At 39.8% G+C, this 46,086-nt stretch carries 45 protein-coding genes, 1 rRNA gene and 2 pseudogenes; 29 read left to right on the top strand and 19 right to left on the bottom strand.

Annotated elements, in window-relative coordinates; translation table 11 throughout:
• The 5 genes and pseudogenes from B0I26_RS15705 to B0I26_RS15685 form a co-directional block, all read right to left on the bottom strand.
• Positions 1-143: pseudogene (locus B0I26_RS15705) on the bottom strand (peptidase); the annotation flags it as partial.
• 151 nt (positions 144-294) lie between these two features.
• On the bottom strand, positions 295-966 hold the full coding sequence (locus B0I26_RS15700) for a GNAT family N-acetyltransferase (protein ID WP_111646341.1): 672 nt from the start codon (positions 964-966) through the stop codon (positions 295-297).
• A 5-nt stretch (positions 967-971) separates the two neighbouring features.
• Entirely contained in the window at positions 972-1,658 is a 687-nt protein-coding gene (locus tag B0I26_RS15695; protein WP_111646340.1) for a GNAT family N-acetyltransferase, read from the bottom strand.
• Between the two features lie 33 nt (positions 1,659-1,691).
• Positions 1,692-2,549, bottom strand: coding sequence for a carbon-nitrogen hydrolase family protein (locus tag B0I26_RS15690; protein ID WP_111646339.1), 858 nt, complete (start codon positions 2,547-2,549; stop codon positions 1,692-1,694).
• Between the two features lie 363 nt (positions 2,550-2,912).
• Entirely contained in the window at positions 2,913-3,278 is a 366-nt protein-coding gene (locus tag B0I26_RS15685; protein ID WP_020961358.1) for a winged helix-turn-helix transcriptional regulator, read from the bottom strand.
• Positions 3,279-3,597: 319 nt separating this feature from the next.
• Here B0I26_RS15685 and B0I26_RS15680 point away from each other — a divergent pair, with 319 nt between their 5' ends.
• The 8 genes and pseudogenes from B0I26_RS15680 to B0I26_RS15640 all read left to right on the top strand — a co-directional run bounded on the left by B0I26_RS15680 (position 3,598) and on the right by B0I26_RS15640 (position 12,514).
• The gene (locus tag B0I26_RS15680) at positions 3,598-3,780 is read left to right on the top strand and encodes a hypothetical protein (RefSeq protein ID WP_245934813.1); all 183 of its coding nucleotides are present in this window, start codon (positions 3,598-3,600) and stop codon (positions 3,778-3,780) included.
• Between the two features lie 131 nt (positions 3,781-3,911).
• The gene (gene zwf, locus B0I26_RS15675; RefSeq protein ID WP_111646338.1) at positions 3,912-5,369 is read left to right on the top strand and encodes a glucose-6-phosphate dehydrogenase; all 1,458 of its coding nucleotides are present in this window, start codon (positions 3,912-3,914) and stop codon (positions 5,367-5,369) included.
• A 126-nt stretch (positions 5,370-5,495) separates the two neighbouring features.
• The gene (gnd, locus tag B0I26_RS15670; RefSeq protein WP_111646337.1) at positions 5,496-6,398 is read left to right on the top strand and encodes a phosphogluconate dehydrogenase (NAD(+)-dependent, decarboxylating); all 903 of its coding nucleotides are present in this window, start codon (positions 5,496-5,498) and stop codon (positions 6,396-6,398) included.
• A gap of 122 nt (positions 6,399-6,520) precedes the next feature.
• Positions 6,521-7,857: pseudogene (locus B0I26_RS15665) on the top strand (glucose-6-phosphate isomerase).
• Positions 7,858-8,545: 688 nt separating this feature from the next.
• Positions 8,546-10,231: a PhoX family protein gene (locus B0I26_RS15660; RefSeq protein ID WP_146612821.1), complete on the top strand. Its 1,686-nt coding sequence runs from the start codon at positions 8,546-8,548 to the stop codon at positions 10,229-10,231.
• Positions 10,232-10,650: 419 nt separating this feature from the next.
• Positions 10,651-10,854: a twin-arginine translocase TatA/TatE family subunit gene (locus tag B0I26_RS15655; protein ID WP_111646334.1), complete on the top strand. Its 204-nt coding sequence runs from the start codon at positions 10,651-10,653 to the stop codon at positions 10,852-10,854.
• A 73-nt stretch (positions 10,855-10,927) separates the two neighbouring features.
• Positions 10,928-11,671 carry a twin-arginine translocase subunit TatC gene (gene tatC / locus B0I26_RS15650; protein ID WP_111646333.1) on the top strand — a complete coding sequence of 248 codons (744 nt, stop codon included), beginning with the start codon at positions 10,928-10,930 and terminating at the stop codon, positions 11,669-11,671.
• Between the two features lie 639 nt (positions 11,672-12,310).
• Positions 12,311-12,514 carry a hypothetical protein gene (locus B0I26_RS15640; RefSeq protein WP_111646331.1) on the top strand — a complete coding sequence of 68 codons (204 nt, stop codon included), beginning with the start codon at positions 12,311-12,313 and terminating at the stop codon, positions 12,512-12,514.
• Between the two features lie 163 nt (positions 12,515-12,677).
• Here B0I26_RS15640 and B0I26_RS15635 read toward each other — a convergent pair whose 3' ends face one another.
• The 5 genes from B0I26_RS15635 to B0I26_RS15615 form a co-directional block, all read right to left on the bottom strand.
• Positions 12,678-12,866, bottom strand: coding sequence for a YfhD family protein (locus B0I26_RS15635; RefSeq protein ID WP_111646330.1), 189 nt, complete (start codon positions 12,864-12,866; stop codon positions 12,678-12,680).
• 90 nt (positions 12,867-12,956) lie between these two features.
• Positions 12,957-13,085 carry a YfhE family protein gene (locus tag B0I26_RS15630; protein ID WP_111646329.1) on the bottom strand — a complete coding sequence of 43 codons (129 nt, stop codon included), beginning with the start codon at positions 13,083-13,085 and terminating at the stop codon, positions 12,957-12,959.
• Positions 13,086-13,290: 205 nt separating this feature from the next.
• The gene (locus B0I26_RS15625) at positions 13,291-13,848 is read right to left on the bottom strand and encodes a GNAT family N-acetyltransferase (protein ID WP_111646347.1); all 558 of its coding nucleotides are present in this window, start codon (positions 13,846-13,848) and stop codon (positions 13,291-13,293) included.
• A 235-nt stretch (positions 13,849-14,083) separates the two neighbouring features.
• Positions 14,084-15,211, bottom strand: a complete 1,128-nt coding sequence (locus tag B0I26_RS15620; RefSeq protein ID WP_111646328.1) for an amidohydrolase — start codon at positions 15,209-15,211, stop codon at positions 14,084-14,086.
• Between the two features lie 34 nt (positions 15,212-15,245).
• The gene (locus B0I26_RS15615) at positions 15,246-16,151 is read right to left on the bottom strand and encodes a TIGR01777 family oxidoreductase (protein ID WP_111646327.1); all 906 of its coding nucleotides are present in this window, start codon (positions 16,149-16,151) and stop codon (positions 15,246-15,248) included.
• 101 nt (positions 16,152-16,252) lie between these two features.
• Here B0I26_RS15615 and recX point away from each other — a divergent pair, with 101 nt between their 5' ends.
• Positions 16,253-17,068 carry a recombination regulator RecX gene (recX, locus tag B0I26_RS15610; protein ID WP_111646326.1) on the top strand — a complete coding sequence of 272 codons (816 nt, stop codon included), beginning with the start codon at positions 16,253-16,255 and terminating at the stop codon, positions 17,066-17,068.
• Between the two features lie 107 nt (positions 17,069-17,175).
• Here recX and B0I26_RS15605 read toward each other — a convergent pair whose 3' ends face one another.
• A complete protein-coding gene (locus tag B0I26_RS15605) occupies positions 17,176-17,847 on the bottom strand; it encodes an SDR family NAD(P)-dependent oxidoreductase (RefSeq protein WP_111646325.1) in 672 nt (223 codons plus the stop codon).
• Between the two features lie 117 nt (positions 17,848-17,964).
• Here B0I26_RS15605 and B0I26_RS15600 point away from each other — a divergent pair, with 117 nt between their 5' ends.
• Entirely contained in the window at positions 17,965-18,282 is a 318-nt protein-coding gene (locus tag B0I26_RS15600) for a YfhH family protein (protein WP_409991438.1), read from the top strand.
• A gap of 41 nt (positions 18,283-18,323) precedes the next feature.
• Here the strand turns inward: B0I26_RS15600 and B0I26_RS15595 are convergent, their stop codons facing one another.
• Positions 18,324-18,485, bottom strand: coding sequence for a YpzG family protein (locus B0I26_RS15595; protein WP_111646324.1), 162 nt, complete (start codon positions 18,483-18,485; stop codon positions 18,324-18,326).
• 32 nt (positions 18,486-18,517) lie between these two features.
• Positions 18,518-18,679: a small, acid-soluble spore protein K gene (locus tag B0I26_RS15590; RefSeq protein WP_111646323.1), complete on the bottom strand. Its 162-nt coding sequence runs from the start codon at positions 18,677-18,679 to the stop codon at positions 18,518-18,520.
• Positions 18,680-18,841: 162 nt separating this feature from the next.
• Between B0I26_RS15590 and B0I26_RS15585 the strand changes: the two genes are divergently transcribed.
• Positions 18,842-19,111, top strand: a complete 270-nt coding sequence (locus B0I26_RS15585) for a YfhJ family protein (RefSeq protein WP_111646345.1) — start codon at positions 18,842-18,844, stop codon at positions 19,109-19,111.
• Positions 19,112-19,273: 162 nt separating this feature from the next.
• On the opposite strand, the gene B0I26_RS15580 is transcribed toward B0I26_RS15585, so the two are convergent.
• Complete coding sequence (locus tag B0I26_RS15580; RefSeq protein WP_111646322.1) at positions 19,274-20,254, bottom strand: metal-dependent hydrolase; 981 nt, start codon at positions 20,252-20,254, stop codon at positions 19,274-19,276.
• Positions 20,255-20,904: 650 nt separating this feature from the next.
• Here B0I26_RS15580 and B0I26_RS15575 point away from each other — a divergent pair.
• The 5 genes from B0I26_RS15575 (at position 20,905) to mutY (ending at position 27,769) form a co-directional block, all read left to right on the top strand.
• Positions 20,905-21,252 (top strand): Na-translocating system protein MpsC family protein, encoded by a 348-nt coding sequence (locus B0I26_RS15575; RefSeq protein WP_111646321.1) that lies wholly within the window; start codon positions 20,905-20,907, stop codon positions 21,250-21,252.
• Positions 21,253-21,584: 332 nt separating this feature from the next.
• Positions 21,585-22,862, top strand: coding sequence for an L-lactate MFS transporter (locus B0I26_RS15570; protein ID WP_111646320.1), 1,278 nt, complete (start codon positions 21,585-21,587; stop codon positions 22,860-22,862).
• 276 nt (positions 22,863-23,138) lie between these two features.
• Positions 23,139-23,939: a formate dehydrogenase accessory sulfurtransferase FdhD gene (gene fdhD, locus B0I26_RS15565; RefSeq protein ID WP_111646319.1), complete on the top strand. Its 801-nt coding sequence runs from the start codon at positions 23,139-23,141 to the stop codon at positions 23,937-23,939.
• Positions 23,940-24,043: 104 nt separating this feature from the next.
• A complete protein-coding gene (locus B0I26_RS15560; RefSeq protein ID WP_111646344.1) occupies positions 24,044-26,404 on the top strand; it encodes an FdhF/YdeP family oxidoreductase in 2,361 nt (786 codons plus the stop codon).
• A 267-nt stretch (positions 26,405-26,671) separates the two neighbouring features.
• The gene (gene mutY, locus B0I26_RS15555) at positions 26,672-27,769 is read left to right on the top strand and encodes an A/G-specific adenine glycosylase (protein ID WP_111646318.1); all 1,098 of its coding nucleotides are present in this window, start codon (positions 26,672-26,674) and stop codon (positions 27,767-27,769) included.
• A 30-nt stretch (positions 27,770-27,799) separates the two neighbouring features.
• Here mutY and B0I26_RS15550 read toward each other — a convergent pair whose 3' ends face one another.
• Complete coding sequence (locus B0I26_RS15550; protein ID WP_111646317.1) at positions 27,800-28,024, bottom strand: cytosolic protein; 225 nt, start codon at positions 28,022-28,024, stop codon at positions 27,800-27,802.
• 71 nt (positions 28,025-28,095) lie between these two features.
• Between B0I26_RS15550 and fabL the strand changes: the two genes are divergently transcribed.
• The 5 genes from fabL (at position 28,096) to B0I26_RS15525 (ending at position 32,129) form a co-directional block, all read left to right on the top strand.
• On the top strand, positions 28,096-28,848 hold the full coding sequence (fabL, locus tag B0I26_RS15545) for an enoyl-[acyl-carrier-protein] reductase FabL (RefSeq protein ID WP_111646316.1): 753 nt from the start codon (positions 28,096-28,098) through the stop codon (positions 28,846-28,848).
• A 58-nt stretch (positions 28,849-28,906) separates the two neighbouring features.
• Positions 28,907-29,098 (top strand): gamma-type small acid-soluble spore protein, encoded by a 192-nt coding sequence (locus B0I26_RS15540; RefSeq protein ID WP_111646315.1) that lies wholly within the window; start codon positions 28,907-28,909, stop codon positions 29,096-29,098.
• 176 nt (positions 29,099-29,274) lie between these two features.
• A complete protein-coding gene (locus B0I26_RS15535; RefSeq protein ID WP_111646314.1) occupies positions 29,275-29,568 on the top strand; it encodes a YgaB family protein in 294 nt (97 codons plus the stop codon).
• A 182-nt stretch (positions 29,569-29,750) separates the two neighbouring features.
• A complete protein-coding gene (ntdP, locus tag B0I26_RS15530) occupies positions 29,751-30,284 on the top strand; it encodes a nucleoside tri-diphosphate phosphatase (RefSeq protein ID WP_111646313.1) in 534 nt (177 codons plus the stop codon).
• Positions 30,285-30,356: 72 nt separating this feature from the next.
• Complete coding sequence (locus tag B0I26_RS15525) at positions 30,357-32,129, top strand: ABC transporter ATP-binding protein (RefSeq protein WP_111646343.1); 1,773 nt, start codon at positions 30,357-30,359, stop codon at positions 32,127-32,129.
• Positions 32,130-32,145: 16 nt separating this feature from the next.
• Here B0I26_RS15525 and B0I26_RS15520 read toward each other — a convergent pair whose 3' ends face one another.
• From B0I26_RS15520 to B0I26_RS15510, 3 genes are all read right to left on the bottom strand, one after another.
• Positions 32,146-33,222, bottom strand: a complete 1,077-nt coding sequence (locus tag B0I26_RS15520) for an FUSC family protein (RefSeq protein WP_111646312.1) — start codon at positions 33,220-33,222, stop codon at positions 32,146-32,148.
• 162 nt (positions 33,223-33,384) lie between these two features.
• Positions 33,385-37,854 (bottom strand): glutamate synthase-related protein, encoded by a 4,470-nt coding sequence (locus B0I26_RS15515; protein WP_111646342.1) that lies wholly within the window; start codon positions 37,852-37,854, stop codon positions 33,385-33,387.
• A 302-nt stretch (positions 37,855-38,156) separates the two neighbouring features.
• Complete coding sequence (locus B0I26_RS15510; RefSeq protein ID WP_111646311.1) at positions 38,157-39,452, bottom strand: glutamate-1-semialdehyde 2,1-aminomutase; 1,296 nt, start codon at positions 39,450-39,452, stop codon at positions 38,157-38,159.
• A 227-nt stretch (positions 39,453-39,679) separates the two neighbouring features.
• Here B0I26_RS15510 and B0I26_RS15505 point away from each other — a divergent pair, with 227 nt between their 5' ends.
• The 6 genes from B0I26_RS15505 to perR all read left to right on the top strand — a co-directional run bounded on the left by B0I26_RS15505 (position 39,680) and on the right by perR (position 44,112).
• Positions 39,680-40,687 carry an ABC transporter ATP-binding protein gene (locus B0I26_RS15505; protein ID WP_111646310.1) on the top strand — a complete coding sequence of 336 codons (1,008 nt, stop codon included), beginning with the start codon at positions 39,680-39,682 and terminating at the stop codon, positions 40,685-40,687.
• A complete protein-coding gene (locus tag B0I26_RS15500; protein WP_111646309.1) occupies positions 40,680-41,471 on the top strand; it encodes an ABC transporter permease in 792 nt (263 codons plus the stop codon). The genes B0I26_RS15505 and B0I26_RS15500 overlap by 8 nt, the downstream gene beginning before the upstream one ends.
• Before the next feature lie 4 nt (positions 41,472-41,475).
• Complete coding sequence (locus B0I26_RS15495; protein ID WP_111646308.1) at positions 41,476-42,261, top strand: ABC transporter permease; 786 nt, start codon at positions 41,476-41,478, stop codon at positions 42,259-42,261.
• A 106-nt stretch (positions 42,262-42,367) separates the two neighbouring features.
• Positions 42,368-42,784 carry a potassium channel family protein gene (locus B0I26_RS15490; RefSeq protein WP_111646307.1) on the top strand — a complete coding sequence of 139 codons (417 nt, stop codon included), beginning with the start codon at positions 42,368-42,370 and terminating at the stop codon, positions 42,782-42,784.
• 57 nt (positions 42,785-42,841) lie between these two features.
• On the top strand, positions 42,842-43,315 hold the full coding sequence (bcp, locus tag B0I26_RS15485; protein ID WP_111646306.1) for a thioredoxin-dependent thiol peroxidase: 474 nt from the start codon (positions 42,842-42,844) through the stop codon (positions 43,313-43,315).
• A gap of 347 nt (positions 43,316-43,662) precedes the next feature.
• Positions 43,663-44,112: a peroxide-responsive transcriptional repressor PerR gene (gene perR / locus B0I26_RS15480; protein WP_111646305.1), complete on the top strand. Its 450-nt coding sequence runs from the start codon at positions 43,663-43,665 to the stop codon at positions 44,110-44,112.
• 93 nt (positions 44,113-44,205) lie between these two features.
• On the opposite strand, the gene B0I26_RS15475 is transcribed toward perR, so the two are convergent.
• Positions 44,206-44,568 (bottom strand): YgzB family protein, encoded by a 363-nt coding sequence (locus tag B0I26_RS15475; RefSeq protein WP_111646304.1) that lies wholly within the window; start codon positions 44,566-44,568, stop codon positions 44,206-44,208.
• 157 nt (positions 44,569-44,725) lie between these two features.
• On the opposite strand from B0I26_RS15475, the gene B0I26_RS15470 reads away from it, so the two are divergent.
• Both B0I26_RS15470 and B0I26_RS15465 read left to right on the top strand, forming a co-directional pair.
• The gene (locus tag B0I26_RS15470) at positions 44,726-45,598 is read left to right on the top strand and encodes a nucleotidyltransferase-like protein (RefSeq protein ID WP_111646303.1); all 873 of its coding nucleotides are present in this window, start codon (positions 44,726-44,728) and stop codon (positions 45,596-45,598) included.
• Between the two features lie 197 nt (positions 45,599-45,795).
• Positions 45,796-46,086: ribosomal RNA gene (locus B0I26_RS15465) — 16S ribosomal RNA — on the top strand; the annotation flags it as partial.

Below are 46,086 nucleotides of genomic sequence, written 5' to 3'. Positions count from 1 at the left end.
TCGTGGACAACTGTATGCAGTTTCTTTTTCTTCGGAGCAGCGATTGTAACATCAAACCCTTCCTCTAACAAACGGTAATACGGATAATAAATCTCCAAAGCTTCCACCGCATCTCCAGTAACAATTAATACTTTTTTGCTCATATTGAACGTCCTCCTCCATTACTATATTGTAGAAATAAAGCGTATCTTTTCCTGAAAAGAATTTCATACGGCAATTTTTATTCATAAAATGTATAGTCACATTAAGGGATTTTTTAGTTTTTTGATTAAATGAAAGCAACACGCTAGTATATTAAATATTTAAAAGCGATACAGTATTCTTCGCTTCGAGATTTTCAATCATTTCATACCAAGACTTTGGCTTGTTTGATAAGACAGAATAATAACGTTTCAAAAACTTCACAACAAGCTCCGCTGGAAGTTCATTTACGTTATCATCCATCGGAAGGAAACAAAGGTCGAGTCCGGTTACAGCCTCTCCATCATTGTTCCAGGATGGATGAACATAAGGGAAGTCAAGACGCTTATAACCAAGATGAGACAATACTTCACGGCGGACATATGGATCCATCGGTTTAATTCCGCCAAATTCATAATGCTCCACCCGATAAGGATCATAAATTTCCGCAAACATACCAAATAACTGCTTTCCGTTTGCTGCTGCCCAGGCGTTCAAATCCTCTAGCCTCTTTTGCGCTAAAAATCGGCCGATGCCAAGTCCTGCCTGACCGATGATCGTGAAATCAGTCATTGCCACATTTAAATCTTCATAATAGCGGTACTCTGTCGCACCTACGACATTTCCTTCGTGAACAGCAACACATACACGAATTCCCGGATCTTCCAAAGGCTCTTTCCAAAGATCGAATGCTAATACTTCTTCAGGAGGAAATACCTCTTGCATCAATTCGTGCATTTTTTTAAACAAAGGGTCTTCAATACTCGTAATTCTCCGATATTCCATCTTCATCATCCTCCTTGTTCAGATTTTGCTGTATAAAAAGGATTTTTCCATTCCATCAGTGCTGCATAATTACAAGACTCTTCATCCTCTAAATAGTTAGCCACCACTTGAACAGGGGTACGGCCGCAGCGAAGCAGGAAAGTGATAACAGGGTCCTTTAATTCTCCTTTGACGACTGCTTCGAGGTATTGTTCTGCCGTCATCTCATCAGCTTTTTTATGATAGCCGGGCATTCTTCCTCCGCCTAACAGACGTTCTAATCCCAATTGAACGACGACTTCATACATGGATAACATTAGCCATTTTCCTAATCCTAATTTGCGATAAGCAGGACGCACGCCAATATCGACTACATAGAGCGTATTTCCATTTGGATTATGGTTGCGAATATATCCATTATCGGTAATTTCTTCCCATGTATGCTCCGGATGATTCGGATCAAAGTCAACAATCAATCCTGTCATCGATCCAGCAATTTCGCCATCGACCTCTACACATAAGGCTCCTTCTGGAAAGAGAGTAACATGGTTTTTCAGCTGTTCCGTGTTCCACCATAATTCAGATGGGAATGGCGGTGGGAAACTTTCTTGCTGGATGCGGATTAAGCCGGGAAAGTCCTTTTCTTCATAATTTCGAATGACCGCCGGAACAGGCCGATCTTGGTCAAAGACGTAAAATTCTTTTCGATACATTTTTCTCCCTCCTTTAAGAGCGCTAGTCTTACCTTATTTCCAGTCCGGATAGAGATCGGTGCGTCGGTCACGCCATGTGGTGACGGAACCGCTTTCGCGAACTTGATATAACAGGTCTAAATCGAGATCAGCGGTTACAACCATATCATGATTGATTTCTCCTTCTACCAAGATGCCGCGCGGAGGAAATGGAATATCGTTCGGTGTAATCACTGCCGCTTGGCCAAAATTCGCCCGCATAAAGTCAACCGTCGGAAGGGAACCTACTGTACCAGTCGTGACAACATAGACTTGATTTTCGATGGCTCTTGCATGGCTTGTGTAACGGACACGATGGAATCCGTGACGATCATCGGTGCAAGAAGGACAGAAAATAACATCAGCGCCTTTCGCTTTAGCCATACGAACAATTTCTGGAAACTCAATGTCATAGCAGGTCAACATGGCAATCGTTCCTTTTTCAGTCTCAAACACTTGCAGGCCATCGCCAGGCGACATGTTCCATTCCTTTACTTCCGTAGGCGTAATATGGAGCTTTGCCTGTTCGGCAACTCTTCCATCTGGATAGAACAAATGAGCCACGTTGTATAATCGGTCACCTTTACGGATGACATGGGTTCCTCCAATAATATGCATCTTTGTTTTCTTTGCTAAATCTATAAATAAAGACCGATATTGTTCAGTAAAATCAGGAAGCTCTTGAATCGTCAAAGGCTGTCCTTGTTCATTGCCAATGGACATGAGCTGAGTGGTAAAAAATTCTGGAAATAAAACAAAATCTGCATCAAATTCTTGAGCTGTTTTAATATAATGTTCCACTTGATTAGCAAATTCTTTAAAAGAATTTATCGTATGGAGATGATATTGAACGGCTGAAACTCTTAGTTTCATAAGCCTCCTCCTTTCTTGTCATCAGTCTTAAAAAATTTTACCCCATTCATGTTATTAATAGCCATGATATTGATATTATTAAGCACATCATTCGCTTTAACAAGTACACACTTTCATGTAACATAGTATAAAAAAGTATACTAAAAGGGAATATAAAGAATTAAGTGAGGACAGTCATCAATGTATATGCGTAAAAAACGGGCAGCAGACCTTTTATAAAGATGCTGCCCGTTTTTTGATGACTATATGCCTCTACAAGGTTTAGCGCTCCAATAAACACACATTCTTTCTGCAAACATAACGATATTGAAATAAAGGAAGATGAGAAGGCCGTTTTCGAGCTTTTAAAGGAGAGAGCGTTTTTTATTTGGCGGACTCATTGATTTTTACTTGGCCCTTCACGACCGTCTCCATATAATTTTTCCCCCACTCATACATAGCATCAAGAATTGGCATTAGACTTTTTCCGTGTTCAGTCAGTGAATATTCTACTTTTGGAGGAACAACAGGATAGACTTTACGTTCAACAATAAGGTCTGCTTCCAGTTCTCGCAGCTGGTTAACAAGCATTCGTTGGGTGATCCCCGGCATGAGAGCCTTCAGCTCGCCAAACCGCTTCGTTCCACCTTTTCCTAGATGCCATAAAATAAGCATTTTCCATTTACCGCCAATAACAGCAAGTGTCAATTCTTTTTCACAGTTATACATTTTGCCACAAACATGTCCCATTTATTCCACCTCCATCTCTATTATAAACCAATAGTATACTTTTTATCACTATATGACAATAATGCACATACTTACAAAACATTTCATTTCTATCCATAACAGCTAGGATTTATTCCTTCTTACAGATAAAGGACTTTTCATGAATCCATTTCATTCAGCATATATCCGTACCGATTATAACCATAAGTATACTTTTTTACACTATATTATATTTTTATTACTACGTGATAATAAAGTGCGTACTTCTAAAATAGGATTATACGGATTATACTAGCTTCTGTAAAACAAAACGTAAGCATAGGAGGGGACAACATGAATCGTGGTCCAAATACGCTCCAAGAATATGGGGTATCCGGGGAGTTGTTCCAATGCACACGTGGATGAAATGGCAGCCAATGCCGGACAAGATCCATACACAAGCACGAATCCGCGTGAAACATCGGTAGAAGAAATGAAAAAATTATACATCGCAGCGTTTTATGGTCTGGATGTTAACTTCTAATCGGCACGTACCATCAAAATTTCTTATCAAAGATAAAAAGATCGGATTCCATTTGAATCTGATCTTTTTATCTCACTGTATTCAAAAATTTTCGGTTTAGAAAATGTTTCGAAAGGATGGGGGAATGAAAATTGGATTCTATGACCTTTGTCTTGTTTGGAGCAACAGGGGATTTAGCGAAAAGAAAAATTTTTCCTGCATTATATCATTTATTTCTCGATCAAAAAATGCCTCATTCGTTTTCCATTATTGGTTTAGGTAGAAGAGAATGGTCGGATGATGACTTTCAAACACATGTGGCACATTCATTAAAAACATTTTCTACACGTTTCATCAATGACCGTTCCAAAATGGAAGAATTTCTCCGTGCATTTCGTTATACTTCTTTAGATGTAACGGATATGGAAGGGTATAAAAAGATATTGGAAATCGTTCAGCAACGTGAAAAAGAGTTGAATATTCCTGAAAACCGCATGTTTTATTTATCTGTTGCGCCAGAGTTTTTTGATGTAATTACGTCGAACATTAAGGAAAGTGGATTAGGCTCCACAAAAGGTTGGAAACGTCTGATTATCGAAAAGCCGTTTGGGCACGATTTGAGATCCGCTCAAGATTTAAATAAAAAGTTAAGTCAAGCTTTTGAAGAAGAGGAAATTTATCGGGTAGACCATTACCTCGGAAAGCCAATGGTACAAAACCTTGAAGCTTTAAAATTTGCCAACCCTGTGTTTCAAGCATTATGGAACAATCAGTACATAGCCAATGTACAAATTACGGCTAGTGAAACGGTCGGGGTAGAAGAGAGAGCGGGTTATTATGACCGCGCAGGGGCCATTCGCGATATGTTCCAAAATCATATGCTGCAATTGTTGATGATGACAGCCATGCACTTGCCGAAACGGATCAGCGCGAAAGACATCCGCGACGAAAAAAGAAAAATCCTCGAATCTCTTCGCCCATTACAAAAAGAAGAAGTAGGTTTACATGTCGTTCGCGGCCAATATGGCCCTGGAGAAATCTCTGGTAAACAAGTTGTTGGATATAAAGAAGAGCCCGGAATTGATGCTTCTTCAACAACAGATACGTTTGTTGCGGCCCGTTTGTGGATTGATGATGAGTTTTGGAGCGGGGTGCCATTTTATCTCCGTACAGGTAAAAGAATGAGGGAAAAGTCCACACGTATTGTCATTGAATTCAAAAATCCATTAAAGGAATGGTACTTACTAAAAAATGAGGAAACGGTTCCTAATCTTTTAGTGATTGAAATCAATCCGAATGAGGGTGTTACGTTGCAATTAAATAGTAAAAATATATTAAACAATGGGAAAATCGAGCCTATTCATATGCAGTTTTTGACTAACAAGAAAAATGTACCTGAAGCCTATGAACTTTTAATTTTTGATGCTTTGCGTGGCGATTCGACTTTCTTTGCTCATTGGAAAGAAGTTGAACTCTCTTGGAAGTGGATGCAGCCTGTTTTAGAGGCATTTGAGGAAAATCTCCTTCCCCTTTATTCGTATCGTTCAGGTTCAATGGGGCCAGAGGCTTCTCATCGGTTACTGGAAGAGGACGGATTCAATTGGTGGTAGTTACGAATGATCGTGTCGAACTTCATTCTCATCGTTAGAAAATGGAACTATAGATTAGCTGTGCATATATACGTATAAAATGTGAATAATGTCGAAAGGTTAAATCAGTTCGAGGGGGCAATGAACATGAAAGTCGGGTTAATCGGTTTAGGGAAAATGGGATTAAATTTAGGTAAAAATCTCATTGACCATAAACATGAAGTAGTGGCGTTCGATGTAAATGCAAATGCGGTTGAAGAAATAAAAAAATACGGGGCTAAAGGTGTATCGAGCTTAGAGGAACTCGTTTTATCATTAGAAAAACCAAGAATTGTTTGGATCATGGTTCCGCACAATGTTGTCGATTCGGTTATTCGTGAGATTATCCCATTTTTAAGCAAAGGAGACATTGTGATTGATGGCGGCAATTCTCACTATAAGGAATCGATTCGTCGTTATAATGAGCTAAAAGAAGCTGGGATTCGTTTTATGGATGCCGGGACCTCTGGCGGGGTGGAAGGTGCTCGGAACGGCGCGTGTTACATGGTTGGCGGTGATCCTGAAGCTTGGGATATTGTCGAGCCTCTTTTCCGGGATACGGCTGTAGAAAATGGGTATTTATATGCAGGAAAAGCAGGCAGCGGCCACTTTTTAAAAATGGTCCACAATGGGATTGAATACGGGATGATGGCTGCCATTGGTGAAGGATTTGAAATATTAGAGAAAAGCGAATTCGATTATGACTATGAAAAAGTAGCAAGAGTATGGAATAACGGTTCGGTTATTCGTTCATGGCTTATGGAATTAACAGAACGCGCCTTTTCTAAAGATGCAAAATTAGAGGAAATCAAAGGAATTATGCATTCTTCCGGTGAAGGAAAATGGACGGTCGAAACGGCTTTAGATTTACAAATTGCCGTTCCTGTCATCGCTATGTCGTTATTGATGCGTTATCGTTCATTAGAAACAGATACATTTACAGGTAAAGTAGTAGCAGCTTTACGCAACGAATTTGGCGGGCATGCTGTGGAGAACAATGAGAAGAAATAAATCTAAGTATTTGAAGCATCTCCATGAAAGGTTCTTAACCGAAAAACTTTCAGATGCAAGATCGAAAATAATAAATTACACAGAAGAACGATAGTGAATTTTGCAAAGAAAGGAGAAGGTATATGGCTGTCTCTTTTGATTATTCCAATGCATTACCGTTTATGAAAGAGAGTGAGCTGGAGCATTTAAGTGAATTTGTCAAAGTCGCTCATCATATGCTTCATGAAAAGAAAGGACCGGGATCTGATTTTCTTGGTTGGGTGGATTGGCCGATTCGCTATGATAAAGACGAATTTGTGAGAATTCAACAAGCTGCTGAAAGAATTCGCAATCATTCAGATGCTCTTGTTGTTATCGGCATCGGCGGATCTTATTTAGGTGCAAGGGCAGCTATTGAAGCGTTGTCCCATACTTTTCATAACCAAATGAATGATACGACGCAAATTTATTTCGCCGGTCAGAATATCAGCTCTACTTATCTATCTCATTTATTCGATGTGTTAGAAGGAAAAGAGCTGTCTATCAACGTCATTTCTAAATCGGGAACAACGACAGAGCCTGCCATTGCTTTCCGGATTTTCCGTGATTACATGGAGAAAAAATATGGCAAAGAGGAAGCAAGAAAACGGATTTATGTTACTACCGATCGAGAAAAAGGAGCATTAAAAAAGCTTGCTGATCAAGAAGGATATGAAACTTTTGTTATTCCGGACGATGTGGGCGGGAGATATTCTGTGCTGACAGCAGTCGGCCTGTTGCCAATTGCCGTAGCCGGACTGAATATTGAGCGAATGATGGAAGGAGCAGCATCAGCATATCATAAATATAACACCCCTGATCTTTTGACTAATGAGAGTTATCAGTATGCCGCTGTGCGAAATATTCTCTATCGTAAAGGAAAAGCGATCGAATTATTGGTGAACTATGAGCCATCCCTTCATTACGTATCTGAATGGTGGAAACAACTGTTTGGAGAAAGTGAAGGGAAAGATCAGAAAGGACTCTTTCCTGCATCTGTTGACTTTACAACTGATTTGCATTCGATGGGGCAATATGTTCAGGAAGGCCGCCGGAATCTGATCGAAACGGTGCTGCAGGTCAAAAAACCGCAAATCGAGCTAACGATCCAAGAAGATCCAGAAAATATCGATGGATTGAACTTCTTGGCCGGCAAGACATTGGATGAAGTGAATAAAAAAGCTTTCCAAGGTACGCTGTTAGCCCATGTAGACGGTGGAGTACCGAACTTAATTGTTGAACTGGATGAAATGAATGAATATACATTTGGCGAAATGGTATACTTTTTCGAAAAGGCTTGCGGCATCAGCGGACATTTACTAGGAGTGAACCCGTTTGATCAGCCGGGAGTGGAAGCTTACAAGAAAAATATGTTTGCCTTGCTTGGCAAGCCGGGTTTGAAGCTGAAAAAGCGGCTCTCATGAAGCGGTTATCTAAATAACGTTTTCTTACATGTTCTCTCTAAATGGGGAATTTTAGGTATACGAATCCTGCAGTTGTATCCAATTTAGGAAGATAACTTCTTTTTTCTGTCCTATAGTTCGCTACCACGGGGGAAAATAGACGAGGCTGACCCATAAGTGTCTGAGCTCACGCGTATTCCATCTGTTTTGTTGCGGGGTCTGACACTTTGCTTTTGGGCCAGCCTCATTATATCTCAATTATAGTTCATAAATTTGTTATGTAGGGAATTCCTCTTGTGATAGATTCATTTAAGCAGGATGTTGCATTTTTTTATTGAAAGGTGTCGCTGGTTAGAGCTACTAATCGAATTTTATTTCTAATATTTTTCATCAGCAATTTCTTCATGTTCTTTATCTAGCACTTCACTCGTAATTCATTTTATCCGGTCTCGGTTAATTCCATAGGGCTGATTTTGTACGTTTTGTCAACCTCTCTTATGTCTTCTAATATTCATTTTCCCTTTTCATCCCAAAACGAATCACCAACTTTTTAAAGGTGAATCATCTGTAATTTGAAAATTATCGCTATACTCATTTTCTGAACACTGAATCGTTACATTAACATAATTTACAAATATTTAAAACATTTTCAATTATTTAACAATCATTTACATTGAGTTAATTAACATTTTCTTTTTTGCTTAATATAATCAAGTTGTAATCAAGTTGTCAATTCATCAAAAAATTTTGAAAGGGGATAATAAATTTATGGACCGCCGTTTATTCTTAAAATATGTAGGAAGTAGTACTGCGGCGTTAGTTGCAGCATCATCCGGAATTGAAGCGTTAACAAATAAAGCTAGTGCCATGACAGCAAACCATTTAATGAATGGTCAAACGAAAGGAATAGGTAAGCGACTTACAGCACCTTTCAAACCTGTTAGTCGTACATGGGAAAATGATCTAGTTCTACCTGAAGGGTATAGATACAATATTATTGCTTCATACGGAGATGTAATTAACTCAAAAGGCGAAAAATTTGGCGATTCAGCCGATCTTACTGTTTACTTTCCAATCGATAGCTTGGAAGGCGGCAACAATTCAGAAGAGGGATTAATCTGGGTTAACCACGAATTCCCTGAACCAGAAAACTATATGAAAATACTGGGAATTGACCCAAGTAAATTTAATAAATCCAATCTTTCAAACTATCCTGAATTATTAAAAATGGAAAAAGAAGCTGTTGGCGGTTCTGTTATTCGTGTAAAGAAAGAAAAAGGCGAATGGAAATTGGTGAAAGATGATAAATATAACCGTCGTGTAGATGGGAATACCGTTATCACTCTAACTGGTCCCGCAAGAGGGAGCACAGCTGTAAAAGGAGCAACAAAAGTTATAGGGACACTTGGAAACTGTAGCGGTGGAAGAACTCTTTGGGATACAGTTCTGTCCTGTGAAGAGAATACATATTATGGTGATGATTATGGGTGGCCTAATTTCATAGATGAGCATTATGGCTGGGTAGTTGAAGTTGACCCATTTAATCCAAATGCACCAGTACGAAAGCATACCGCGTTGGGACGCTTTGCTCATGAAAATACAGCAATGGGATTAACAAAAGACGGCAGAGTTGTTGTTTATATGGGTGATGACAAAGGCGATGCATTTTTCTATAAATTTATTAGCAAAAAGAAATATAACGGAAATAAACGTGAAGAAAATTTTGATATTTTAGAAAGTGGAACATTGTATGTAGCAGACCTTGAAAAACAACAGTGGATTGCGCTTGACTACGAAACAAATAAAGATTTGCAAAACTATGAAAAAGACGGTAAAAAATTCTTCACTAGCCAGGCTGACGTGTTAACTTATGCCCGTGAGGCAGGCATTGCCGTGAAAGCAACACCTTTAGATCGTCCAGAGGATGTGGAAATCCATCCTTATGATGGAAGTGTATTTTTATCCTTAACAAACAATTCTAAACACGGAAATTTCCACGGTCAAATTATTCGTTTTATACCTGCTGAAGGTGATCATGGGAGTGAGAAATTTACTTTTGAAGTATTTGTTGCCGGCGGACGTCAAAGCGGCATCACTTGCCCTGACAATCTTCATTTTGACAGCGAAGGAAATCTTTGGGTTGTGGAAGATTTCCATGCTACTGAAGACAACGTGTATGCGGCTTTTAAAAACTGCGGAGTTTTCATGATTCCAACGGACGGTAAAAACTACGGGGAACCGTTCCAATTTGCATCAGGCCCAAGAGGATGCGAAGTGACTGGTCCATGGTTCACACCTGATGAGCGTACTTTATTTTTAGATGTGCAGCATCCTGCTACATGGAATCCGTATCCTGGATATGATTTTGGACGTTCTTGTTTAGTAGCTGTACAAGGTGAAAGCTTTAAATAATTAAAAACTTTTAAGCAAATTAACAAAGTAGTTGACTTAAGTGAAGCTATAAAATATTAAATATGAATTTAAGTTAAAAAACAAGAAAATTAATCTTTTTTAAAAGAAAAGAGGGTGTCTCGTAAGGGTCTGATCTCACGGGCGTTTCACAATATATCGCTTATTTATCCGGCATCCCTATATTGTGTTGTGGGGTCTGACCTTTGGCTTTGAGACAGCCTCTTCAGCTTATTTAGCATAGTGAGTAGCACCTCAGGCTGATTTCGGTTTGTACAAACATGTTAAGAAAGCTTTAAAGATGCAATTCGTGCAATCTCAATAAGTGAAAATGTTAGGCTATATTTGTTTGTCATTATATTGTTTAATTGTCTTTTTCAAAAGAAGAAAGGATTAAAAAATGCAATAGGAGGTCTATTTAAATGTTGCAAAATATAGGGATTCCTGGTTTAATACTTATTCTTGTCATCGCCTTAATCATTTTCGGCCCATCAAAATTGCCGGAAATTGGACGTGCGTTTGGTACAACACTAAGGGAATTTAAAAAATCGACACGAGAATTAGTTTCTGATGATGAGCCGAACAAAGGACAAACGAATAATAAAAAAGAGGAAAAAACAATTTAGTCCCAACGAATTTAGGAAGATGTAAGTAGTTAGTTCATGCTTGCATCTTTTTTTGATAAAAGGGGGGGTAACGATGGAAAATCGCGATATGGATCTTATTGGTCATTTAGAAGAATTGCGTAAACGGCTCATAATTACAGTTGGTGCTTTTATACTTTTGTTCATTCTCTCTCTCGTTTATGTGCGAAATATTTATAACTGGCTTGTTCAGGACTTGCCGGTGAAGCTAGCCATTCTAGGACCTAGTGATATACTATGGGTATATTTGATGTTAGCCAGCGTGATCGCCATTGCAGGAACGATACCAATCGCTGCACATCAAATTTGGCTTTTCGTTCGACCGGCATTAAAAGAACATGAGCGAAGAGTAACTTTGGCTTACATTCCAGCTCTATTCATCCTTTTTATATCAGGAGTATGCTTCGGTTATTTTGTCATTTTCCCATTCGTATTTAAGTTCCTTCTTTCTTTGTCGGAAGACATGTTTATGACTTTCTTCACAACAGAAAAATATTTTCGTTTTATGATTCGTATGACTCTTCCATTCGGATTTTTATTCGAACTTCCGGTGGTTATCATGTTCCTGACAAGCCTTGGGGTCTTGAATCCTTTCCGATTGCAACAAATTAGGAAGTATGCTTATTTTGGTTTAGTCTTGACTGCGGTTTTAATAACTCCCCCGGATTTTCTGTCGGACGTTTTAGTTATTATCCCATTGTTGTTTCTATATGAGTGTAGTGTTTTATTATCGAAGATCGTTTATCAACGAAAACACGAAACTAATATAAATGACTCAACTTTCGCAGTTAAAAATTGATGAATGCTCCCTTATAGGATGGGTTTCTTCGCTTGATGTTGAAAAAATTCGTCTAAAAACAGAAAGACACCTCTTTTTTTGGTAAACTATTGGTGACAAAACCAAAGAAAGAAAGGTGTCGCCATTATGATAACGAAAAAAGAGTGCTTTGCGTATTACCAAAAGAAATCAAACATGGTTTTTCTGAATTAAATATTTGGAAACAAATATTACGAATGCTTGTGGATATTCATATTTATCGATTTTTAAGCTGCTTTTTCTTCTCATTTTTCCATATAAAAACCTGGCTTCATGCCTTCCAAAGCAAAAAAGCTGTCGATTTACTAGGAAAAGATACCATTTATCGTTTTTTGAACTTGTTTGCGTACAACTGGTAAGATTTTTTGCTGTCTCTTAGCTCAGAGATGACTCGTCGGATGAAACAAACGATTTGGAATCATCGGCTCATCGTGTTTATTATGGATGATTCCATTTATTCTCGTCACTGCAGCGAAGATAATGAAACAACTCAAATGAAGATACTTCATAAAACTATTTGTCACAGAGAAGCGTTGGCTATTTTGAGGAGGGTAAAACGGAACAGAAGGCGAAACACTTTCATTCTAGAATTTATTAAGTAAATGGGTGGGGGAACGGAGAATGAAAGCATTTCGTATATCGTGGCATGCCATTATTGAGGATGGAAGTGTGTTGGATGGACGAAGCCTTATATATGCTGATTCTGAGGAGAAAGCAGTCGAACATTTAATCATTCAAAAGGCAAAAGAATATCGCATAAAGCATGAATGGATACGAATCGAGACAGTAACAGAGATCCCTAACCTTCAAACAGATGAAACATAATTACTAGTTTTTTACAAAATAATACACAAACGTGAAAGAAACAATCAAAAAAGAAATATACAAATTCACAGTCTTTATCTGCATTATTTACCATAATAAAAATATCAACATTCTTATAAAAATGAGGCTGACCATAAACAACAAAGCGTCAGCCTCTTCTCTATTACTGATTACGGTTTTTGTTTTGGCGAATCCCGGCTGCTTGAGCCCGTGCTCTTGCTTCTAAGTCTTCATGATCAGCGAGTTCTTGTGAATATTCTACATCTAAGCCGTCAGATTTTAAATTTTTTGGAACTTGCGGAAGAGTCGCTTTGTTTTTATCGCGTGTTCTTTGTCCTCGAGATCTTCCCATGACGAATGCCTCCTAAATCATAATATGAATCAGTGAGATTCATTAAATAGGATGGCAGTGTATGGGCAAATCATAAGTGGAAGTATTCGGTTAATGCCTTGATTTTTTTGCCGTATAGCCGCCGGCTTGGTCTGCTAATTTAAAATCGCGGGAGTATGTCATTTCCTGTGCCCTTGTTAATGTACTCTTTATTTTATCGCGTTTCTTTTTCTCAGCCATACATAACACCCTCCCTTTTTCAAAATTTAACTATCCACATTGTTGACCAATTGTTCTTGTCTTATTCAAAGAAAACGAGGCTGACCCTAAAGCAGAGTGTGAGACCCGACAACTATCCATATATAGTGCATTAAACCGGATAAGAACACTATATATATGATAGATGTGCGTGAGGTCAGACACTTATGAGCCAGCCCCGTGTAAATTATGCTTCTTTCCGTTGCGGTTCCTCAATGGCAGAAGGACAGCGCATTGTGTAAAGCGTATAATTATCTTTTGAAATTTCGTATAAATTATAAATATCTTCACCGTTATTAATTTGTTCTAACAAATGTTTTCTTGTTTCATTCGCTAATGTTACGTAAGGCAATTTTTCAGCTGCTTTGGTTGAGCGAATATTGACTTTGCGAATACGCATAAAAATCGTCTCAATCGAGAGTTCAAAAAATAACTCTTTAAAAAATGCATCTTTCGCACGCTGGTTATATCCTTTGCCATGATAAGGTTTTCCGAGCCATGTTCCTAAAAAACCAGCATTGTCCTGTATGTCAAACAAATTAATCGTACCGATCGGATTTCCCCATTCGTCCAAAATCGTACGAGAAATGAGTTCGCCGCGTTCCTCTGCTTCAATTGTTTGCTTTGTAATAAACAAAAATTCTTCATATGAGTTCGCTTTATGGCGCACAAAAGGGAAGACCTCCGGGTGCACCATCAGCTCGTATAAAGCGTGGCAGTCTTGAAGATCACGTTTTTTTAGTATCATATTTCCCTCCTATTCTGAGGGCAGTTCATCGCAGGTAAACCACCCTCGAAATTTTTTAATTTATTCAAATCAAAAAATTTCGGGGTGGGAATCGAACCCACTAGAACCAGCGTGATTGCTGGTGGCGCACCATTTGCCTTCCCTTCACATTTATGATCAATATCGAATTGTATTTTAAAAACAGTCTATTCCATCTTACTCGAAATGAGAAAAAAAAGAAATAGTTTTTTTGTTAAATTTTTGTGTAGATAATTTCCCCATTTACCATTGTTAGGAGCGGTTTGGCTAAATAGTGAAAAGGATGATGGTTCCATAAGACAATGTCTGCGTCTTTTCCAGGTTCTAAGCTGCCGATTCGGTGTTCTACTCCTAAATTGCGGGCCGGGAGAATCGTAATTCCTTCAAGCGCTTTTTGCTCACTTAATCCTTCGCGGACAGCAATCGAAGCACAAATGTTTAAATATTGAATTGGGGTATAAGGGTGATCAGTGGTAATGGAAACTTCCAGTCCGATATCGTTAAGAATTTTATACGTCTCCCAGCTTTTGTTTTTTAACTCGACTTTTGAGCGTCTTGTTAGTGTTGGACCCACGGAGACTTTTAAGTTTTTTCCCTTCAGTTCTTCTACGATTAGATGGCCTTCTGTGCAGTGTTCAATGCGCAGATCTAAATCAAATTCTTCGGCAAAGCGAATGGCAGAAATAATATCGTCAGCACGATGGGCATGAATGCGCACGGGAATTTCCCGCTTTAATGCTTGAATAATGGGAATGACACGAAAATCATCCATATTGCCGCAATATTTTGCTTTATAAAAGGCTTCACGCAGCATCCCCATAATTCCCATGCGGGTAATCGATTCTTTGTTTCCGTGGCTGTGAATCCGCTTCGGATTTTCACCAAGAGCAATTTTCAGTCCTGCTGTTTCACGGATAACCATTTTTGATACATTTTTTCCATAAGTTTTAATGACTGATGTCGTTCCGCCGATCACATTGGCGCTTCCCGGCATAATATGAACGGCCGTAATGCCATGAGTAATCGCATCGTGAAAACCAGGATCAAGAGGATAAACGCTGTCCATTGCCCGGGTATGAGGGGTTATCGCCTCAATCGTTTCATTTGCATCGTTTCCTGCCCAACCAGTCCCTTCATCATATAAACCTAAATGAGTATGCACATCAATAAATCCAGGAAGCAAATATTTTTCAGAACAATCAATGATTTTCGTATCTGCATCTGTTTCAAGCTGATGTCCTATTTTTTTTATTTTCCCATTTTCGACAAGCAAATCACCGTTTTTTACAGGTTCTGACGTAATTGGATAGATGGTTGCGTTTTTAAATAATATTTTCTTCATTGCAAACTCCCTTACTATTCTTAAAATTCATTAACTACGATTGTAATATGTCGTAAAGCGCTTCTTCAAGAGAAGAAAAGGAAAAATTAAACCCGAATTTTTGCAGTTTTTCCGGCCGTACGTTTTGTCCTTCAAGGACAAGCATACTCATTTCGCCAAGCAGCAGTCTTAAGGCAAAGTCAGGAACAGGAAGCCAATGAGGCCGATGCAAAACTTTGGCGATGGTTTGGCCAAATTCCTTCATTTTTGTTGGATGCGGCGCGGTAATATTAACAGCACCAGAGATATTTTGGTTATTTAATATAAATTCGATGGAACGAACGACATCTTTGATATGAACCCACGAGAGCCATTGATCTCCAGAGCCGACTGTGCCGCCGATGAAAAGCTTGTATGGCAATACGATTCGCGGCAGCGCCCCTTCTTCTTTGCCGAGAATCATACCGAAGCGGGCCAATACGGTACGAATCCCTAATTGTTCCGCTTTTTTCGCTTCTTCTTCCCATACGATGACTGTACGGGCAAGAAAGTCGCTGCCTGTTTTCGTACTTGATTCTGTAAAAACCTCATTCCACGATGTTCCATAAATGCCGATGGCGCTGGCATTAATCAGTACTTGCGGCTTTTTATCTAGTTTTCTGATTAACTCAAGTACAGCTCTTGTTGCTGATAAACGACTGTTGATAATTCTCTGCTTTTGCCTTTCTGTCCAACGGCCGCTGTTAATGGGCTCGCCGGCTAAATTAATGAAGGCATCGATGGAGGAAATGTATTTTTCAGGCTGACTTTCCGGCGTCAGCCATTCAATATAATGAATGCGGTCATTTGTTGAGGCACGTGGCTTTCTTGTTAATATATAAATGTCATGTCCTTGTTTTTTGAGGTAACTTGTTAAGGCTTTTCCAACAAAGCCCGTTCCGCCGGCAATGGCAATTTTCATCTTTCATCACCTGTCTATTTTATTTTTATGTTATGTATTTCTTTTTTTGTTAAGGAAATTCCTTTTTTAAATGTGCTACGATACGTAATGAGGTGTTGTTGATGGCTTTGATTACAAAAATTACGACACAAAAAGATAATCATGAACGTTTTAACGTGTATATTGACCGTGGAAAAGGGGAAGAGTTTGCCTTTAGTGTTGACCAGGATGTGTTAATTAAATTTCAATTAAAAAAAGGGAAAGTAATTGATGAACTTGATATTCAGCAGATTTTATATGAAGATGATGTAAAAAAAGCGTATAATACCGCCTTGCGCTTTCTTGCCCATCGCATGCGCTCAGAAAAAGAAGTGGCGGATTATTTGCGGAAAAGAGGGATTTTGGAGCCGGTTATTCGCGAAGTGTTTCATAAGCTGCGCGAATATAATTACGTCAATGATAAAGAGTTTGCCGACGCTTATGTGCGCACACAAAAAAATACAACAGCGAAAGGACCGGAAGTTATCCGTCAGGAACTTTATGATAAGGGTATTTCGGAGCCGCTCATCAATGAAGCGCTTGAACAGTTTACCCTTGAAGAACAGCTTGCGACCGCAGGAAAGTTATATGAAAAAGCGAAAAGGCAAAATAAGAAATTTTCTTCGCAACAATGGAAACAACATATTGAGCAATTGCTGCGCCGCAAAGGTTTTTCATGGGAGATCATTCAACAAGTAATGAGCGAAAAAGGAAATGAGACAGATGAACAAGAAGAATGGGAAGCGCTTGAATACCACGGGCGGAAGGCGCATCGGCGCTACGAAAAATACGAAGGATTTATGTATGAACAAAAGATGAAACAAGCTCTTTACCGTAAAGGATTTTCGATGGAGATGATTGAACAATTTTTGCAACGTTTAAAGGAAGACCAGGACTGACGCCAAAAAGCAAAGGTCAGACCCCACACAACACAATATATAAGACATAACATTGGATAAATGAACTGATATATTGTCAAATAAGCGTGAGGTCAGACACTTATCGGTCAGCACTGAATAATAATCTCAGGCTGGCCGTTGTCTTCGGCAATGATTTGCCGCGCTACTTCTTTTGCAGAGCGCAGGCGCGTGCGGTCTTTAATATGATCGGTTCCTTCCCAAAACGGCGTATCCATTCCGCCCATATAGACAGCGGTAACGGAGATATTTGTATGTTCCAGTTCTTTCACAAGGCTCTCGCTAAAACCTCTAACAGCAAATTTGCTTGCAACATAGACGGATTCGTTTACTTTGCCTCTTAGGCCGGCAGTAGAAATAATATTAAGAATTTTTGCTTTTGGAATGGTATGAAAGTATAGTAAAAATGCTTTTGTCATAAAAATCGTGCCTTTTACGTTTGTTTCAATCATATCATGAATTTGCTCCGCGGTAAGCGATGTGAACGGTCCGAAATAGCCTACGCCGGCATTATTAATCAAACAAGTCACTTGATGGTGTTTCAGAATCTCCGCTACGGTTGCTTTAACGTTTTCGTAATTGCGGATATCGATCGTATAGCTGAATGCGTTTCCGCCGCGTTGTTCAATTTCCTGTTGTACAGCTAAAAGAGGATCGAGGCGTCTGCCTGTTAAGATGATTGTATTTCCTTGTTCGGCATACTCGAGAGCCAGTTCTTTGCCCAATCCAGTGCCGGCACCGGTAATGACGATTGTTTCCATGTTTCATCTCTCCATTTTATAAAAATCGTTCGCATCTTATTGTACCTCAGTTTGCTTTTGTTTGAAAAAAATATTTCTAATATAATTAAAGAAAAGGGGGAGACAAATGTGAGAGAAATTCACCAGCAAAAGCGTTACAGCGAAATGACGGAGTATGAATTAAAGCAAGAAATTGCCGAATTGACAGAGAAAGCGCGCAAAGCGGAACAAATGGGAATCGTTAATGAATTTGCTGTGTATGAACGGAAAATTGCCATGGCCAAAGCGTATTTGTTAAATCCCGAAGATTTCAAACCGGGGGAGATATATGAAATTGTCGGGGATCCCGGCTCTTTTTTCAAAATTAAATATTTAAACGGAGTATTCGCCTGGGGGTATCGTTTAAACGGAAATGGCGAGGAAGAAGCATTACCAATTTCTATGCTTGCAAAATAGAAAAAGAAACCAGAGAAGTAAAATCTCTGGTTTCTCTAATGTTAAGAACGCTTCCTTGTTTCATATTCAAGGATAATCAAATCCTGCGTTTGTTGTGTTTCGCCATTTACTTGTGCATGGGCGTGTTTCGGATTTGCCCACGGTTGTTGAAAAGGATTGGAATAAAGGTTATCATAAAACTTCTTTCTTGAATTTCGGCCCATGACAAAACACCTCCAATGGTGTGTAACAATGATTAAAATTGATCGGCTCGTTCACCGGAGGCGCGCATTCGTTCCTGCGGATGAGTGTTGGTTGTCCCATCTGCACGTTTTGAGGAATATTCAGCTTTCGCGCGCGGCTCTCCTTCAAACTTGTTATTGTTTTGATTCGGAAAAGCTCGTTCTTTGTTCCGCATTGCTGTATCCCCCTTTCGTTTTGTTTTTGTAAGCGCCCATTGAGTAACGTTTTTAGCTGAAATGCTCGTGTTGAGGAACAACACGTATTTTTATTATTAAGAAGTTTGTTCGCGCTTATGTGTTCAAATATTGGCATTCGAGGTGAATAAAAGATGGTGGACATGAACGATTATTTTGAACGATTAACGAATTATTTGCTTGAAAAAAATCAATCATTAGCTTATGCACAAGCGCGTACATGGGTAGAACTGTTATGGGAAGATTTTGAAACAACGTATGCGCGGGCTGGTTACTCATACAAAGGGAAAGAGTTGACGGAGAAGGTTGTACGAGAGTGGATTGATCAGTATGGAGCGCATTTGCATGAGTTTACAACGAATAATCCGAAATATAAACATTTACTTAATCAAGAGGATTATCCGAAGCATTAATGGCTGGCTTTAAAGCCAAGTGTCAAATCTCAAGAACATTACTTGAAAGCAAGGAGAATGCGTGAGATCAGACACTTATCGGTCAGCCTCTCAAAAATAGGGTTCAGACTGGGTCTGAGCCCTATTTTGCTGAGCTGGGAAATTGAAAAAACTGAAGAGCTTTTAATTTGGGATTAATTCAAGTTTTTTTCGTAATTTTCCTTCGCTGAAAATCCAACCTGTATAAGAGCTGACAATGTTTAAATCAAGGTCGAGCTGAACGACGGCAACAAACGGATAGTAGCCTTTGCTGCGATAACGCAAGTCGGTAAAACGAACTTCATAATGGTTGCTATATTCGTTAACCTCCCAATGGTATACGGGAGAAAAAGATAAAAAGGCAGATAAATTGTCATCTTTTTTAGCCGCTTCAATAATTGGTGTATTTGGCACGGGACATTTTTCAAAAGTGTCTAAAATCGAAATCTTTCCATATTTTGCGCGCGCTACATAAAAATATTTTTTGGCAGTAATCGCTAAATGCCACTCATTGTAGCGAATCGTTGGCACGATAATAATCTCTTCTACATCGGGAATAAGTTTATGGACCGCTTCTTTTATGTTAAGTTGCTGGCGAAAACGTACGATATAATATCCCGCTAATATGATGTAAATCAATAAAAATGTGTATCCGGGATGCGTACCGGCAAAGACAGCGGCAATTCCCACAATATGCATCACAAAAATGAATGGATCAAATGTGTTAATAAGCCCAAGAGCAACCCATTTTTTTGTAAAAGGGCGCAATGCTTGCGTTCCATAAGCATTAAAAATGTCGACAAAGACGTGAAGAATGACGGCAATGAATGTCCACATCCATAAATGAAGCCAATTTACTTCGGGATAAAAGTAGTATATGATCCCGCTAATAAGCAACGGCCATAAGAACACAGCAGGAATGGAATGTGTGATTCCGCGGTGATTGCGAATATATTTTGCATTATTTTTTAGTTTTAAAATAGTATCCAAATCAGGTGCCTGTGAACCTGCCAATGTACCAATTAATATGGCTTCTGCCAGCATGGGGTCTTGGGCAACGATCGGATCTAGTGTTGCCATGCTGCCTAAAGCAATCCCCATCACAATATGCGTTCCTGTATCCAATCAAGGGACCCCCTTCATCGTTTTCAGTCATTAGTATACCCACGCTCTTGATGGAAGATTGGATCGCGGGAATTTTTGATTTTATAGAATGTACACCTTTATACAATATGTTGAATAGGAACAATAAATGCAACGTTCACAATCAATGAAATCATGTGCTGACTTCCTCTGTACTGTCAGTTTATCACAGCTGCTGTTCCTTTGCGAGGCGGAGTTCGAACAAATAAAGCAGCGCAACGAACACCTTATAAACCAAATTTTCCTGTTCGACCCCGGCGTGTCGTGCTGGTTTATCGTAAATAAAAGCAAGGATGATCAATAAAGAAAAGTGCCAGATCCCACAACACTATAGGACATTATGAGGCAGTTTCTTTTTGTCCATGAAGCTAAACAGAGGATGTTAATAATAGGATTCTGTTTATCCGGGCATGGGTCTTTCAATATGTTACAAAACCAGATTTGAGCTATATAAAAAATAACAAGAATAATTATTATTTTTTATTTTTTCACTATTTTGATGTTTATTATAAAATAATTATATAAAACGTCCCGAAAAGATATTGCTGCTGTGCGGAGATTGCATAGAGGGCATGATGAGAACGGAAGGATGGGGCATATAAGGAAAGTAAAGAGAGAAAGGAGTTTTTGCTATGTCTAAAAAAGAGGCTGCTTTTAATGAACTGGTGCGAAAAGTTCGCAAGGATCTATTTGGAAAAGGACCGGAGCGCATAAAAACATACTTTGTAGAAAATATCGCGATTACGATTTTACAGGGAAATTTGACGCCGACAGAAAAATTCATCGCCAGATCGCCGGAAGGAAAGGAAATGGTACACACAGCGCGCACGCGCATGATTCAAGAAGTGTATGCGCAGCAGGTGCCGGATGGAATGGAAGAGTTGGCCGGATCGAAGCTTGTTCATTTGTTTTCTGACATTAAAATTGAAGAGGATATTGCTGTTTCGGTATTTTTATTTGAAAAAAAGATTGAAGATTGATATTACTAAGTAGTGCTAGAAGAAAAATGGATATTGTTTCGAATACGCTTTCATGTTATCATAAAAACAAACTCTATACGGAGAAGGCTTGACTGTGCAATGCTATTGTCAGACAAGCTTTCTAATATGCATAGAAGCGAAGCGTTGGTTTTATCGCAGCCGGGCTGTGTTGAAACTACCGCCACTTTTCTGCGCGTACGGGTTGTTCCGTGCCGAAGGAATGTGGCGGTTTTGTTTTTTATGAAGATTGGCTGCACTTGTCCCTGTAATAATAGGACTTGTGAACTGATTGAGGCTGATTTCGTCTGTATGAAACAAAGGGGGGGGAACAAATGAAAAATCGTTGGTTAATCGCTTTATCAGCAGTAGGAATTCACATTTCCATCGGCTCTGTTTATGCGTGGAGCAATTTTACAACACCTTTAATGGACACCTTCGGCTGGTCAGCGAAGCAAGTTCAATTCACATTCAGTTTAGCGATCTTGTTTTTAGGTCTTTCAGCTGCTTTTATGGGGCACTTTGTTGAGAAGCACGGTCCAAGAAAATCAGGACTTGTAGCAGCAACATTCTTTGGAGTTGGGATTTTCGGTTCAGGATTTGCCGTTAATGCGGAGTCGCTTACATTGTTATACTTATTTTATGGAGTATTAGGCGGCATTGGGCTTGGAGTAGGTTATATAGCACCCGTTTCAACTCTTGTTAGGTGGTTCCCGGATCGAAGAGGCCTTGCAACAGGTCTTGCCATCATGGGATTTGGATTTGCCGCAGCCATTGCTAGTCCGATTATGAATAAATTAATCGGGTCAGTTGGCATTGCAAATACATTCTTTATTCTTGGAGCATCCTATTTTGTTATCATGGTGCTTTCTTCTCTATACTTAGAGAAGCCACCTGAAGGTTGGTTGCCGAAAGGGTTCTCTGCAACTGGCAACGGAAAAGGCAAAAAAGTCATACAAGATTTGGCTCAATTAACGGCAAATGAGGCGATTAAAACAAGAAGATTCTATTATTTGTGGTTAATGCTTTTTATTAATGTAACGTGTGGAATCGCTGTCATTTCTGCAATGAAACCTTTAGCTGTAGAAAGTATTGGTTTAACGACAGAAGCAGCTGCAGCACTAGTGGGTGCTTTAGGTATTGCCAATGGACTTGGCCGTATCGGTTGGGCAACTATTTCTGATTACATAGGAAGACCAAACACATACACCGCGTTCTTCGTATTACAAATCCCAATTTTCTTCTTGTTACCAACGGTTACAAGTAAATTCATTTACGGCATTATGGTTGTGATTGTTTACGCTTGTTACGGCGGCGGCTTCGCTTCTATTCCAGCCTATATTGGCGATCTTTTCGGAACAAAACAATTAGGGGCTATTCACGGATACATCCTAACAGCTTGGTCTGCTGCCGGGCTAGCAGGTCCATTGTTTGCAGCCTATATTAAAGATAAAACTGGAAGTTATGCTGGAAGCTTAACCTTCTTTGCGGGCCTATTTGTTATAGCTTTGGTTGTTTCTTTATTGGTACGCATTGATATTCGTCAATTACAAGAGAAAAACGCACAATCTGTATATCCATCAATGGCGGGAGAAAACGCACAGTTTAAATAAGTTGTCTTTGGCTGAATCGTTAAAAAATCTATGCTGAAAGAGGTTGTCTCAAAAGCAACAATTCAGACTCCGCAATCGTAATAATATAACATTGCATAAAATATGATCGATTACGCGCGAAGTCAGCCCCTTGTGAGACAGCCTCTATTCACGATATATATGAACGATTGGAAAAGCTGGTTCAAACCGAGTTACTTTGTATTCCAGCATGGATGGCTGTTTTGGGTTTTGTTTTAAAAGAGAAAAAGCAAAGGGGAGTAGGGGAGGTGTGATTGCTTGAAACCCAATAAAATTTATCGTAATGTGATTCGATATTCCAAAGGAGAAATCCAACATGTAAATGATCTGATTGTAACGGAATATCCTGTAACGATTAAAGTCAATAAAGAAGAGTTGGCAACGTTAGTTTGTACACCTGAATATATTCAGGACATGGTAATTGGCTTTTTAGCGTCAGAGGGGATTATTCGCAGCGTTTCTGAAATTAAAGAGTTTTGGATGGATGAAAAGGAAGGATTTGTGCATGTCACTTTACCGTCATTTAATGAACTGTATCAAAAATTCAGATCGAAACGCTATATTACGTCTTGTTGCGGCATGAGCAGACAAGGCTTTTACTTTTTTAACGATGTGAAAACCGTGAAGTACATGTCAGATACAACGCTTGAACTTTCGTTTGATGATTGTTTTCGTCTCATGAAGGAAATGCAGGAATCCGCTTCAACGTTTAAAGATACAGGCGGAGTGCATAATGCTGCCCTATGTGACAAAAACGGCATTATTTTATCTCGAATGGACATTGGCCGTCACAATGCTTTAGATAAAATCTATGGGTATTGCCTTCAACATGACATTTCATTGGATGATAAAGTCATTGTCTTTAGTGGACGTATTTCTTCTGAAATTTTATTAAAAGTTTCAAAAATTGGATGCAGTGTTGTATTATCCAAATCTGCTCCTACGGAATTGGCTCTGCAATTGGCAGAAGAACTTGGCATCACAACAGTTGGATTTATTCGGGGCGATAATTTAAATGTCTATACACATCCTCATCGCATTAAAGAGTTAAAGGGTTGATCACATTTTCAGCAAAACAATGGCAAGTCGTTTTTTCCAGAATGGTTTCGTTCATCAAAACGGTGCTCTATAGCGTAGGAATAAAAAATAAGGGAGTGATTGGAATGGGATCTACCAAACATCCAGGACCAATGAAGAAAACATTAATGCCTGCACCAAAACATTGGGTAAGCCCGATTCCGTTTGGACTTGGAAAAGTGAAACCGAAACATATTCGTGATACGATGAAAATTATTTGGGAAAACAGAGATAACTTAGGATATGCAACAAATATCATTACAAAAGGGGTTTGCGATGGTTGTGCCCTTGGTGTGGCTGGACTTCAGGATCAGACATTAAAAGGTCCGCACCTTTGCACAACCCGCTTAAATTTGCTTCGTTTAAACACGATGCCTGCGATCAAGCCTGAAATTCTTCATGCGGATATTGATGAACTTCGCAAATATGACAGCACTCAGCTTCGCAGACTAGGAAGAATACCATATCCGCTTATTCGTCGCAAAGGAGAGCGTAAATTTTCCCGTATTACTTGGGATGAAGCATTGGATATCATTGCGGATAAAATGAAAAAACTTGATCCAAAGCAATATGCGTTTTATTTGACTTCTCGCGGGATTACGAATGAAACCTATTATGTCGCAGGGAAAGTTGCCCGTTTCCTGGGAACGAATAACATTGACAATGCTTCCCGGATTTGTCACTCGCCAAGTAAAACAGCATTAAAACGTTCAGTTGGTGTAGGGGCTTCTACTTGTAATTATCAAGATTGGATTGGAACGGATGTTATATTATTCTGGGGAAGTGTGGCTTCCAACGCTTCACCTGTTTCTACAAAATATATGTTGGAAGCAAAGAAAAGAGGGACCAAAATCATTGTGGTTAATCCTTACAAGGAACCTGCGATGGAAAAGTATTGGATTCCTTCGAATATTGAATCCGCCTTGTTTGGAACGAAATTAGCCGACGATTTCTACCAAGTCAATATCGGCGGAGACATTGCGTTTATGTATGGAATTATGAAGCACTGGTTTGACATGGAAGAAAAAGAATATGGTTCTGCCATTAACCATGAATTTGTAAAAGAACATGTAAATGGTTACGAGGAATTAAAGGCAAAAGCACAATCCTACTCTTGGGATAAGATTGTTGAATCTTCCGGAATTTCTAAAGAGCGAATCATTGAACTGGCAGAATTTTTGGCAAAAGCTAAAAATGCGGTATATGTTTGGGCGCTTGGTTTAACGATGCATTCTTTTGCAACAGATAACATTTCCCAAGTGGCAAACCTTGCCCTTCTTCGCGGCCACTTGGGACGCAAATACAACGGACTGATGCCGCTCCGTGGCCATTCTTCGGTTCAAGGAAGCGGAGAAATGGGAGCGGACCCATTTTCACTTCCTGGCGGAGATTTTTATGGAGATAACATTAAGCGTATTGAAGAACTGTGGGGATTTGAACTGCCAAAATGGCAAGGAGATGTCGTTGGAGTAACCCTCGAAAACATCTTGCTTCCTGAGGACCATGAACGCAAAATCAAGCTTTATTATATGTCCGGCGGAAACTTCTTGGAAACAATGCCTGATCCGCACTTTGTGGAAAAAGCATTATCTGAATTGGAAATCCGTGTTCATCAGGATATTATTTTAAATACATCAACGTTATTGGACGCCAAAGAAGCGGTTATTGTTCTTCCTGCGAAAACTCGTTATGAGCAGGAAGGCGGCGGAACTTCGACTTCTACGGAACGTATGGTGTATTTCTCTCCTGAAATTGAAGGAAATAAAAATAAAATTGCAGAAGCCCGTGCGGAATGGAAAATCTATATTGATTTAGCGAAACGTGTGAAACCTGAAACCGCTCATTTGGTTGATTTTAAAGACGCTCAAGAAATTCGAAATGAAATTGCAAAAGCAAATCCAAACTATGATGGAATTCAACATTTGAAAAAAGCAGGAGATGTATTCCAATGGGGAGGAGCATGGCTTTGTGAAGGCGGTATTTGCCCAACTCCTGACGGAAGGGGAAATTTAATTCCTGTTGATATTCCTGATTTGAACAAACAGCCTGGAGACTTTTATATTACAACGAGACGCGGCAAGCAATTTAACTCCATGGTCTTTAAAGAAACGGATCCATTTAATGGAGCAGATCGTTATGATGTATTAATGAATCCAGAAGATGCAAAGGAATTAAGGATTCAAGAAGGAGAAAGTATTGTCGTTTACAATCAATACGGAGTGTTCCAAGGGCGTGCCAAATTTGCCGATATTGCCAGAGGAAATTTAGGTGTCCATTTCCCTGAAGGAAACTTCCTTCTGCCAAAAGGCCGTTATGAGCAATACGCGATGATTCCTGATTACAGCATTGCCGTAAAAGTAGAAAGAGCTGATCGCTTCACTGCACGTAAAGATGTTCAATACTTGGAAAAGCACATTGAAGATGACGAATTGAACCCGCCGGCGTAAGACATAAAAAGCTGTCCCATAAGCGTCTGACCTCGCTAACACTTATATATGGTGTTGTGGGGAGGAACGCTTGGGACAGTCTTTTTTATTACATCAAGTTAGTATCTCACTTGGCAGGCGGATATATTTCTTCAGAATAAATGAAGCTGTCATGTAAAAGGATTGAATAACTCAATTTGGCAAAGTATCTTCCTTTGGATAAAATCAGATATTTTTTGTGGATAATGGTATAATGAACATACATATTGACATCATGGAGGAAACAACGTGAAAGGACAAACATTTATAGAAGGATTTGCTGTTGAGGCGTTTCAGCGCGATTTAATCAGCTGGTTTGCAAAAGAACAGCGCGATTTGCCTTGGCGGAAAGATAATGATCCATACAAAGTATGGGTATCGGAAATCATGTTGCAGCAAACGAGAGTAGATACGGTCATACCATATTTTAATCGTTTTATTGAACAATTTCCTACGCTGGAAGCGTTAGCGGAAGCAGACGAGGAAAAAGTGTTAAAAGCTTGGGAAGGGCTTGGATACTATTCGCGTGTGCGCAATTTGCATGCGGCGGTAAAGGAAGTAAAAGAGACATATGGCGGAAGAGTGCCGAATACAGTAGAAGAATTTTCAAAGCTGAAAGGTGTTGGACCTTATACGACGGGGGCGGTGTTAAGCATTGCCTACGGAATTCCCGAGCCGGCAGTAGACGGGAATGTGATGCGCGTATTGTCGCGGATTTTTTTAGTATGGGAAGATATTGCAAAGGCAGGAACGAGAAAGGTTTTTGAAGAAATTGTAAGACAAATTATTTCTCATGATAACCCGTCTTATTTTAATCAAGCGTTAATGGAATTAGGGGCGTTAATTTGTGTTCCCGGCAGGCCGTCCTGTCTGCTTTGCCCTGTTCAAGCCCATTGCCGTGCTTTCCGTAAAGGTGTTCAGTCTGAGCTCCCGGTAAAAACAAAGAAGGGGAAAACAAAAGAAGTACAAATAAGCGCAGCTGTTTTAGAAAATGAAGAAGGAAAAATATTAATTCATAAACGGCCAAACGAGGGATTATTAGCGAACTTATGGGAGTTTCCAAACTGCGAAACACCGTTAACGTCGGAAAATCCAAAAGAGCAATTAACGAATTTTTTACGGACTCAATACGGGATTGAAGCAAAACTGGCACAACCGTTTGCTACGATTCAACACGTCTTTTCCCATTTAATTTGGAACATTGTCGTTTACCAAGGTAAAATCATTGGTGATATCGAGGAAACAGAGAGACTGAAACTAGTCGACAAACAAGAAATCGAAAACTACGCCTTCCCTGTCTCCCATCAGCGCATTTGGGGTCTGACCCCCGATGCGTTAAAGCGTTAAAGTGTTTGGTGGGGAATTCCCCACCAAATGTTAGTCAAAAGAAACGTGTGTGCCATGTGTGTAATCGGCTTCGTTTCGCTTTAACCCGCCGCGCGCTTCGATTTCTTCAATAATCTCGCGATGGATTGTTTGTCCCTCGACGTTTAGATAGGGAGTGATTTGTTGAAATGAATGATGAAAAAAGGCAAGTTCGCTATCTTTCCATTCTGACTTTGGAATCATTGAGAGTTCTGTCATATCACGTCCAACGTACATGAGCATTTCCTCCTTTTTCCTATAGTTTGAAAAAGGCGGGATATATTTATACATAAAAAGGGGAATGAAATATGAACAAAGAAAAGGTAGCTGTTGTAACAGGAAGCAGCCGGGGAATCGGCAAAGCCATTGCTCTTCGTTTAGCAGAAGAAGGGTATGATATTGTTGTAAACTATGCACGCAGCAAGGAGGCAGCGCTGCAAACAGCAAAAGAGATTGAAGCGTTAGGCAGAAAAGCGCTTGTGATAAAAGCAAATGTAGGAAAAGTAGAAAAAATTAAGGAAATGTTTGCCCAAATTGATGAAGTATTCGGGCGGGTTGATGTTTTGATTAATAATGCTGCATCAGGTGTGCTCCGCCCGGCGATGGAATTAGAAGAATCGCATTGGGATTGGACAATGGATATTAACAGTAAAGCATTGCTGTTTTGCGCTCAAGAAGCAGCGAAGCGAATGGAGAAAGTCGGCGGGGGGAAAATTGTCAGCATTAGCTCGCTCGGTTCTATCCGCTATTTAGAAAATTATACAGCTGTTGGTGTTTCCAAAGCAGCGCTTGAATCATTGACACGCTATTTAGCGGTTGAGTTAGCACCAAAAAACATTTCTGTTAATGCTGTTTCTGGCGGTGCTGTTGATACGGATGCTTTGAAACACTTTCCAAACCGCGATGAACTTCTGGTGGATGCGATAGCGAAAACTCCGGCTGGACGAATGATAGAGCCGAAAGACATGGTTCATACAGTGATGTTCCTTTTATCAGAAGAGGCAGAGATGATTCGCGGACAAACGATTATTGTTGATGGAGGAAGATCGTTACTTTTATAATTTTTTTGGATAGAGCAGTCACCTCCTGGGTACATTAAATTCCGTGGAGGTGATAACGATGGCTAATCAACCAAACAAATCAGCAGCAGGTACGAACATTCAAAAAGTAAAACAACAAAACGCGCAATCTGCACAAGCGGGTGCTGCAGGTCAATTCGGTACAGAATTTGCAGCTGAAACAAATGTGCAAGAAGTAAAACAACAAAACGCACAAGCAGAAGCTCGCAAATCACAAAATTCAAGCAAATAACAAAAAAGCGGCATTCCTTTTTTACCGGTAAGGAGTGCCGCTTTTTTTTTTTTTTACATTAGCATTCCAAAATATTCTTTCGACAAAATTTACTATTGCTCTACATATGTAGTCAAAGGAAAAAAAGTTTTCCTCCCGAATTGAATATATAGTCACATAGGCTGGGGGGATGGATTGTGGAACAGTTTGAGCGGCTGGTAAGGGAACAGTTAAAAACAATGGACCAACTTTTATTTCTTCAAGAAGAACTGGAGAGATGCCAAGCAATTGAAGAAGAATTAATTAAGCTGCAGAATAAGACGAAGCTGCGCTCGATTCAAGATGAAATAAGCGCAATGAAAAAACAGCTGCGGGAAATTCAACAAATATTTGAAAAGCAAACAGAAGAGGTGATTCAATCTTACCAACGAGCTCAACACAAATTTGACGGGGCTGGCCGAAAAGTGTCTAATCTCACGCGAAATCCGTAACACATAGCGTTCTTATTTAAAGTGAATATTGTGGTTGTGGAGGGCTGACACTTTGCTTTATGGTCAGCCTCTTTTATTTGTGAACAAAATCATTCAGTAGACTTCTTTTGGAATGGTTTTAAATTGCATATCGAACCGTTATAATAGTAAGAAAAGCGTCCGAATGAAAGTAGGGGAGAAATATGACAGCTTATCCTGTTGAAGGAAAAATCATTCAAATACATAGCTATAAACATAACGGTTCGATTCATCGCATATGGGCGGAAACAGTTGTACTTAAAGGGACGCAAAACTATATTATCGGTGCCAATGATCGTACAGTTGTGACAGAAGCCGATGGACGAAAATGGATTACGCGGGAACCGGCGATTTGCTTTTTTCACTCTCGATGTTGGTTTAACATTATTGGCATGATTCGCGACGATGGAGTGTATTACTATTGCAATATCAGCTCTCCGTTCGTATGGGACGGGGAAGCGTTAAAATATATTGACTATGATTTAGATTTAAAAGTATTTCCCGATATGACTTATATGCTTCTTGATGAAGATGAATACGAGCGACATCGTCAAGAAATGAATTATCCCACCGTTATTGATCGAATTTTAAAAAATCATGTTGAAAAATTAATCAGCTGGGTTCAGCAGCGGAAAGGTCCATTTGCTCCCGATTTTATTGATACGTGGTATGAAAAATTTTTAGCTTACCGAAAGTAAATAGGCAGATGAAGCAAAAAAGCCTGTTGCTGCACTTTACAACAGGTTTTTATGCTTTTAGGGGGGATTGTTCTGAATAATATTTATCGTTATTTGCAATTTGTCCGTCCATATAAATGGCAGGTCATTGCTACCATTGTGATCGGCATTATAAAATTTATTATTCCGCTCTTAATTCCGATGATGCTGAAGTATGTTGTTGATGATATTATCGGCAACAAGAAGCTGAGCGTCGATGAAAAGGTGGCACATTTATGGATCGTTTTAGCGATCATGTTATTGGTTTTTGTTGTTTTGCGTCCCGTTGTTGAATATTATCGACAATATTTTGCGCAGTGGACAGGAAGCAAAGTGCTATATGATATTCGTGCTCAATTGTTCGCCCATATGCAAAAGCTAAGCTTTCATTACTATGCCAATCATCGCGCCGGTGAGATTATTTCGCGCGTCATCAATGATGTAGAGCAGACGAAAAATTTTGTGATTACAGGACTTATGAATCTTTGGCTCGATATGGCAACGATTGTGATTGCGATTGCGATTATGTTTACAATGGATGTAAAATTAACATTTATTTCTATTATTACCCTTCCTATCTATGCGATTTCCGTAAAATATTTTTTTGGCCGATTAAGAGAACTGACGAAAATCCGCTCTCAAGCGTTGGCTGAGCTTCAAGCGCATTTACATGAAAGGGTTCAAGGCATGCCTATTATTAAAAGCTTTGCGATTGAAGCTTATGAACAACGCCAATTTGATAAGCAAAATCGTCATTTTTTAACAAAGGCTCTTGAGCATACGAGTTGGAACGCAAAAGCTTTTTCTGTAGTAAACACGATTACGGATATTGCACCGATTATCGTGATTAGTTACGCAGGCTATGAGGTGGTACGTGGAAATTTAACGCTTGGCACCATGGTTGCATTTGTCGGTTATATTGAACGGTTGTACAATCCGTTGCGTCGTCTTGTTAATTCTTCAACGACTTTAACGCAGTCGTTTGCTTCCATGGATCGTCTTTTTGAATTTATGGATGAAAAATATGATATTAAAGACAAGCAAGATGCAATTGAGTGTAAGAATATAGAGGGAAATATTGTATTTGAAAATGTCTCGTTTGCTTATGAACAGAATGCAGAGCCTGTTTTGCACAATATTTCGTTACACATCAAAAAAGGGGAAACGGTCGCTTTTGTCGGTATGAGCGGCGGCGGAAAATCGACATTAGTCAGCTTAATTCCGAGATTTTATGATGTGACAAGCGGCCGCATCCTGCTTGACGGGATCGATATTCGCGATTTTAAAGTCCGGAGCTTGCGTGATAAGATCGGCATGGTATTTCAAGACAGTATTTTATTTAGCGATTCGATAAAAGAAAATATTTTGCTCGGCAAGCCGGACGCAACCGATGAAGAGGTGATTGCTGCCGCTAAGGCGGCTAACGCTCATGAGTTTATTATGAATCTGCCAAATGGATATGATACGAAAGTCGGTGAGCGGGGGGTTAAGCTGTCGGGGGGACAAAAGCAAAGAATTGCGATTGCCCGTGTGTTTTTAAAAAATCCGCCTTTGTTAATTTTAGATGAAGCGACATCAGCGCTTGATTTAGAAAGTGAGCATTTCATTCAAGAAACGTTGGAACGGCTGGCAAAAAATCGCACAACGTTAATTGTCGCGCATCGTTTATCAACGATTACTCACGCTGATCGCATTGTGTTAATCGAAAACGGGAAAATTGTTGAAAGCGGCACGCATGAAGAGTTGATGAATAAAAAAGGGAGTTATTACAAATTGTTTATGATTCAACAAATCAACGAAGCAGAATGTAAAGGGCAGTCTCATTAAAGTGAGACTGCCTTTTTTAGTCTTCCTGCTCGCTCATTTCCAACGATTGTTCATCTTTATGATAATTTTGGAAGCTGTCGATAAGTGTATCTAAATGATCTAACTGTTCGCTATATTCGATAATCGTACCGATAAGAGGGAATAAATGGTAATTATCCGCTTCTTTGCATCTTTCCAAGTAATGCTTATTAAACGCCTCAACAAGCCATTTTCTGCTGTTGCATGCTTCGGTGACAATTTCCGAATCCGGCTGATATTTAATTTTGCCGATAAACTTTAATAAAATTTGCTCATGATAGTTAAGCAAACAGTCTAGTTCTGAGCGAATCGCTTGCTGAAACTCCATTGGCATATGTTGAAGTTCATTTTCCAGCCGGTGAAGGAGCTTCAAAGTTTCCAATGCGCGATTAGTGGTTGTAATCATTTGTCTATATAGAACAAGTTTTCTTGATTTTCCATATTTATTTTTTGGAAAGTAGTCCCTTTCTTCTTTGTACATTAAATAAAGCTGATCAAGCTTTATCATGTTTTCTTTAAATTTTTCAATATCCTCTTTTAAGAGGTTATGTTCAGAAACATGTCTTATATTCATGCGAATCCATTTCAAAATATTTTCTGTGTTGTCGACGATTTTGGAATAAAGCTTCTTTTCATATTTTGGCGGAATAAACACAAGATTCACAAAGAACGCCGCCAATATACCTAATAAAATAGTTGAGAAGCGGATAAGAGCAAACTGGATAAACCCGTCTTCGGTATACTCCATAATGGCAATCACGGTTACAAGGGCTACAGGGATGGTTGATTCCAAACGTAATTTTACGAAAAGAGCAATGACTAAAATGGCAGTTAAACCGATAAAAAACGGATCATGACCAAATATGAGAACGATAATAACGGCAAAAAAAGCGCCAATGACGTTAGCTTGGAGCTGTTCAACAAGGGATAAATACGTACGGTAAATAGTAGGCTGCATCGCAAATACAGCAGAAATGCCGGCGAATACCGGCGATGGCAAATCGAGCAGCTTCGCTAAAAAAAGTGCTAAAGTAATGGCAATTCCCGTTTTAAAGACGCGGGCACCGAGCTTCATCGCGATTCAAAATCCTTTCCTTTCAGCATAAAATTTTTCATAAACAATTTAGTAATATACATCGTTTGCTAGAGGATATCAAGGGGGAAAAGAAAAATGAGACTATCTCATCCATATGGAGATAGTCTCATTTTATAAGGATTTAACGCTGCCGCTTTTTGATTATTCTGTAGATACAGATGGATCGGCTTGTTCTTTTATTGGAATGACTTGGAAAAAGTGTTCTTCCGGTTTTTCAAGCAATGGTTTTAGTGATTCGGCTTCTTCGTATTGCTCATGCTCTATTAACAGCTCAATGTATTTAGAAAGCAATTCTTGTACATCTGCTTTACCTTTTTCTGATAATTTCTCAATACTTACTTTTGCTCCTTTTGCGATGCGGCGTTCAAGAGCAGCTTTTGTTAATCCCATTTCCGGCTGGTGACGCAAGTAGACGACTCCGCCTGTCATACCAGCGCAAATCCATGGGCCAGGGTCACCAAGGACAAGACCGCGCCCGTTTGTCATATATTCAAAGGCAAATCCTTTAATATTTGCGCGAACGCCAATGTTGCCATATTCCTTTTCTGGAATAGGTGTTGTCACTTGACCGCCAATAATCATATCCGCTCCTGAGAGACGAATTCCGGCGCGGGCATCAGCGTTTCCTTGAACGACTAACAAACCTTTTTGTGCTCCATAGCCGAAGCCTTTTCCAACGGAGCCGTTGTAGAACTTGCCATCTTTTCCTTTGGCTTTAAAAATAAGGATACTTCCGCCCAGTGCGGTTTTACCGGTACCGTCCTGTGCACCGCCGTCAACATGAATATGGATGCCGTAGCTATTGTATGCTCCAAGACCATTACCTGGAATTGAGCCTTCTTTATAACGCAATGTTATGTTTGGCAGCTTTTTGTACGAGCCGTCTAAGCGCCCGCGTACGCGGTGGCAGGAAACACGGCTGCCAAGAACACGCTGTTCTGAAGTAACGGTTCTAAACTCGCGTGAACGATGTAAATCTTCTATGCGATAGTCAAGATATTCAGCACCTGCCGCAACGAGTAATTGATATTCTTCAACGCTTGCAGCTACTTCTTTTTGAGCGAATTGTTCTACTTCGAGAACTTCAAGCAAGCTTTCTAAGTTCATTTGCTCTAAACCTCTTGTTTGCTCTAGCAAATCGGAGCGGCCGACAAGATCTTGTAATCGTTCATAGCCGAGCGCAGCGGTTAAAGCTTTGAGCTCGTTTCCAAACGCAGTAAACAAGTTCACTAATCCTTGGACAGCCGGCTCAAATTGGCGTGGAACAAAGCGGCGTAATCCGTGTTCTTTCGCTTGCGCTTCTGATTCGATTTGTGTCGCGATGCCGACATGGCAAGTATCTAAATGACAGCCGCGGCATGTTGTACAGCCGATCGCAATCATAGAAAGCGTTCCAAAGCCGATGCGGTTGGCTCCAAGAAGCATGACTTTAATGACGTCAAGTGCACTTTTAATGCCGCCATCTGCCCAAATTTCGACTTTATTCCGCAATCCGGCTTCCAAGAGAGCGTTATGCGCCGCTTTGACGCCGATTTCCACCGGAAGTCCGACGTGCTGCAAGGCGTGAATGCGCGCTGCTCCTGTTCCGCCATCGAAGCCGCTGAGCGTAATAATATCAGCGCCTGCTTTTGCGATGCCGACGGCAATAGTCCCAATATTTGGAACAACAGGAACTTTTACCGCTACTTTTGCTTTATCGTTTGCTGTTTTTAACTCGGCAATCATTTGCGCTAAATCTTCAATCGAATAAATGTCATGGTTATTTGACGGTGAAATCAAATCAGAACCGATTGTCGCGTTACGTGCTTCAGCGATTTTTGCCGTTACTTTGGAGCCAGGAAGGTGACCGCCTTCACCAGGTTTTGCTCCTTGCCCGATTTTTATTTCTAAAAGATTGGAAGAGTTGAGCAACTCGGCATTGACACCAAAGCGGCCGGAAGCGATTTGTTGTCCCCGTGTACGAGGATATTTTCCAAGCATATCTTTGATTTCGCCGCCCTCGCCGTTCAAGCTAACCATATTTAAACGGTCAGCTGCTTCAGCATAAGCACGGAAGGCGACTTCGTTTTGTGAGCCGAAAGACATCGAGGCAATCACAAACGGTAAGCTATGCTCGCCGACGCTAATATCGACTTTGTCGACTGAAACAGCTTTTTCTGCTTTCTTTAAGTCTAATAAATGACGAATGGTCGTCGGCGTTTGCGTTTCTAATTCGGTTAATTTTTCGCGGTAGTTGTCGTATGACCCTGTTTGCGCAACCTCCCCGATTGCTTTCCAAATGCGCGGGAACACATGGAATGTTTTACCCGGCTTTGCATTTTCATCCGCAAAATCTTTGGCTCGGGCAATTGCATCTTCTTTAAGTGCAGCAAAATCGTATTTTAAGGAATCAGAACCAAAGAAGTTAACGATATCTAAAACTTCGGCAATTTCATCATGTAAGCCAATCGATGAGAAGAGGCGGCTGTATCCTCTCAATTCATGAATACCGATAGTCGAAATCACTTTTTCCAAGCCTTTATTTAAGGCGTTGAATAAGTTCATAACAGGAGTAGTCGATTCATCAGCTACCGTTGCAAACATTAAATACGGGCTGATTACATTAGCGCCTAAACCGTAAGCAACAATAAAGTCATGCAGCGAGCGAATCGCGCCAGAGCGGAGCAAGAGAGAACAATCGCGGCGCAATCCAGCTTCCGCCAAAGCTTTATCAATGGAAGAAGTAACCAACAGCGGATCTATCCACAATTTTCCGTTTTGATGAGCTTCTGCGTCATCGAGAATAAGAAGTGTTTTGCCAGAGCGAACCGCTTCGCATGCTTCGTCAGAAAGGCGTTTTAGTGCATCTGGTATCGATTCATCAGCTGTGAATGTGGCTGAAAGAAAATAGGTTAATTTTTGTGATTGAAACGCATGAACAACCTGGTCATATGAAGGTTGATTTAATGCTTCTGAACATTCGTAACCTAATTTTCCTTCGATAAGAATCGGTGAAACGAGTTCAATGACATATGATTTTTCCCCGTTTTCGAATAAAGACGGACGTTTTCCGATAACTGTTCGCGTTGAAAAATGTTCCATTTCGCGGTCGCGGTCGATAGCCGGATTCGTTACAACGGCGACGCTTTCTTTAATAAAATCAGCAAGATTTTTGCGATTAGGATCAATCGCGGCAAGCGGTGCATCATGCCCTAATGACCGAATCGGCTCTGCTCCTTTTTCTGCCATTTGTTCGAGAAGTTGAATATGTTCGCGGTCCCAGCCGAATGCGGCATACTGTCCGTTGCTTACTTTTGCTGGTGAAGACACCGTAACGTATTTTTCTAAGTGTGGCGGGTTTAAGCGATTGCGATAATTCGTGATATCGATCCGTTTTGAAAAACGCTTGTATACTTCTTCTTGAAATTGAGCGTATTCAAACACTTGGATAAAGTCTGAGTCTCCCCATTTTAAGCCGATTTTTTCTCCAGGGGCGATCGGTTTTGGTTCGCCTGTATACTCGTTTGATGGGATAATGCCCGGCTCAGATGAAAAAATGAAACGATCTTCTGTTTCAAGCTTCCAAAGAGGACGTAAGCCAAGGGCATCAACGCTAAATACCGCTTCATCACCATAGCGTGAAATGATGCCGGCAGGTCCTTGAGCAAAATGTCCCCATGCCTCGCGAATGTACGTATATAAATCTTGAAGATGTTCCGGATAAGCTCTAATTTCATTGACAATCGGCGGGAACAAAATATCAACTGCTTCAAATAAACTGTAACCGTGACGAGAAATAAGTGTATCGATCGTGCGGCTTAAATCTTGTGAATCGCTTCCGCCGTTTGTCAATGGAACGCCAATCATTTTCGCTTCATCGCGAAGCTTGGCAATCGTATTAATTTCACCGTTATGTCCCAATACGCTAAACGGTTGAACACGGAAGAAGTTTGAAAGAGTATTTGTTGAGTAACGATTATGTCCTAATGTCATTGTTGAAGCGACAAGAGGATTTGCTAAATCATGATAATATTTTGGTAAAATATCGCCTGCTCCCATCACTTTATACACAACATAAAAATTGCTTAATGAAGCGACATGAACATTTTCGTCTTGTTCGATGTCAATAACTAATTCAAATAAACGCTTTGCCAGATTTGCCGAATCAGCAGGCAAAAGCGCGACTTGCCAAAACAGAGGCTCTTGCCGCAGCGCAATCGGACCTAATGCGCTTGAAGAAGTGACACGATCGGATTCATAAATAACGGACAGTCCATATTGTTTGAAGAGAGACTTTATTTGTTCTTTTTTATTTGTTACATTTGTTGTTTTATTAATAAAGATATGTCCAACCGTAAAATCATCGCGGTTTGCTATTTCCGGATTTTGCCCTGCATTCGCAAGCTTTTCCATCCAAAGTGCTTTTGGAATATCGATGTGAACACCCACTCCATCGCCTTCGCCGTTAATAAAGCCGGCACGATGATTCATTTTTACAAGCGCATCAATACATGTCATAATATTTTCTCTTGTAGGAGTGCGGCGTTTTTCAATGGCAGATACAATTCCGCACGCATCATGTTCTGCCTGATGGAAATCTTTAAACAGACTCGGACTCCACTGTTGTTTCATGCAATCGGCTTTAAAGTGGGCAGTGTATTTGGAACCCACTTTTTTGCCTTTCACCTCCTGCAACCAATCTATAGTAATTAAGTTAATATTGCTTTCGCAAAAATTATTAACAAACTAAATTTTCGGAATTTATAGTTTATGTTATCATGTTAAAGAAGTGAAATCAATTATTTATTCATTTTTTTGGTTGTCATATTCATTTTTCGGAAAAGTTAATAAAATAGTTTTTGTAAACGTTTTCAATTAATTTAAAATAAAAACGGAGAGTTGAGACTCTCCGTAAAAAAACTATAAATGTATATTTATTCATTTTTTAGTGTTTTAAATGCGTTTTCAACCGCTTTTAATGTATATTGAATGTCCTCTTCTGTATGAGCGATGGTGATAAACCATGCTTCGTATTTAGAAGGAGCGAGATTGATTCCCTGTTTTAACATCAGCTTAAAGAATTTCGCAAACATTTCACCGTCTGTCCGCTGAGCCTGTTCGTAATTTTCTACTTTTTCTGTTGTAAAGTAGACGGTTAACGCTCCTTTTAAACGATTGATGGTGATCGGGATGTTATACGTTTTTGCACGGGCTAAAATCCCTTGTTCAAGCATGGCGCCGAGGCGATCAAGATATTCGTACACACCTTCTTGTTGCAGCACTTCTAAGCAAGCAATTCCCGCAAGGATCGAAGCCGGATTTCCTGCCATTGTTCCCGCCTGATAAGCAGGGCCAAGCGGAGCGACTTGCTCCATAATCTCTTTGCGACCGCCGTATGCGCCAATCGGCAGACCTCCACCGATGATTTTACCGAGAGCCGTTAAATCCGGCTCAATTCCTAATAAATTTTGTGCTCCACCGTACATAAAGCGGAATGCTGTAATCACCTCATCGTAAATCACAAGCGCCCCGGCTTGATGAGCAAGTTCATTCACAGTTTCAAGAAAGCCGGGCTTTGGTTCAACGATGCCGAAGTTTCCGACAATCGGTTCAACAAGCACGGCTGCGACTTGATCTCCCCATGTTTCAATCGCTTGTTTAAATGAATCAATATCGTTATACGGAACGGTGATCACTTCTTGAGCAATGCTTTTGGGAACACCGGCAGAGTCAGGAGTTCCTAGTGTAGACGGACCAGAACCAGCAGCGACAAGGACAAGATCAGAATGTCCGTGATAGCAGCCGGCAAATTTAATAATTTTATCGCGGCCCGTATAGGCGCGGGCTACGCGAATCGTTGTCATGACCGCTTCCGTTCCTGAGTTGACGAAACGAACTTTTTCCAGCGAAGGAATCGCTTCTTTCAACATTTTTGCAAATGTAATTTCATAAGGTGTAGGCGTTCCGTATAATACACCATTTTCTGCAGCACGTTGGATCGCTTTCGTAATGTGTGGATGGGCATGTCCGGTAATAATCGGGCCATATGCTGCTAGGTAGTCGATGTATTTATTTCCATCAACGTCCCAAAAGTAAGCGCCTTTTGCGCGTTCCATCACGACCGGAGCGCCGCCGCCGACCGCTTTATAAGAGCGGGATGGGCTGTTGACACCGCCAACGATATGTTCCAATGCTTCTTTATATAGCTGTTCTGATTTTGTAAAATTCATATCGAAAAGCCTCCTAAGCGAGTTTCTATGACGACTTCTATTCTAACATATTTAGTTAAGCGTACAATTTGTTTCATACTTCTACTTTCGATAAACTATTCTTTGTCCTGTTCTAACTGTCCGTAATCCTTGTCTTTACAAAAACGTTAGAAGTATGTGGCACCAATGGAGGACATCTCTGCTGAAGAAGTTTCACTTTATCGCATCGTGATGGAGGGTATTGAGTTATGGCAAATGCAATCGAAGTAGAAAAACTGCGCAAAGAATTTAAATCCTATTCAAGCCGTTCAGGTCTTATCGGAGCCTTTCGCGACTTATTTACAAGAAATTATAAAATTATCCGCGCTGTTAACGATATATCTTTTACCGTTAAACAAGGAGAAATGGTCGGTTACATCGGTGAAAACGGTGCAGGAAAGTCAACAACGATTAAAATGCTGACAGGCATTTTGACGCCGACGTCAGGAAAAGTCATTGTGAACGGAATGAATCCGCATAAAGAACGGGAAAAATTTGTGCAAACGATCGGTGTTGTTTTCGGACAGCGCTCGCAATTATGGTGGGATATTGCGGTACAAGAGTCGTTCCGTCTTCTGAAAAAAGTGTACCGGGTATCCGATCAAGCTTATAAAGAGCATATGGAGCATGTGATTGAAACGCTTGATATTGGCCCGCTGTTAGATAAGCCTGTTCGTAAATTGTCTCTTGGACAGCGAATGCGCTGTGAACTGGCTGCTGCGCTTATTCATAATCCGCCGCTTTTATTTTTAGATGAGCCGACAATCGGTTTAGATGTGCTCGTTAAATTAAAAATCCGTAAGTTTTTAAAAGAAATTAATGAAAAATATAATACAACGATTTTATTAACAACACACGATATTTCCGATATTGAAGCATTATGCGAACGCGTGATTATGCTTGATGAAGGAAAAATTATTTACGACGGTTCGTTGCAGGAATTAAAGGCGAACTGGGGAGAAGGAAAACAAATTCAGTTTCAGTTTGCTAAAGAAGTAGCCCAAGAGGAATTAAACGTATTAACTGCCGATTTAAAGGTGCAATGGCAGGCGGGAGAAAGAGAAAATGTTTGGACAGCTCATGTATCACCAACGGATATGTCTGATGTAATTGGCCGTGTTGTCGCGAAATACGAGATTAAAGATATTAATATTAATGAAATTTCGACGGAAGAAATCATTCGCAACATCTATGAAGAAGGTGTCGTATATGGCTAAATACATCGAAATGATTCGCATTCGTTTTTTAATGATGCTTGCCTATCGCACGAATTATTACAGCGGCATTTTAATTTACAGTATTAATATCGGTGCGTACTATTTTTTATGGTCCGCTATTTATGGAGACAAATCATCCATACAAGGTATGTCCGTCTTGCAGATGACGACATACGTGGCGGTTGCGTGGATGGCGCGCGCCTTTTATTTTAATAACATCGATCGTGAAATCGCCATGGAAATTAAAGAAGGCAAAGTCGCCACCGAGCTTATCAGGCCTTACAGCTATTTAGGAATGAAAACGATGCAAGGGTTAGGCGAAGGGATTTTTCGCCTGTTTTTCTTTTCCTTGCCGGGCATGGTCATTGTCGGATTGCTTTTTCCGCTCGAGCTGACGACTAATGTAAGTACATGGGGGTACTTTGCTGTTTCAATCGTGTTGAGCTTTATTATTAATTCCGAACTTAATTTAATTGCCGGTATTTTGACGTTTTTTACGCTCAATAATGAAGGATTATTGCGCGCGAAACGTTTTGTGATTGACTTATTTAGTGGTTTAATTTTGCCTATTAGCTTTTATCCGGCTTGGGCGCAAGAGGTCATGAAATACTTTCCGTTTCAGGGAATCAGCTATATTCCAAGCATGATTTTTACGGAAGGTTTTCGAGGGCAGGCGATTATTGACGGGTTAATGTTTCAGCTTATGTGGAGCTTGATTTTGCTCGTCCCGATTCAGCTGTTGTGGAAAGCGGCGAAAAAACAGCTTGTCATTCAGGGAGGATAAGTATATGTTTTACGTCTCTGTATTTTTTCAGTACATGTCACAATATTTAAAAACGAAATTGCAATACCGAACCGATTTGTTTGTGGAATTTTTCTCTGATTTGATGTTTCAAGCGGTGAACTTAATCTTTATTCTCGTCGTGTTTGGGCATACGCAAGTATTAAACGGATGGACTCGCGATGAAATTATTTTTATTTACGGATTTTTCTTAGTGCCGTTTGCCGTGTTTGGAGCATTTTTTAATATTTGGGATTTTAATGAACGATATATTGTGCGCGGGGAAATGGACAGAGTATTGACGCGGCCTGTGCACAGCTTGTTTCAAATCATTCTTGAGCGGATGGAGCTTGAGTCGCTTCTTGGAGCGATTACGGGAATCATTATTATGATTTACGCAGGCTCGCGTCTAGACTTAGTTTTTCATTGGTATGATATTTTTATTTTTATTCTTTTTGTTCTTGGTGGAACGCTTGTTTATGCAGGGATTTTCATTTCGCTGGCGACAATCAGCTTTTGGTCGGATGCGCGAAGCTCGATTATGCCGATGATGTACAATATCGGCAACTACGGCCGCTATCCGATTGATATTTATAACCGTGTCATCCGCTATATTTTAACGTGGATCTTGCCGTTTGCGTTTGTCGGTGTCTACCCTTCCGCTTATTTTCTCGGCAAAAAGGAATGGTATGGTTATGCATTTTTAACGCCGGTGATGGGACTCATCTTCTTTATGATTGCCGTTTTCTTATGGAATGCCGGAGTGAAGCGTTATAGAGGAGCAGGGAATTAATGTAACCCTGCTTTTGTTATTTGTTACAGGGATTAGATAATTCCTCTTTTGAATATTCTGTTTTTATTCCTCGTATATATGTATGGACATGTACGGGGGGATGGAAATGGAGTATATTTTGTTAATTGTTATTTTTACTGTTTTATTTATGAGTATAAAATCAATATGGACGATTCAGCAAAAGCCGCACCGCTATGTTTCGTTAGAAAATTTGTTCGTTTTATTAGCCCTTTATTTGACAGTGTTGATTGGTTTTGGTCTTGCTTATACAGTGTTACAAATAAATGGTTATGAAGTTTTATTAATAAAAGGTAAAGCAACTGATAGAGATTTTTTCCAATTGCTTCAAGACAGTCTGTATTTCAGTGCAACTACCTTAGTGACAGTCGGCTATGGCGATATCATCCCCGTCGGAATTGGAAGATGGCTTGCATCGGCGGAAGGATTGTTAGGTTATGTTTTGCCGGCTGCCCTGATTGTACGTACAGTCATCGATTTTGAAAAAGATAAAAGTTGCACATGACGATTCTTTTCGCTACGCTAAAAATAATTAAGTAATAAGTATTACGGAGGGAAGAGGATGTCGCTGCAAATTGGACAACTTGCTCCGGATTTTGAACTGCCGGCAAGCAACGGAAAAACAGTAAGGTTATCTGATTTTAGAGGAAAAAATGTCGTGTTATATTTTTATCCGAAAGATATGACGCCTGGTTGTACAACAGAAGCATGTGATTTTCGCGATTACCATCAACAGTTTGCTGATTTAAATGCGGTCATCTTGGGGGTCAGCACCGATTCAATCGAACGGCATAAAAAGTTTATTGAAAAATACAATTTACCATTTTTACTGTTAGCTGATGAAGAGCATAAAGCAGCGGAAAAGTATGGTGTATGGAAACTAAAGAAAAATTTTGGAAAAGAGTATATGGGAATTGAACGTTCTACGTTTGTTATTGATAAAGATGGGAAGTTAGTGAAAGAGTGGCGAAAAGTAAAGGTAAAAGGTCATGTTGAAGAAGCTTTAGACTACATCGCAGAAAATTTAAAACAATAATTTCTAAAAATATAGGTAGGTGTCTATACAAAGCAATGGAGAGGAGAGTATGTTAAACAGTGTAGGGCATACCTCCTCAGATATTAACAATTTGGAGGCTGTTTCAAAAACAAAGGGTCAAATCCTGCAATCGCAAATATATATGGTATACCATGTGTTATAGGTATATGATATATTGTGCATGGTCGTGAGGTCAGCCCCTTATGAGACAGCCTCATTTTTTATGTGTGTAAAACATGGAACAAACTCATATATTATAATAGAAATATTGACAAAATATCTGTATACCTTGTAGACTATTTATAAATATTATAAAATAATAATTCTTTTAGAAGAAAGCGAGGTGCATGACGGTGTCTGAAAATTATCAATTAAAGGAAGCGCTTGATACGTTGAAAAAAACAGGAGTGCGTATTACTCCGCAACGTCATGCGATACTTGAATACTTAATTAGCTCTATGTCGCATCCAACGGCAGATGAAATATATAAAGCCTTAGAGGGAAAATTTCCAAACATGAGCGTAGCGACTGTATATAATAATTTGCGTGTCTTTAAAGAGGTTGGACTAGTAAAAGAGCTGACATATGGCGATTCGTCAAGCCGTTTTGATTTTGTTACTTCCGACCATTATCACATTATTTGTGAAGAGTGCGGTAAGATTGTTGATTTTCACTATCCAGGATTAGATGAGGTTGAGGATTTAGCTGCACACGTTACGGGTTTTAAAGTAAGCCACCATAGAATGGAGATTTATGGTGTGTGTTCAGATTGCCAAAAAGAATATCACCAGCATTAAAACATTAAAAATAAAGGCTGACCTGAGAGTGAGTGTCAGACCCTATCCCATAATATATTATGTGGATGTTGCGTGAGGTCAGACACTTTTAGGTCAGCCTTTTTTCTTTTTTTGTTTTCGATTATATTTCTCGTCGAACTCTTTGCCGGCTAAATCAGGATCTAGCGTCAATGGTTCATTACAGTACATGCACATATCTACCCGTCCAAGCATTTTCGTGATTTTGTTGCAAGAAGGACAAACAACTTGAACTGTTTTTGTAGATAACATCCCGATCCAAAAATAAATAACTGTACTTGCAATAATAAAAAGTAAACCTAAAATCATAAACAATGTCATAACGAACATGGAGCTGCGGAAGAATATACCTATATACATAACGACAAAGCCAACGAAAATTAAACTTAGCGCAAATGTGCGAATTTTGTTGATTTTACTTGAATATTTTAGTCCCATCTTATTTCCCTCCTGAAAATAACTATATCATAAAGTGTAAACATATAAGTTATATTTTGAACAAATATAAATAAAATTTTTTATCATCCCCTGAAAAAGGAGTTTTGCGATTTTTGTCGAATTGTATATCGGCAATTATGAAAATGGAGGAACGACTATGGAGGATTTATTTCGTCCCATTTATCAAGAGAGAGCCAGCCATCGAAATACATTAGGGATTTTTATGGTGGAAAAAAAACTAAACAACCCGGCTATAACTGACACATTTGATTTTGTTTTATTTGTCATTGTTAAAGATGCTAAACAGCCTGTTTTTATTAAGCATTACGTTTCTAATGAACAAAAAGCTGCTCTGCATGTAGTTGACGAAAAAAAATTAAATGAGTGGCTTCTCTTGGGTTCCAACCGAAAAGTGATTGACTGGGTTTTAAATGGAAAAGTTTTGTTTGATCGCAATGAATATGTTTATACCTTGCGCAAAAGGCTTCTTGAATTTCCGCGAGAAAGCCGTCAGTTAAAAATGGGAATTGAGTTTGCTAAGTTGATTCGAAGATATACGGATGGAAAAGTATTTTTTGAAACAAAACAATTGTTAGATGCATACAATCATGTCGTTCATGCTCTCCATCATTTAGCGAGGCTTGCCATCATTGAGCAAGGTTTTTATCCTGAAGTAACTGTATGGGATCAAGTGAAACAAATTGACCCGCAAATTTATAAATTGTATGAGGAATTGATTGAAAGTGAAGAGACGCTAGATAAAAGGCTAGAACTTTTATTTTTAGCAAGTGAATTTTTAATTCATTCACGGATAGCGTCAGGAACGGCTCATTTATTAAAAGTATTAGGAGAAAAAAAGGGAGCTTGGACAATCGGGGAAATTACAGAGCATCCAGATCTTAAAGTCTATTCTATAGATATTGTCATTATGCTTGAGTACTTAGTCGAAAGAAACGTGTTATTAGTTGAGAAAGTGCCGACAAAAGGGCAGGGAATTTATCATAGATATTATGTTGCAGAAAAAAATTAAAAAAATGTATTGACTAGTTTTTGAGTAAATGATATATTATAAACCGTCGCTGCGGAAAATATTCTCCGCAGTTGGCGGAAAATAAAAATGCTTGACATTAGAAAGTCTTGATGATAATATGGAGAAGTCGCTAATAAATGCTCTTTGAAAACTGAACAAAACGAAGCGTCCACGTCAATTTGCTAGGTATAGAACTTTTATTGGAGAGTTTGATCCTGGCTCAGGACGAACGCTGGCGGCGTGCCTAATACATGCAAGTCGAGCGGACCAAAGGGAGCTTGCTCCCTGAGGTTAGCGGCGGACGGGTGAGTAACACGTGGGCAACCTGCCCTGCAGACCGGGATAACTTCGGGAAACCGGAGCTAATACCGGATAACACCGAAAACCGCATGGTTTTCGGTTGAAAGGCGGCTTTGGCTGTCACTGCAGGATGGGCCCGCGGCGCATTAGCTAGTTGGTGAGGTAACGGCTCACCAAGGCGACGATGC

The organism is Paranoxybacillus vitaminiphilus (genome assembly GCF_003259935.1).
GTDB lineage: Bacteria > Bacillota > Bacilli > Bacillales > Anoxybacillaceae > Paranoxybacillus > Paranoxybacillus vitaminiphilus.
The sequence above is the reverse complement of the archived record's forward strand: the minus strand, read 5'-3'. Positions and strand labels throughout refer to the sequence as shown.

Coding starts and splice junctions, on each gene's coding strand:
- B0I26_RS15700 (WP_111646341.1), bottom strand. CDS start 966: ATGGAATATCGGAGAATTACGAGTATTGAAGACCCTTTGTTTAAAAAA.
- B0I26_RS15695 (WP_111646340.1), bottom strand. CDS start 1,658: ATGTATCGAAAAGAATTTTACGTCTTTGACCAAGATCGGCCTGTTCCG.
- B0I26_RS15690 (WP_111646339.1), bottom strand. CDS start 2,549: ATGAAACTAAGAGTTTCAGCCGTTCAATATCATCTCCATACGATAAAT.
- B0I26_RS15685 (WP_020961358.1), bottom strand. CDS start 3,278: ATGGGACATGTTTGTGGCAAAATGTATAACTGTGAAAAAGAATTGACA.
- gnd (WP_111646337.1), top strand. CDS start 5,496: ATGAAAGTCGGGTTAATCGGTTTAGGGAAAATGGGATTAAATTTAGGT.
- B0I26_RS15655 (WP_111646334.1), top strand. CDS start 10,651: ATGTTGCAAAATATAGGGATTCCTGGTTTAATACTTATTCTTGTCATC.
- tatC (WP_111646333.1), top strand. CDS start 10,928: ATGGAAAATCGCGATATGGATCTTATTGGTCATTTAGAAGAATTGCGT.
- B0I26_RS15640 (WP_111646331.1), top strand. CDS start 12,311: ATGAAAGCATTTCGTATATCGTGGCATGCCATTATTGAGGATGGAAGT.
- B0I26_RS15635 (WP_111646330.1), bottom strand. CDS start 12,866: ATGGGAAGATCTCGAGGACAAAGAACACGCGATAAAAACAAAGCGACT.
- B0I26_RS15630 (WP_111646329.1), bottom strand. CDS start 13,085: ATGGCTGAGAAAAAGAAACGCGATAAAATAAAGAGTACATTAACAAGG.
- B0I26_RS15620 (WP_111646328.1), bottom strand. CDS start 15,211: ATGAAGAAAATATTATTTAAAAACGCAACCATCTATCCAATTACGTCA.
- B0I26_RS15615 (WP_111646327.1), bottom strand. CDS start 16,151: ATGAAAATTGCCATTGCCGGCGGAACGGGCTTTGTTGGAAAAGCCTTA.
- recX (WP_111646326.1), top strand. CDS start 16,253: ATGGCTTTGATTACAAAAATTACGACACAAAAAGATAATCATGAACGT.
- B0I26_RS15605 (WP_111646325.1), bottom strand. CDS start 17,847: ATGGAAACAATCGTCATTACCGGTGCCGGCACTGGATTGGGCAAAGAA.
- B0I26_RS15595 (WP_111646324.1), bottom strand. CDS start 18,485: ATGGGCCGAAATTCAAGAAAGAAGTTTTATGATAACCTTTATTCCAAT.
- B0I26_RS15590 (WP_111646323.1), bottom strand. CDS start 18,679: ATGCGGAACAAAGAACGAGCTTTTCCGAATCAAAACAATAACAAGTTT.
- B0I26_RS15585 (WP_111646345.1), top strand. CDS start 18,842: ATGAACGATTATTTTGAACGATTAACGAATTATTTGCTTGAAAAAAAT.
- B0I26_RS15575 (WP_111646321.1), top strand. CDS start 20,905: ATGTCTAAAAAAGAGGCTGCTTTTAATGAACTGGTGCGAAAAGTTCGC.
- B0I26_RS15570 (WP_111646320.1), top strand. CDS start 21,585: ATGAAAAATCGTTGGTTAATCGCTTTATCAGCAGTAGGAATTCACATT.
- B0I26_RS15560 (WP_111646344.1), top strand. CDS start 24,044: ATGGGATCTACCAAACATCCAGGACCAATGAAGAAAACATTAATGCCT.
- B0I26_RS15550 (WP_111646317.1), bottom strand. CDS start 28,024: ATGTACGTTGGACGTGATATGACAGAACTCTCAATGATTCCAAAGTCA.
- fabL (WP_111646316.1), top strand. CDS start 28,096: ATGAACAAAGAAAAGGTAGCTGTTGTAACAGGAAGCAGCCGGGGAATC.
- B0I26_RS15540 (WP_111646315.1), top strand. CDS start 28,907: ATGGCTAATCAACCAAACAAATCAGCAGCAGGTACGAACATTCAAAAA.
- ntdP (WP_111646313.1), top strand. CDS start 29,751: ATGACAGCTTATCCTGTTGAAGGAAAAATCATTCAAATACATAGCTAT.
- B0I26_RS15520 (WP_111646312.1), bottom strand. CDS start 33,222: ATGAAGCTCGGTGCCCGCGTCTTTAAAACGGGAATTGCCATTACTTTA.
- B0I26_RS15515 (WP_111646342.1), bottom strand. CDS start 37,854: ATGAAACAACAGTGGAGTCCGAGTCTGTTTAAAGATTTCCATCAGGCA.
- B0I26_RS15510 (WP_111646311.1), bottom strand. CDS start 39,452: ATGAATTTTACAAAATCAGAACAGCTATATAAAGAAGCATTGGAACAT.
- B0I26_RS15505 (WP_111646310.1), top strand. CDS start 39,680: ATGGCAAATGCAATCGAAGTAGAAAAACTGCGCAAAGAATTTAAATCC.
- B0I26_RS15500 (WP_111646309.1), top strand. CDS start 40,680: ATGGCTAAATACATCGAAATGATTCGCATTCGTTTTTTAATGATGCTT.
- B0I26_RS15495 (WP_111646308.1), top strand. CDS start 41,476: ATGTTTTACGTCTCTGTATTTTTTCAGTACATGTCACAATATTTAAAA.
- B0I26_RS15490 (WP_111646307.1), top strand. CDS start 42,368: ATGGAGTATATTTTGTTAATTGTTATTTTTACTGTTTTATTTATGAGT.
- bcp (WP_111646306.1), top strand. CDS start 42,842: ATGTCGCTGCAAATTGGACAACTTGCTCCGGATTTTGAACTGCCGGCA.
- perR (WP_111646305.1), top strand. CDS start 43,663: ATGACGGTGTCTGAAAATTATCAATTAAAGGAAGCGCTTGATACGTTG.
- B0I26_RS15475 (WP_111646304.1), bottom strand. CDS start 44,568: ATGGGACTAAAATATTCAAGTAAAATCAACAAAATTCGCACATTTGCG.
- B0I26_RS15470 (WP_111646303.1), top strand. CDS start 44,726: ATGGAGGATTTATTTCGTCCCATTTATCAAGAGAGAGCCAGCCATCGA.